This is a genomic window from Brevibacterium salitolerans (assembly GCF_039531405.1).
GTDB lineage: Bacteria > Actinomycetota > Actinomycetes > Actinomycetales > Brevibacteriaceae > Brevibacterium > Brevibacterium salitolerans.
On the sequence record NZ_BAAAPZ010000002.1, the window covers coordinates 406341 to 461135 of the forward strand.

The 54795-nt window shown below is 72.4% G+C and carries 54 protein-coding genes and 1 pseudogene (2 of these 55 running past the window's edge); 21 read left to right on the forward strand and 34 right to left on the reverse strand.

Annotated elements, in window-relative coordinates; genetic code table 11:
* The 4 genes from ABD240_RS02880 to ABD240_RS02895 all read right to left on the reverse strand — a co-directional run.
* Window positions 1-1057, reverse strand: the 5' portion of a protein-coding gene (locus ABD240_RS02880) for a TRAP transporter large permease (protein WP_291794597.1). Its footprint begins 257 nt before the window's first position; the window shows 1057 of its 1314 coding nt (coding positions 1-1057); its start codon is at window positions 1055-1057; its stop codon lies off the left edge, out of view.
* The gene (locus ABD240_RS02885) at window positions 1054-1608 is read right to left on the reverse strand and encodes a TRAP transporter small permease subunit (protein WP_344334947.1); all 555 of its coding nucleotides are present in this window, start codon (window positions 1606-1608) and stop codon (window positions 1054-1056) included. Before ABD240_RS02885 ends, ABD240_RS02880 begins: the two co-directional genes overlap by 4 nt.
* Window positions 1608-2666, reverse strand: coding sequence for a TRAP transporter substrate-binding protein (locus ABD240_RS02890; protein WP_291794601.1), 1059 nt, complete (start codon window positions 2664-2666; stop codon window positions 1608-1610). Before ABD240_RS02890 ends, ABD240_RS02885 begins: the two co-directional genes overlap by 1 nt.
* Before the next feature lie 189 nt (window positions 2667-2855).
* Window positions 2856-4019, reverse strand: coding sequence for an acyl-CoA dehydrogenase family protein (locus ABD240_RS02895; RefSeq protein ID WP_291794603.1), 1164 nt, complete (start codon window positions 4017-4019; stop codon window positions 2856-2858).
* Window positions 4020-4198: 179 nt separating this feature from the next.
* Here ABD240_RS02895 and ABD240_RS02900 point away from each other — a divergent pair, with 179 nt between their 5' ends.
* A complete protein-coding gene (locus ABD240_RS02900) occupies window positions 4199-4936 on the forward strand; it encodes an IclR family transcriptional regulator (protein ID WP_344334952.1) in 738 nt (245 codons plus the stop codon).
* 147 nt (window positions 4937-5083) lie between these two features.
* Window positions 5084-6127, forward strand: coding sequence for an NAD(P)-dependent alcohol dehydrogenase (locus ABD240_RS02905; RefSeq protein ID WP_344334954.1), 1044 nt, complete (start codon window positions 5084-5086; stop codon window positions 6125-6127).
* 41 nt (window positions 6128-6168) lie between these two features.
* Here the strand turns inward: ABD240_RS02905 and ABD240_RS02910 are convergent, their stop codons facing one another.
* The 6 genes from ABD240_RS02910 to ABD240_RS02935 all read right to left on the reverse strand — a co-directional run bounded on the left by ABD240_RS02910 (window position 6169) and on the right by ABD240_RS02935 (window position 11638).
* The gene (locus ABD240_RS02910) at window positions 6169-6792 is read right to left on the reverse strand and encodes a response regulator (RefSeq protein ID WP_344334956.1); all 624 of its coding nucleotides are present in this window, start codon (window positions 6790-6792) and stop codon (window positions 6169-6171) included.
* The gene (locus ABD240_RS02915; protein ID WP_344334958.1) at window positions 6789-7934 is read right to left on the reverse strand and encodes a sensor histidine kinase; all 1146 of its coding nucleotides are present in this window, start codon (window positions 7932-7934) and stop codon (window positions 6789-6791) included. Before ABD240_RS02915 ends, ABD240_RS02910 begins: the two co-directional genes overlap by 4 nt.
* Window positions 7935-7967: 33 nt before the next feature.
* Window positions 7968-8795 (reverse strand): ABC transporter permease, encoded by an 828-nt coding sequence (locus ABD240_RS02920; protein ID WP_344334959.1) that lies wholly within the window; start codon window positions 8793-8795, stop codon window positions 7968-7970.
* Complete coding sequence (locus tag ABD240_RS02925; protein ID WP_344334962.1) at window positions 8792-9748, reverse strand: ABC transporter ATP-binding protein; 957 nt, start codon at window positions 9746-9748, stop codon at window positions 8792-8794. The genes ABD240_RS02920 and ABD240_RS02925 overlap by 4 nt, the downstream gene beginning before the upstream one ends.
* Window positions 9749-9830: 82 nt before the next feature.
* Window positions 9831-10640, reverse strand: a complete 810-nt coding sequence (locus ABD240_RS02930; RefSeq protein ID WP_291797294.1) for an SDR family NAD(P)-dependent oxidoreductase — start codon at window positions 10638-10640, stop codon at window positions 9831-9833.
* On the reverse strand, window positions 10637-11638 hold the full coding sequence (locus ABD240_RS02935) for a 3-hydroxyacyl-CoA dehydrogenase family protein (protein ID WP_344334966.1): 1002 nt from the start codon (window positions 11636-11638) through the stop codon (window positions 10637-10639). The genes ABD240_RS02930 and ABD240_RS02935 overlap by 4 nt, the downstream gene beginning before the upstream one ends.
* Before the next feature lie 151 nt (window positions 11639-11789).
* Between ABD240_RS02935 and ABD240_RS02940 the strand changes: the two genes are divergently transcribed.
* The 6 genes from ABD240_RS02940 to ABD240_RS02965 are packed head-to-tail and all read left to right on the forward strand — an operon-like array spanning window position 11790 to window position 17579.
* On the forward strand, window positions 11790-12878 hold the full coding sequence (locus ABD240_RS02940) for a LacI family DNA-binding transcriptional regulator (RefSeq protein ID WP_344334969.1): 1089 nt from the start codon (window positions 11790-11792) through the stop codon (window positions 12876-12878).
* A 58-nt stretch (window positions 12879-12936) separates the two neighbouring features.
* Window positions 12937-13722, forward strand: a complete 786-nt coding sequence (locus ABD240_RS02945; RefSeq protein ID WP_291797285.1) for an SDR family oxidoreductase — start codon at window positions 12937-12939, stop codon at window positions 13720-13722.
* A gap of 13 nt (window positions 13723-13735) precedes the next feature.
* Window positions 13736-14671 carry a 3,5-dioxohexanoate:acetyl-CoA acetone transferase gene (kce, locus tag ABD240_RS02950; RefSeq protein WP_291797282.1) on the forward strand — a complete coding sequence of 312 codons (936 nt, stop codon included), beginning with the start codon at window positions 13736-13738 and terminating at the stop codon, window positions 14669-14671.
* Between the two features lie 60 nt (window positions 14672-14731).
* Complete coding sequence (dctP, locus tag ABD240_RS02955; protein ID WP_344334974.1) at window positions 14732-15766, forward strand: TRAP transporter substrate-binding protein DctP; 1035 nt, start codon at window positions 14732-14734, stop codon at window positions 15764-15766.
* Window positions 15763-16302 (forward strand): TRAP transporter small permease, encoded by a 540-nt coding sequence (locus ABD240_RS02960; protein WP_291797275.1) that lies wholly within the window; start codon window positions 15763-15765, stop codon window positions 16300-16302. Before dctP ends, ABD240_RS02960 begins: the two co-directional genes overlap by 4 nt.
* The gene (locus tag ABD240_RS02965; protein WP_291797272.1) at window positions 16302-17579 is read left to right on the forward strand and encodes a TRAP transporter large permease; all 1278 of its coding nucleotides are present in this window, start codon (window positions 16302-16304) and stop codon (window positions 17577-17579) included. The genes ABD240_RS02960 and ABD240_RS02965 overlap by 1 nt, the downstream gene beginning before the upstream one ends.
* 73 nt (window positions 17580-17652) lie before the next feature.
* Here the strand turns inward: ABD240_RS02965 and hisD are convergent, their stop codons facing one another.
* Window positions 17653-18972, reverse strand: coding sequence for a histidinol dehydrogenase (gene hisD, locus ABD240_RS02970; RefSeq protein ID WP_344334978.1), 1320 nt, complete (start codon window positions 18970-18972; stop codon window positions 17653-17655).
* A 189-nt stretch (window positions 18973-19161) separates the two neighbouring features.
* Here hisD and ABD240_RS02975 point away from each other — a divergent pair, with 189 nt between their 5' ends.
* Window positions 19162-20181, forward strand: coding sequence for a LacI family DNA-binding transcriptional regulator (locus tag ABD240_RS02975; protein WP_291797266.1), 1020 nt, complete (start codon window positions 19162-19164; stop codon window positions 20179-20181).
* 57 nt (window positions 20182-20238) lie between these two features.
* Entirely contained in the window at window positions 20239-20997 is a 759-nt protein-coding gene (locus ABD240_RS02980; RefSeq protein WP_344334981.1) for a dihydrofolate reductase family protein, read from the forward strand.
* 20 nt (window positions 20998-21017) lie between these two features.
* Here ABD240_RS02980 and ABD240_RS02985 read toward each other — a convergent pair whose 3' ends face one another.
* Together ABD240_RS02985 and ABD240_RS02990 are read right to left on the reverse strand one after the other, a co-directional pair.
* A complete protein-coding gene (locus tag ABD240_RS02985) occupies window positions 21018-21215 on the reverse strand; it encodes a hypothetical protein (protein WP_344334984.1) in 198 nt (65 codons plus the stop codon).
* 87 nt (window positions 21216-21302) lie between these two features.
* Entirely contained in the window at window positions 21303-23456 is a 2154-nt protein-coding gene (locus ABD240_RS02990) for a catalase (protein ID WP_291797257.1), read from the reverse strand.
* A gap of 189 nt (window positions 23457-23645) precedes the next feature.
* Here ABD240_RS02990 and ABD240_RS02995 point away from each other — a divergent pair, with 189 nt between their 5' ends.
* Window positions 23646-24734 carry a hypothetical protein gene (locus ABD240_RS02995; RefSeq protein WP_344334988.1) on the forward strand — a complete coding sequence of 363 codons (1089 nt, stop codon included), beginning with the start codon at window positions 23646-23648 and terminating at the stop codon, window positions 24732-24734.
* Window positions 24735-24774: 40 nt separating this feature from the next.
* The gene (locus ABD240_RS03000) at window positions 24775-25503 is read left to right on the forward strand and encodes a GAF and ANTAR domain-containing protein (RefSeq protein WP_344334990.1); all 729 of its coding nucleotides are present in this window, start codon (window positions 24775-24777) and stop codon (window positions 25501-25503) included.
* A gap of 30 nt (window positions 25504-25533) precedes the next feature.
* Here ABD240_RS03000 and ABD240_RS03005 read toward each other — a convergent pair whose 3' ends face one another.
* Both ABD240_RS03005 and ABD240_RS03010 read right to left on the reverse strand, forming a co-directional pair.
* The gene (locus ABD240_RS03005; protein ID WP_291797248.1) at window positions 25534-25827 is read right to left on the reverse strand and encodes a GNAT family protein; all 294 of its coding nucleotides are present in this window, start codon (window positions 25825-25827) and stop codon (window positions 25534-25536) included.
* Window positions 25828-25914: 87 nt separating this feature from the next.
* Window positions 25915-26073, reverse strand: coding sequence for a hypothetical protein (locus tag ABD240_RS03010; protein WP_291797245.1), 159 nt, complete (start codon window positions 26071-26073; stop codon window positions 25915-25917).
* Window positions 26074-26336: 263 nt separating this feature from the next.
* Here ABD240_RS03010 and ABD240_RS03015 point away from each other — a divergent pair, with 263 nt between their 5' ends.
* The gene (locus tag ABD240_RS03015) at window positions 26337-26747 is read left to right on the forward strand and encodes a CBS domain-containing protein (RefSeq protein WP_344334993.1); all 411 of its coding nucleotides are present in this window, start codon (window positions 26337-26339) and stop codon (window positions 26745-26747) included.
* Window positions 26748-26832: 85 nt separating this feature from the next.
* Here the strand turns inward: ABD240_RS03015 and ABD240_RS03020 are convergent, their stop codons facing one another.
* Genes ABD240_RS03020 through ABD240_RS03030 form a run of 3 tightly spaced genes read right to left on the reverse strand, consistent with a single transcriptional unit; the run spans window position 26833 to window position 30540 of the window.
* Entirely contained in the window at window positions 26833-27696 is an 864-nt protein-coding gene (locus ABD240_RS03020; RefSeq protein ID WP_344334996.1) for a glycosyltransferase family 2 protein, read from the reverse strand.
* Window positions 27683-29170, reverse strand: coding sequence for a D-glycero-beta-D-manno-heptose 1-phosphate adenylyltransferase (gene rfaE2, locus ABD240_RS03025; protein ID WP_344334999.1), 1488 nt, complete (start codon window positions 29168-29170; stop codon window positions 27683-27685). The genes ABD240_RS03020 and rfaE2 overlap by 14 nt, the downstream gene beginning before the upstream one ends.
* On the reverse strand, window positions 29167-30540 hold the full coding sequence (locus ABD240_RS03030) for an aldehyde dehydrogenase family protein (protein WP_344335002.1): 1374 nt from the start codon (window positions 30538-30540) through the stop codon (window positions 29167-29169). Before ABD240_RS03030 ends, rfaE2 begins: the two co-directional genes overlap by 4 nt.
* A 35-nt stretch (window positions 30541-30575) precedes the next feature.
* Here ABD240_RS03030 and ABD240_RS03035 point away from each other — a divergent pair, with 35 nt between their 5' ends.
* Window positions 30576-31688, forward strand: coding sequence for a glycosyltransferase family 9 protein (locus ABD240_RS03035; protein ID WP_344335004.1), 1113 nt, complete (start codon window positions 30576-30578; stop codon window positions 31686-31688).
* Window positions 31689-31696: 8 nt separating this feature from the next.
* Here the strand turns inward: ABD240_RS03035 and ABD240_RS03040 are convergent, their stop codons facing one another.
* The 7 genes and pseudogenes from ABD240_RS03040 to ABD240_RS03065 all read right to left on the reverse strand — a co-directional run bounded on the left by ABD240_RS03040 (window position 31697) and on the right by ABD240_RS03065 (window position 38306).
* The gene (locus ABD240_RS03040) at window positions 31697-32389 is read right to left on the reverse strand and encodes an SDR family oxidoreductase (protein ID WP_291797700.1); all 693 of its coding nucleotides are present in this window, start codon (window positions 32387-32389) and stop codon (window positions 31697-31699) included.
* 80 nt (window positions 32390-32469) lie between these two features.
* The gene (locus tag ABD240_RS03045) at window positions 32470-33828 is read right to left on the reverse strand and encodes a PfkB family carbohydrate kinase (protein ID WP_344335010.1); all 1359 of its coding nucleotides are present in this window, start codon (window positions 33826-33828) and stop codon (window positions 32470-32472) included.
* On the reverse strand, window positions 33825-34409 hold the full coding sequence (locus ABD240_RS17085) for a D-sedoheptulose-7-phosphate isomerase (RefSeq protein ID WP_425546991.1): 585 nt from the start codon (window positions 34407-34409) through the stop codon (window positions 33825-33827). Before ABD240_RS17085 ends, ABD240_RS03045 begins: the two co-directional genes overlap by 4 nt.
* 69 nt (window positions 34410-34478) lie before the next feature.
* Window positions 34479-35708, reverse strand: a pseudogene (locus tag ABD240_RS03050) (glycosyltransferase); the annotation flags it as partial.
* On the reverse strand, window positions 35705-36727 hold the full coding sequence (locus ABD240_RS03055) for a glycosyltransferase (protein WP_291797694.1): 1023 nt from the start codon (window positions 36725-36727) through the stop codon (window positions 35705-35707). The gene ABD240_RS03055 and the pseudogene ABD240_RS03050, both read right to left, overlap by 4 nt.
* The gene (locus ABD240_RS03060; RefSeq protein WP_291797692.1) at window positions 36724-37788 is read right to left on the reverse strand and encodes a glycosyltransferase family 9 protein; all 1065 of its coding nucleotides are present in this window, start codon (window positions 37786-37788) and stop codon (window positions 36724-36726) included. The genes ABD240_RS03055 and ABD240_RS03060 overlap by 4 nt, the downstream gene beginning before the upstream one ends.
* Window positions 37785-38306 carry a D-glycero-alpha-D-manno-heptose-1,7-bisphosphate 7-phosphatase gene (locus ABD240_RS03065; RefSeq protein ID WP_291797689.1) on the reverse strand — a complete coding sequence of 174 codons (522 nt, stop codon included), beginning with the start codon at window positions 38304-38306 and terminating at the stop codon, window positions 37785-37787. The genes ABD240_RS03060 and ABD240_RS03065 overlap by 4 nt, the downstream gene beginning before the upstream one ends.
* Before the next feature lie 21 nt (window positions 38307-38327).
* Between ABD240_RS03065 and ABD240_RS03070 the strand changes: the two genes are divergently transcribed.
* Window positions 38328-39275: a glycosyltransferase family 9 protein gene (locus ABD240_RS03070; protein WP_344335017.1), complete on the forward strand. Its 948-nt coding sequence runs from the start codon at window positions 38328-38330 to the stop codon at window positions 39273-39275.
* Between the two features lie 154 nt (window positions 39276-39429).
* Here the strand turns inward: ABD240_RS03070 and ABD240_RS03075 are convergent, their stop codons facing one another.
* The 5 genes from ABD240_RS03075 to ABD240_RS03095 are packed head-to-tail and all read right to left on the reverse strand — an operon-like array spanning window position 39430 to window position 43256.
* Complete coding sequence (locus tag ABD240_RS03075) at window positions 39430-39666, reverse strand: CDGSH iron-sulfur domain-containing protein (protein ID WP_291797683.1); 237 nt, start codon at window positions 39664-39666, stop codon at window positions 39430-39432.
* Window positions 39663-40685, reverse strand: a complete 1023-nt coding sequence (locus tag ABD240_RS03080) for a glycosyltransferase (RefSeq protein ID WP_344335020.1) — start codon at window positions 40683-40685, stop codon at window positions 39663-39665. The genes ABD240_RS03075 and ABD240_RS03080 overlap by 4 nt, the downstream gene beginning before the upstream one ends.
* Window positions 40682-41731, reverse strand: coding sequence for an iron-containing redox enzyme family protein (locus ABD240_RS03085; protein WP_344335023.1), 1050 nt, complete (start codon window positions 41729-41731; stop codon window positions 40682-40684). The genes ABD240_RS03080 and ABD240_RS03085 overlap by 4 nt, the downstream gene beginning before the upstream one ends.
* Window positions 41728-42771, reverse strand: coding sequence for a cation diffusion facilitator family transporter (locus tag ABD240_RS03090; protein ID WP_344335026.1), 1044 nt, complete (start codon window positions 42769-42771; stop codon window positions 41728-41730). The genes ABD240_RS03085 and ABD240_RS03090 overlap by 4 nt, the downstream gene beginning before the upstream one ends.
* Complete coding sequence (locus ABD240_RS03095; RefSeq protein WP_344335029.1) at window positions 42768-43256, reverse strand: transporter substrate-binding domain-containing protein; 489 nt, start codon at window positions 43254-43256, stop codon at window positions 42768-42770. The genes ABD240_RS03090 and ABD240_RS03095 overlap by 4 nt, the downstream gene beginning before the upstream one ends.
* Before the next feature lie 232 nt (window positions 43257-43488).
* On the opposite strand from ABD240_RS03095, the gene ABD240_RS03100 reads away from it, so the two are divergent.
* Genes ABD240_RS03100 through ABD240_RS03110 form a run of 3 tightly spaced genes read left to right on the forward strand, consistent with a single transcriptional unit; the run spans window position 43489 to window position 47857 of the window.
* On the forward strand, window positions 43489-44805 hold the full coding sequence (locus ABD240_RS03100) for an ATP-grasp domain-containing protein (protein WP_344335031.1): 1317 nt from the start codon (window positions 43489-43491) through the stop codon (window positions 44803-44805).
* Window positions 44806-44847: 42 nt separating this feature from the next.
* Window positions 44848-46902: a CocE/NonD family hydrolase gene (locus ABD240_RS03105; RefSeq protein ID WP_344335034.1), complete on the forward strand. Its 2055-nt coding sequence runs from the start codon at window positions 44848-44850 to the stop codon at window positions 46900-46902.
* A 46-nt stretch (window positions 46903-46948) separates the two neighbouring features.
* Complete coding sequence (locus ABD240_RS03110; protein ID WP_291797659.1) at window positions 46949-47857, forward strand: SDR family oxidoreductase; 909 nt, start codon at window positions 46949-46951, stop codon at window positions 47855-47857.
* A 7-nt stretch (window positions 47858-47864) separates the two neighbouring features.
* Here the strand turns inward: ABD240_RS03110 and ABD240_RS03115 are convergent, their stop codons facing one another.
* Window positions 47865-48683, reverse strand: coding sequence for a siderophore-interacting protein (locus ABD240_RS03115; protein ID WP_344335038.1), 819 nt, complete (start codon window positions 48681-48683; stop codon window positions 47865-47867).
* A gap of 136 nt (window positions 48684-48819) precedes the next feature.
* Between ABD240_RS03115 and tpx the strand changes: the two genes are divergently transcribed.
* The 3 genes from tpx (at window position 48820) to ABD240_RS03130 (ending at window position 52207) form a co-directional block, all read left to right on the forward strand.
* On the forward strand, window positions 48820-49317 hold the full coding sequence (tpx, locus tag ABD240_RS03120; protein ID WP_344335041.1) for a thiol peroxidase: 498 nt from the start codon (window positions 48820-48822) through the stop codon (window positions 49315-49317).
* A gap of 131 nt (window positions 49318-49448) precedes the next feature.
* Entirely contained in the window at window positions 49449-50636 is a 1188-nt protein-coding gene (locus ABD240_RS03125) for an SPFH domain-containing protein (protein WP_291797651.1), read from the forward strand.
* Window positions 50637-50809: 173 nt separating this feature from the next.
* On the forward strand, window positions 50810-52207 hold the full coding sequence (locus ABD240_RS03130) for a hypothetical protein (protein WP_291797648.1): 1398 nt from the start codon (window positions 50810-50812) through the stop codon (window positions 52205-52207).
* Here the strand turns inward: ABD240_RS03130 and ABD240_RS03135 are convergent.
* The 3 genes from ABD240_RS03135 to ABD240_RS03145 form a co-directional block, all read right to left on the reverse strand.
* The gene (locus ABD240_RS03135) at window positions 52200-53045 is read right to left on the reverse strand and encodes a DNA-formamidopyrimidine glycosylase family protein (protein ID WP_344335046.1); all 846 of its coding nucleotides are present in this window, start codon (window positions 53043-53045) and stop codon (window positions 52200-52202) included. The genes ABD240_RS03130 and ABD240_RS03135 overlap by 8 nt on opposite strands.
* 60 nt (window positions 53046-53105) lie before the next feature.
* Window positions 53106-54575 carry a peptide MFS transporter gene (locus ABD240_RS03140; protein ID WP_291797643.1) on the reverse strand — a complete coding sequence of 490 codons (1470 nt, stop codon included), beginning with the start codon at window positions 54573-54575 and terminating at the stop codon, window positions 53106-53108.
* 172 nt (window positions 54576-54747) lie between these two features.
* A protein-coding gene (locus ABD240_RS03145) for a CoA-binding protein (protein ID WP_291797640.1) crosses the window boundary here: on the reverse strand, window positions 54748-54795 show its 3' end. The gene runs 468 nt beyond the window's last position; 48 of the gene's 516 nt are visible here — the last part of the coding sequence; its start codon lies off the right edge, out of view; the stop codon is at window positions 54748-54750.

Sequence of the window (54795 nt, forward strand, 5' to 3'; positions counted from 1 at the left end):
GGATGGGCGTGACGACCAGCAGGAGCGAGGCGGCGTCGATGAGGCAGCCGAGCGCCATGACGATGACGAGGAGGCCCAGGACGATCACCGGGTCCGGGACGGCCATCGCCCCCACGAACTCCGTGATGGCCTCCGCCGCCCGGACGACGACGAGCATCTGCGTGAACACGAACGCCGCACCCACGATGATGAGCAGGCTGCCGGAGATCTGGGTGGTGCCGACGAGGATCTTCCTGAGGTTCTCCTTGGTCAGCGCCCGGTCGAAGACCCCCACGACCAGCAGCGCACCCAGAGCGCCGATGCCCGCGGCCTCGGTGGCGGTCGCCAGTCCCGTGTAGATGGAGCCGAGCACGATCGCGATGAGGATGAGCGCGGGAGCCACGTCGCGGACGGTCCTCCAGCGGTCCGGCCAGGTGATGCCGTCGTCCGCGCGCGGTGCGAGCTCCGGCTTCACGACCGCGACGATGACGACGAAGACGACCATGAGGGCGGCCAGCAGCAGGCCGGGGACGATCCCGCCGGCGAACAGCGCACCGATGCTCACCCCGGAGATGGAGGAGTAGAGGATGAACATGAGGCTGGGCGGGATGAGCATCGCCAGCGCGCCCGAGGCCACCACGGCTCCCGTGGCGAAGCTGGGCCGGTAGCCGCGGGAGAGCATCTCCGGCACCGCCATGCGGCCCACCACGGTCACGGCGGACAGGCTCACCCCGGAGAGGGCGCCGAACACCGTCGAGGAGCCCACCGCGGTGACCGCGAGACCGCCGGGCAGCCTGCCCAGCCAGGCGTGTGCGAAGCGGAAGATCGCGCGTCCCAGGCCGCCCACCGCGAGGATCTCGCCCATGAGGATGTACATGGGCGCGGCGACGAGGGAGTAGCTCTCCAGCTGGGAGACGAAGGCGATGGGGATCTGCTCGAGCCCGCGCCAGCCCTCGAGCAGGAGCAGGCCCAGAAGTCCGGAGGTGCCGAGCGCGACGAAGATGGGCGTGCGGAGGTAGACGAGGACGAGGAGGACGAGGACGGCCGTGATCACGGCGAGTGCGTCGAGCATGCTCATGCCTCCTGACTCGGTGCGGCGGGGGACTGGGCGGCCGGTGCGCCGGCTGCGGGTGCGCTCGCGGCGGACCTCTGCTCCATGCGCCTGACGAGGAAGCGCAGGAGCGTGGTGAGCGCGGTGAGGAGGAGACCCACCGTGAGCAGTGCGTATCCCAGCCAGATGGGGAGGTTGAAGGTGCCTGCGGTGAGCAGGTTCGCATCGGCGAAGTGGACGGTGGTCCGCGCGGCCGCGATTCCCGCCACGAGGCAGAAGGAGAAGGTCGCGAGGAAGGTGACCCAGTCCGCGACGGCCTTCCGGCGGGCGGAGAAGTTCCGATAGAAGAGGTCCATGCCGATGTGCTCGTCACGCGCCTCGAGGTCCGGGACGGCGAGGATGACGATGGCGATGAGGCCCAGCATGGAGACGGTGATCGACCATTCGAGCGGTCGCGCGAGCGCGTAGCGCATGACGACGTCGAAGCCGGTGACGAGCATGAGGATCAGGACGACGGCCGCGGAGACCCAGCGGCAGGCGGTGGTCACACGGCGCAGGAGTGCGAATGCCGAGGTCATCATGCCTCCTTCACGTAGGACAGTGCGCGGTCGGCCAGTTCGTCGTCGCCCACGGTGGACCTCCACCAGTCGACGACGCCGGCGGTGGCGTCGCGGAACCGGTCGACCTGCGCCTCGTCGTAGCGGATGATCTCCAGACCGGATTCCTCGACCCCGGGGAGGTAGGACTCCTCGTAGACCTCGAGCTGCTTCTCAGTGCCGATCTCCGCATAGACGCGGCCCGCCTCGAGCAGCGCCTCCTGGACCTCCGGGGAGGTGTCCGCGTACCAGCGGGTGTTCGCGTAGGCGTCCACGCTGTAGCCGCCGAAGTGCGCCTGCATGGCGTAGCCGAGCACGTCCTCGAGCCCGCGGGACACGACCGTGCCCAGGTAGGAGACCATCCCGTCGATGGTCCCGCGCTCCAGCGCCTCGTACAGCTCTCCGGAGGACATGGACACCGGCGAGCCGCCCAGGGCCTTGATGGTCTGGCCCTCGACATGGCCGGCGGTGCGGATGCGCAGGCCGTGCAGGTCCTCCGGCTTCTCCACCGGCCGGTCCACGGTGAAGAGCCACTGCAGCGTGCAGGGCATGGCGCCGAGGTTCATGATGCCCTGCGGGCGCAGGTGCTCGTTCATGAGGTTCTCCAGCGGAGACTCCGGCGCCAGCGCGCGCCGCAGCTGCTCGAACCCGTCGTTGACGAAGGGCAGCTCCGCCGCCCCGAGGATGGGGAAGCTCGTGGAGACGTAGCTGGAGGTCTGGATGCCCACGTCCGTCACGCCGCGCAGCATGCCGGGCACGAGCTGCTCGGCGTTGAGCAGCGAGCCCGAGTCGAAGAAGTCCACGACCCCGGCGCCGAGGCGCTGGTCCAGGGCGTCGTTGAAGGCGAGCAGCCCGGGGTACAGGTCGTCGTAGCCGGGGGTGATGTAGCTGGAGACGCGCAGCGCGCCGTCGGGGCGCAGGCCGCGGTCGGAGGCGCCCGGGGCACAGCCCGCGGCGGCGAGGAGGGGAACGGCGGCGGCCAGCCCCAGCAGGCCTCGGCGGCTGAGGTCGGAGTTCCCGGGAGGGGACGAATGGTGCATGATCAGCTTCTCTGTGAGCGTCAGGTGTGTGCGTCGGCGGACAGACGGCTCCGGATCGCGGGCACGCGAGTGGTCGCGGGGTGGCGCGACTGCGCGGGCGGACGCCAGGGGTAGCGGCATCCGCCCGCGCGGCAGTCTGCCATATGAGAGCTCGAGGGCTCGTATGGCAGGACCGATTGTGAGACGGGGTCAGAAGGAGCGGGGCATGCCCAGCACGTGCTGACCCACGTAGGAGAGGATGAGGTTCGTGGAGATCGGCGCGATCTGGTAGAGGCGCGTCTCGCGGAACTTCCTCTCGATGTTGTACTCGGTGGCCATGCCGAAGCCGCCGTGCGTCTGCAGGGCGGTGTCGCCGGCCTGGAAGGAGGCCTCGGAGGCGAGCATCTTCGCCATGTTGGCCTCCGCGCCGCAGGGCTCGTTCGCGTCCGCGAGGTCGCAGGCCTTCCAGCGCATGAGATCCGCGGCCTCGAGCTGCACGTGGGCGCGCGCGATCGGGAACTGCACGCCCTGGTTGGAGCCGATCGGCCGGTCGAAGACCACGCGCTCCTTCGAGTACTCCACCGCCCGGTTGATGAACCAGCGGCCGTCGCCGATGCACTCGCTGGCGATGAGGATGCGCTCGGCATTCATGCCCGTGAGGACGTACTTGAAGCCCTTGCCCTCCTCGCCGATCAGCGAGGAGGCGGGGATGCGCATGTCGTCGAAGAACAGGGCGTTCGTCGAGTGGTTGATCATCGTCTCGATGGGGTTGATGGTCAGCCCCGGGAGGTCGCGGATGTCGACGAGGAAGAGGGAGAGGCCCTCCGACTTCTTCTTCACCTGGTCCAGCGGCGTGGTGCGGGCCAGGAGGATCATGAGGTCGGACTGCAGGGCGCGGGAGATGAAGACCTTCTGGCCGTTGACCACGTACTCGTCGCCGTCGCGCACGGCCGTGGTCTTGAGGCTCGTGGTGTCCGTGCCCGCGCCGGGCTCCGTCACGCCGAAGGCCTGCAGGCGCAGCTCGCCGGAGGCGATCCCGGGCAGGTACTTCTGCTTCTGCTCCTCGCTGCCGTGGTGGAGGACCGCGTTCATCGTGTAGAGCTGCGCGTGGACGGCGCCGGAGTTGCCGCCGTTCGCGTTGATCTGCTCGAGGATGACGGAGGCGTCGCCGAGGCCGAGGCCGAGGCCGCCGTACTCCTCCGGTACGAGCGCGCCCAGGCAGCCCGTCTCCGTGAGGGCCTGCACGAACTCCTCCGGGTAGCGGTCCTCGCGGTCGACCTGCTGCCAGTAGGTGTCCGGGAAGTCCTGGCAGATGCGGTCGACGAGCGAGCGGAGGTCCTTGCGGGTCTCGGTCTCGTGGGATGCGACGGTCATGGGTGCCTCTCCTCATGCGGGTGGTGCGCGGCGGTGGCTGCCGGCGGCCGGGTTCTCGGTCTACTGTGTGGACCGGTGGTCCACGCCACGGATAGGATACCCCTCATCGGCCTGATCTGCATCAAGCGTCCGTCTCCGCGCACACCGGCGGCGGGGCGCTGACGACGAAGGAGGAGCCAGTGACCAAGCCCATCCAGAGCGCGCTCAACGTGCTGGGCGTCCTCGAGACGCTCGCCTCGCATCCGCCCATGGGACTGTCCGAGGCGGCCCGTGCGGCGCAGCTGCCCAAGACGACGACGCTGCGGTGTCTGCTCACCCTCCAGGAGGCGGGCTGGGTGCGGCTGAGCGAGGACCGGAACGCGGAGTGGTCGCTCACCAACCGCGCCCTGCTCACGGGTCTGCGCGCCGCACCGGCCGGTGAGCTCGCCGGCCTCGCGACGGAGGAGATGAACCACGTGCGTGAGGCCGTGGGGGAGTCCGTCCACCTCATGGTCAGGGACGGGCTGGAGCAGATCGTCGTGGCCCGCGCGGACGGGGTGGGCGCCATCCGCACCTACCTCCCCCTGGGCACGCGCATCCCCTTCCACTCGAGCTCCTCCGGCAGGGCCCTCCTCTCCGCGATGAGCGCCGAGGAGGCGGAGGCCGTGCTGACCGCCGAGGCGGAGGCGCCCGGCTTCGACAGGGCGGGGGTGGAGGCGCACGTGGAGGAGGCGCGCTCCCGGGGCTTCTCCGTCAACGAGGGCGAGTGGCGCGAGGGCGTGGCCGGGGTGGGCGTGCCGGTGCGGGGTGCGGCGGGAGATCTCCGCGGTGCGATCTCCGTCTCCCTCCCCGTGGCGCGGATGGAGGAGCTGGGTGCGGAGGAGATCGGCCGCCTCCTGCTCGAGTCCCAGCGGAGGCTGGCGGACCGCCTCCGCTGAGGTCCGGCGTCCGCCCTGCGGCCCTCGCCGTCGTCCATCGTGGGATTCCCTGCACACCGGCGGCCTCACGCATTAGCGTCAGGGCATAGGGGGACGCTGCGGCACGGTCGCAGTCCGCGTCCCCGCACCGATCGTGAGGAGAGCGCCATGCGCGCAGTCGTGTTCGAACAGTTCCACCAGTTCCCGGCACTCAAGGATGTGGAGAGGCCCACTCCCGGTTCCGGCGAGGTCCTCCTCAAGGTGGCCGGTGCCGGCGCCTGCCACTCCGACGTCTCCGTGTACCGCGAGTTCGACGCCGAGCATCCGGGCAACATCCAGCCCTCCTTCGTGCTGGGGCACGAGACCGCAGGCTGGATCGAGGAGCTGGGCCCCGGCGTCACCGGCCTGGAGAAGGGCTCCGCCCACCTGGTCTACGGCCCCACCGGCTGCGGTCACTGCCGCCAGTGCGTGCAGAGCCGCGAGAACTACTGCGAGAACACGGCGACCAACCCGGCACTGGCGATCGGCCTGGGCCGCGACGGCGGCATGGCCGAGTACGTCTGCGTGCCCGCCCGCAACCTCGTGCCGCTGGGCGAGGCCGATCCCGTGGCCGCCGCACCGCTCGCGGACGCCGCACTCACCCCGTACCACGCCGTCCGCCTCGCGGAGCGCCCACTGGCCGGGGGCGGCAGGTACGCGCTGGTGATCGGCCTGGGCGGCCTCGGCCAGATCGCCGTGCAGATCCTCACGGCGCTCACCGGCGCGACCGTCGTCGCCACGGACACCAAGCCCGAGGCCATGGAGCGGGCCGCCGCCCGCGGGGCGGTCACGGTGCCCGGCGGCGAGGGCCAGGCCGAGCGCATCCGCGAGCTCACCGGCGGTCGCGGTGCCGACGCGGTGTTCGACTTCGTGGGTGCGGCACCCACCGTGGAGCTCGCGAAGTCCAGTGCCGGGGTGGGCAGCACCGTGGTGATCGTGGGCATCGCCGGCGGCACGGTGGAGTGGAACTTCTACGGGACCGCCTACGAGTCCGCGCTCATGAGCACCTACTGGGGCTCCATCGCGGACCTCCACGACGTCGCCGCGATGTACCGCGCCGGCCAGATCGTGCCGGACGTGGAGACCTTCACGATGGACGAGGCCCCGGAGGCCTATCGCCGCCTGGAGGCCGGTGAGCTCAGCGGCCGCGCCGTCGTGGTCCCGCACAGCTGAGTCCGCACGGCTGAGCTCCGGTCCCGGGACCGCGGCGGGCCTCAGAGCCAGCCGCGGTCCCGGGCGATCGCCGCCGCCTCCGCGCGGGTGCGCGCGTGCGCCTTCCCGATCGCGGAGGAGAGGTGGTTGCGCACGGTCCCGGGGGACAGGCGCAGCGTCTGGGCGATCTCCCGCACCGTCGAACCGTCGAGCGCCGCCCGGAGCACCTCCTGCTCCCGGACGGTGAGAGGGCTCCGGCCCTCGGACAGGGACTGCGCGAGCAGGCCGGGGTCCAGCACCTGCCGCCCGGCGTGCACCTCGCGCACCGCCTGCGCCAGCTCCTCGGCGGGGGTGTCCTTGACGACGAAGCCCCGCACGCCCGCCTCCACCGCACGGCGCATGTAGCCGGGACGGCCGAAGGTGGTGACGATGAGCACGGCACAGCCGGTGCCGGCGGCGAGGACCTCCTCGGCGGCCTCCAGGCCGCCGACCTCCGGCATCTCGATGTCGAGCACCGCTACGTCGACGGCGTGTGCGCGCACCGCCTGCGCGGCCCCTGCCCCGTCGTCGAGCTCGCAGACGACCTCGATGTCGTCCTCGAGTGCGAGCAGGGCGGCCAGGGCGCCGCGGACCAGTGCCTGATCGTCGGCCAGCAGCACGCGGATGGGCCTCTCGCCGTCGCTCACAGCCGCACCTCCACCCGTGTCCCCGGCCGGAGGGCGTCCGCCCGGTCGTCGCACACCGTGAGCGTCGCCGAGGCCGCCTGCGCCCGGGCGCGCATCCCCGCCAGGCCGTGTCCCCGGGGATCTCCCGCAGCACCTCCCACCCCGTCGTCCACGACGCGCAGGCGGTCCGGCTCCACGCACACGCGCACCGTGCGGGCCCCGGAATGGCGCAGCACGTTGGTCGTGGCCTCCCGCAGGCAGGCCGCGAAGAGGGCGTCCGCGCGAGCGCTCAGCGCGTCGGTCGCGCTCGCGGGCGGCAGATCCGCGGTGATCCCCGCGGCGCGGAGCGCACGAGCCGCAGCCGCCAGCTGGTCGTCGAGCGTGAGCGGTGCGGTGCGGGAGACCACGGAGCGGGACTCCTCGATGGACTCCCGGGTGAGCGCGAGGATCGCGGCGAGCTCCTCCTGGGCCCGGTCCGGATCGCTGCGGACGAGCCGGGCGGCCAGCTGCGTCTTCATGCTGATGACGGTGAGGGAGTGACCCAGCACGTCGTGGACCTCACGGGCGAACGCCTCCCGCTGCCGGGCGAGCGTGAGCTCCTCGCGCAGCGTCCGGGTGCGCTCGTCGCGGCCGACGGCGTACCGGACGAGCGCGATGGTGAGCGCGGACAGGCTCAGGGGCACGATGATCCAGAAGCGCTCGGCAGGATCCTGCGTGACGAGCACCGTCAGCGCCACCGTCGCGAGGAGGACGGCGGCGGCGACCGGCAGCCCCCGGCGCCACGGATGGGTGAAGAGCCACAGCGCGCAGACGTAGGTCGAGGCGATGAGGACGCCCGGACCGCCGGTGGGAGCGGCGAGGGCGGCACAGGCAGCCATCCCGGCCGTGTAGACGCTGGTGGAGACCCACAGCGGGCGCGCGGGCAGCAGCCGTGGCCGGACATAGGCGTACAGGTAGACGCAGCAGAAGCCCAGCAGACCGGCGATGCCGAGTGCGCGCAGCGACCACGGAGCGGGATCCGTGAGGATCCGGGAGAAGGGGAAGGCGAGGAAGCCCAGCCAGACGCCGGCCATGACGAGGGTGCTGACCAGGTCCTCGCGCGGGCACCTGTCGGCCAGCCGGTACTCGGCGACCCCGGCCTCGGGCGTCTTCGCCTCGCTCATGCCTCCACCCTAGCGACGTGCCGGCGCACACGCTCAGCGCGCCGTGCGCCTGCGTCCGGCCAGCAGGCAGATGAGGGCGAACACCGCGGTCCATGCAGCGACGCCTGCCAGGATCGCGAGCAGGGAGTCCGCAGGCGGCGGAGGGCCGTCGCCCATGGGGATCGTCGCTCCCTCGAGCTGCGGCCAGCGGGCGAGCGCCGCGGAGCCGTACAGCGGCGAGAACTTGGCGATGGACAGAAGGGTGCCGGAGAGCGGGATGAAGAGATTGCCGAAGAACGCGAGGAGGACGAGCAGCCCGCTCGCCACGGAGACGGCCGCCTCGGAGCGGAACAGCAGGGCCGAGGCCAGGCCGTACAGGGCGAAGGGGAGGGCGCCCAGCAGGGTGAGGAGCCCCGTGGCGATCCAGAGGCCGGCATGGTCCAGCCGTGCGCCCATCGCCGCCGCGACCGTGAACACGCAGGCCACGGGCAGCAGCGCCATCGCCAGCCCCACGAGGCACTTGCCCACGGCGTACATGCCGTTGCTCAGCGCCGTGAGGCCCAGCTGCCGGCCCCAGCCCTGCTGACGCTCCACCGCGGCGGAGCCGGCGATGCTCGTCATGGCGGTGACGGCGCCGTAGACGCCCATCGAGGTCATGACGTAGGCGCTGCCGTTGCCCCGGCCCATGGGGGCATCGCCGTAGTCCGCCATGCCGCCGAAGATGAGGAACATGGCGACCGGCAGCACCGCGATGAAGAACGTGGCGGAGAACATCCGGACGGTGCGCAGCAGCTCCCAGCCGGTGTAGCCGAGCACGCGGGAGAGGGCGGAGCGGGGTGCGGCGGAGCGGGATGCGGGAGCGGGGCGGGCTGTCGTGGTCATGCGGGTTCTCCCTCCGTGCGGTCCTCGCCCTCGGTGAGGTCGAGGAAGACGTCGTCGAGGCTCGCGTGCGTGATCCGGAGGTCCCGGGCCAGGCCGTCGCGGAGGAGGGCATAGGCGAGCGCGTCCGTGTCATGGGCGGCGAACGACACCCGCGGAGTGCCGTGTCCGGTGCTGTTCCCGTTCTCGGCCCGGGCGGGGCGCAGTGTGACCGCGTGCTTCTCCGCGAACGCCTCCGGGTGCTGCCCGTCCGTACCGGCCCAGGTGCACTCGAGGATGCGGGAGCGTTCGGCGGTGAGCTGGGCGACGGTGCCGTCCGCGTGGACCCGCCCGCCGCGCATGAGGACGATCCGGTCCGCGAAGTCCGAGGCCTCCGTGAGGTAGTGGGTGGCGAAGACGACGGTGCGGCCGCTGCGCGCCTCCGTGTGCATCGCCTCCCAGAACTGCGACCGTGCGCGCACGTCCATGCCGGTGGTGGGTTCGTCGAGGACGATGAGCTCCGGCGAGGTCAGCAGCGCGAGGGCGAAGCGCAGGCGCTGGCGCTCGCCGCCGGAGCACTTGCGCACCTTCTGCCCGGCGAGGCGGTCCAGGCCCGCGCGGCGCAGCACCTCCACGGGTGCGCGGGGGGACAGGTGGCAGGCGGCGATCATCCGCACGGTCTCCGCGATCGTGAGGTCGTCGAGCAGGCCGCCCGTCTGCAGCACGGCGGAGGCACGTCCGGCACGCACCGCGCGCACGGGCTCCTCGCCGAGGGTGGCGACGGTGCCGGAGGACGGGACGGTGAAGCCGAGGACCATGTCGAGGAAGGTGGTCTTGCCGGCGCCGTTGGGCCCCAGCAGGGCGACGACCTCGCCGCGGTCGATGCGCAGGTCGACGCCGTCGACGGCGCGGACGGAGCCGAACGTGCGGCGGACGCCGGCGGCCTCGACGGCGGGGGCGGTGGCTGTGGTGTCCATGCCTCCAGCATCCGGGCATCCCGCAGCCGGTGGAACTGCCGTCTGTCACGACCCCGTCGTGACGGATGTCATGGGCGGGCGCTCAGGCCGCCAGCCAGCCGCCGTCCACGTTGAGCACCTGTCCGGAGACGTAGGCCGAGGCGTCGGAGAGGAGGTAGACGGCCGCACCGCCCAGCTCCGCGGGCCGGCCGAGCCGCCCCATGGGGATGCGGCTCATGACGGAGCTCATCCCCGCCTCCGTAGTGAGCAGGTCCTCGGTGAGCGCCGTGCGGTAGAAGCCGGGTCCGATCGCATTGGCGCGGATGCCGTGCGGCGACCACTCGGTGGAGAACGCCCGGGTCACACCCACGATCCCCGTCTTCGAGGCGACGTAGGGCGAGCAGGTGGGGCGGCCGATGCTGGAGTTGAGCGAGGCGATGAAGACGTGGGATCCGCGCGCCCCGCGCTCCCTCTGCTCGCGGGCGATGGCCGCGCTGAGGAAGTAGGGCACCTCGAGGTTGAGCGTCATGACCCGGCGGAAGTCCTCCGGTGCGACGTCGACGGCGTCCACGCGGTGCTGGACACCGGCGGCGTGGACCACTCCGTCGAGCGGCCCCTGCGCGCGGACGGCGCCGAGCAGTCCGGGCACGGCCTCGGCACCGGTGAGGTCCCAGGCGAGGGGCACACAGGTGCCGTCGAGCGGCTCCGCGGCGCGGGCGGTGTCCTCCAGCTGCGGGGCGGTGCGGGCGACGAGCGACACCGTCGCCCCGAAGGCGGCGGCGGAGAGCGCGATCGCGCGTCCCAGCCCGCGTCCTGCGCCCGTCACCAGGATGTGCCTGCCGTCGAGGCGGAAGCCCGCGGGAGAGAAGTGGTCCGGCGTCGCCGGTGAGGCGTCCGGGTCGTGGGTCGTCATGTGCGGTCCTCTCCTGGGTGCGGTGCGGCGGTGCGCAGGTCCTCCAGGCCCTCGACGGAGGCCAGGAGCGCGCTCAGCCCGTGGAAGTAGGCGTTCCTCACGCGGGCGACCTCGGCGGGGTCCTTCTCCGCGAGCGGGGTGAGGCCGTGGCCGCTCTTGAGCCCCAGGTGCCCTCTCACGACCGCCTCGTCGAGCAGGGAGGTCGAGGCGAACCGCTCGCCGTAGGCCTCCTGCTCCGTGGCGAGGCAGGCCCGGTAGACGTCGAGGCCGGCCATGTCCGCCACCTCGAACGGGCCGAAGGCGGCGAGGCGGTACCCGAACGAGGAGCGAGTGACCTCGTCGACCACCCCGGGCGAGGCCACACCCTCGTCCACGAGCCGCAGGGCCTCTGCGAACAGTGCGTGCTGCAGGCGGTTGGCGACGAAGCCCGGGACGTCGCCCACGCGGGTGGGGCGCTTGCCGATGGCCGTGTGGAAGTCCTCCGCCGCCGCCACCGCCTCCGCGGCCGTGTCACCGGTGGGGACGATCTCCACCCCGGGGACGATCCGCGAGGGGTTCATCCAGTGGCAGCCGAGGAACCGCTCGGGGCGGTCCACGTGGGCGCTGAGCTCGGAGATGGGGATCGTCGAGGTGTTCGAGGCGAGGACGGCGGACGGCGCCGCGGCGGCGGAGATCGCGGCCAGGGTCGCGGCCTTGAGGGGCAGCGACTCCGGGACGGCCTCGAGGACGAAGTCGCAGCCGGGCACGTCCGCGGCGATGTCCGTCCCGGCCGTGAGGCATGCCTCGACCGCCGCGGCCCTCACCACCGTGAGCCGCCCGTCCGCGCGCATGGCCGCAGTCTCCTCCCGGAGCTGCTCCACGCGTGCCCGCGCCGTGGCGGCATCGACGTCGATGAGCACGCAGGGGATCCCGGCGCCTGCGATCTCCGCGGCGATGCCGCCGCCCATGTAGCCCCCGCCCACCACCGCGGCGCGCGTGATCGAATACGTCATCGTCATCCGTCTCCTGCTCTGTGTCGCTGCCCCATGTCATCACATCTCCGCGCTGCCCGGGGACTCGGGCGCTTAACATCGCTTAAGTTCATGCTCCGTTCGTACTGTGTGCGGTGTTCCGTGCGGACACCGGAGTGCGCGAAGGGAGGTGGACCGGATGGAGCCGTCTGCGACGGAGGTCGGGCCCGAGGCGGGTCGTAGGGGCACGGCCGCGGCCATCGCGCGGAAGCTCGGGATCTCGCAGGCCGCCGTCTCCTACGTGCTCAACGGCCGTCCCGGGGTGTCCGCGGCCACGCGGCGGAAGGTCCTCGAACTCGCCAACGAAGCGGGCGTGCGGCCCTCCCGCGCCGGCGCACGCGGGCTCAGCCGCGTCATCGCGCTCATCGTCCCGTCCGTCGCCAACCCCATGTTCACCTCGTGGGCGCAGGAGGTGATCTCGAACGCGGACCGCGCCGGCTTCGAGGTGCTCCTCGCCACCACGGACGACGCGCCGGAGAAGATGGTCTCCGTCGCCCGGATGCTGGTGAACCGGGGGATCGACGGCGTGATCACGGCCGCGGCGCACCGGGAGGACTCCCGCGCGCTGGGCATCCTCCGCGAGGGGCGGATCCCCTTCACCTTCCTCTCGCGGCGGTCCTCGTTCGTCACGGCGGACTTCGTGGGGATCGACGACTTCGCCGCGGCGCAGGAGATCACCCGGCACGTGCTGCGCCACGGGCACACCCGCATCGCCACCGTGGTGGGGCCGCGCTTCTCCTCGTCCTCGCATCTGCGGGAGCGGGGATTCGCCGAGGCGCTCTCCGCCCACGGCCTCACCGTTCCGCGGCACCGGCGGGTGAGCACCGAGCTCTCCCGCGACGGCGGGCGGCGCGCCGGTCTGCACCTGCTCGCCCACGGCGGGGCGCCCGAGGCCGTGCTCTGCGGCAGCGACGAGCTGGCCGCCGGTGTGATGGAGGTGCTCGACGAGGCGGACCTCGTACCCGGCCGCGACGTCGCGGTGACGGGGTTCGACGGGCTCGAGCAGTCCACCTCCCGGCTCGTGGGCATGAGCTGCGTGGTGCAGCCGGCGCGGACCATGGCGCAGCAGGCGACGGCCCAGCTCCTCGGCCGCATCGAGGACCGCTCCCGGCGGGAGGCGCAGGCGCTCGTCCTGCCGCACCGGCTTCACATCGGGCGGACATGCGGGTGCGAACCGGCTGCGGCCGCCGAGGAGCGTCCGGCGGCGGTCGCCGAGGCGGACCTCTGACACACCCTCGGACACACACTTCAGACAGCACCCACCGGAGATCGACAGGGAGACAGGTATGAGCACAGAGCACGACACGGCCGCGGACGGCGGCCGGGTGGCCGTCGTCACGGCCGGAGCGGCGGGGATCGGCAGGGCGATCGCAGACCGTCTGCGCAGCGCCGGCTTCACCGTCGTCGTCACGGACATCGCGCAGGAGGCGCTCGCGGACGCCCGCGCGGCCGGGTTCTCCGCGTTCCGCGTGGACGCCGGGGACTTCGCGAGCGTGCAGGCCTTCGCCGCGCAGGTGGAACGGGAGCACGGCCGCATCGACGTCCTGGTGAACAACGCGGGCGTCGCCGGCCCCACCGCGCGCGTCGAGGACATCGACCCGGACGAGTGGGAGGCGGTGGTCCGCATCAACCTCTCCTCGCAGTTCTTCCACGTGAAGGCCCTCCTCGGCCTCCTGCGCCGGAGCGACCGCGGGACGATCGTCAACCTGTCCTCGGCCGCGGGACGCCTGGGGATGCTGGGGCGCAGCGTCTACACGGCCTCCAAGGCCGGCGTGCTCGGCTTCACGAAGACCCTGGCGATCGAGCTGGGGCCGGAGGGGATCACGGCGAACGCGATCTGCCCCGGAGCCGTGGGCGGCGAGCGCATCCAGCGCGTCATCGAGGACAAGGCCGCGGTGCTGGACCGGCCCGTCGCGGAGGTCGAGGCCGACTACCGGGGGCAGAGCGCGATCGCGGAGTTCATCGATCCCGGCTCCGTCGCCTCCCTCGTGGAGTTCCTGGCGGGGCCCGGCGGCCGGCAGATCAGCGGACAGACCCTCAGCGTCGACGGATACACACAGAAGCTCTACTGAGAGGAACCCCAGCATGGCAGCGAAGAAGCGCAAGATCATCATTACCTGCGCGGTGACGGGCGCGATCCACACGCCCAGCATGTCCCCGCACCTCCCGCGGACCGCGGAGGAGATCGCGGACGCCTCCATCGCGGCGGCCTCGGCGGGGGCCTCCATCGTCCACCTCCACGCCCGCCACCCCGAGGACGGGCGCCCGTCCCAGTCCCCGGAGCACTTCGCCCCGATCCTGGAGAAGGTCAACGCCAACACGGACGCGGTCCTCAACCTCACCAGCGGCGGCTCGCCGCACATGACCGTCGAGGAGCGCATGCAGCCGGCGATGGCGTTCTCCCCGGAGCTCGCCTCGCTGAACATGGGTTCGATGAACTTCGGCCTGTTCCCCATGCTCAAGCGCTTCACGGAGTTCGAGCACGACTGGGAGCGGGAGCACCTGGAGAACAGCCGGGACCTCGTCTTCAAGAACACCTATGCGGACATCGAGGGGATCCTCACGCGAGGGAACGCCAACGGCACCCGCTTCGAGTTCGAGTGCTACGACACCGCGCACCTGTACAACCTCAAGCACTTCGCGGACGAGGGGCTCGCCACCGGGCCGCTGTTCGTGCAGACCGTGCTCGGGCTCATGGGCGGAACCGGTGCGAGCACGGAGAACCTCATGCACATGCGGCGCATCGCGAACGAGCTCTTCGGCAGCGGCTACGAGTGGTCCGTGCTGGGCGCCGGCCGGCACCAGATGCCGCTGGGCGCCGTCTCCCTGGCCTCGGGCGGCCACATCCGGGTGGGCCTCGAGGACTCGCTCTGGGACGGGCCCGGGAAGCTCGCGCGGTCCAATGCGGCACAGGTCGAGCGCGCCGTGCAGCTGGTCGAGGCGCTCGGCATGGAGGTCGCCACGCCGGACGAGGCGAGGGAGATCCTCGGGCTCAAGGGCAGGGAAGGGATCACGATCTGACATGTGCTGCGCACACGGCGCCTCAGCGACGAGGCGCGACGACAGAGGGGAGGCCCGCCGATGAGAGGAGTGAGAGCCGTCTGCATGGCGGCCGCGGCAGCGCTGGTGCTGAGCGGCTGCGGGACGCTGGTGAGCAAGGACGAGGACTTCGAGGGGTCGATCACGTTCAGCCTCGCGGTGGGACCGGATTCGCACCACGCCGCCGGTGCGTACGCGTTCGCGGAGAAGCTCGCGGAGCTCACCGACGACCGCATCGGCGTGGACTACTACTACAACAACGCGCTCGGCGGCGAGCGCGAGGTGGTCGAGGGCATGTCCATCAACTCCATCCAGATGGGCATGGCCTCCACGGGGCCGATGGGCGGATTCGTCCGCTCCTTCATGCTCTTCGACATGCCGTACGTCTTCCGGGACCTCGACCACGTCTACACCGTGCTCGACGGGGAGATCGGCGACGAGCTCGCCGCGGAGTTCGAGGACGTCGCGAACGTGAAGATCATCGGCTGGACGGAGAACGGCTTCCGCTACGAGACCAACTCGGTCCGGCCGATCCACACCCCGGAGGACCTCCAGGGGCTCAAGCACCGCACCCAGGAGAGCGCCGCGCAGATCGACACCTGGCGGGCGTTCGGCGCGGATGCCATCCCGATGGCCTGGCCGGAGGTCTACACCGGCCTCCAGCAGGGGGTCATCGACAGCCAGGAGAACCCCATCGCGACGATCGCCGATGTGAACTTCCAGGAGGTCCAGGACTACATCGCGATGACGCAGCACGTGTACTCCCCGGCGCCGATGATGATCTCCGCCCGCTACTTCGAGACGTTCTCCGAGGCGGACCAGCAGGCGATCGTCGAGGCGGGCGAGTACGCCACCGGCGTCCAGCGCGAGGTGAGCGCGGAGATGGAGGACGAGGCCCTCCAGGAGCTCGTGGACGCCGGGATGGAGAAGACGGAGATCGACCGCGAGGCCTTCGAGGAGGCGGCACAGCCGGTCATCGACGCCTGGCGCACGGAGATCCCGCGGGACCTCATCGACCGGGTGATCGAGACGGAGGCCGCGCCGTCTGCGGCGCGGGAGGAAGGAGGCACACCATGAGGTCGTTCATGCACAGCTATCTGCGGGTGTTCGACGTGGTCAACGTCGTCATCCGGTACGTCCTGGTCCTGTTGCTGGCCGGCATGACCGTGCTCATCGGCTGGCAGGTCTTCGCCCGGTTCGTCGTGGGCGAGTCGCTGACCTTCTCCGAGGAGGTCTCCCGCTTCGCGATGGTGTGGCTGGTCGTGCTCGGCGCGGCTTACGCCGCCCAGAGCGGCAGGCTCATCAAGGTCGACGTCCTCGAGCACGTGCTGGGTTCAGGCGCGCGGAAGGCGGCGATCATCACCGCCGGCTGCGTGTCCATCGTCTTCTACCTCGTGCTCGTGGTGTTCGGCATGTTCATCACGGAGGCCGTGTCCTTCCAGCGCACGCCCGCCACGGAGATCTCCATGAGCGTGCCCATGGCGGCGCTGCCGGTGGGCGGAGCCTTCCTGGTGCTCAACACCGTCTACCACCTGTTCGCGACCGCGCTGGGCGTGCGGCAGGCCAGCGAGGTCGACGAGATCCTCGCCGAGGCCGGGGAGGTGGAGAGCTGATGGCACTTCTCGTCGTCGCAGCGCTCGTCCTCCTGTTCCTCGGCGTGCCCATCGCGGTGGCCATCGCCGGGTCGACGACCCTGGCCGTGGGCGCCTCGGGCATCTTCGGCATCGAGGTCGTGCCGCAGCAGATCTTCAACGCTCTCAACTCGTTCCCGCTCATGGCGATCCCGTTCTTCATCCTGGCCGGCCACCTCATGCAGGTCGGCGGCATCTCGGAGCGCCTCATCCGGTTCGGCAACGCGCTCATCGGCCACATGACCGGCGGTCTCGCCATGGCCGCGGTGCTCACGTCGATGTTCTTCGCGGCGATCTCCGGCTCCGGTGCCGCGACGGTGGCCGCGATCGGCTCGATCCTCATCCCGGCGATGCTCGCACGCGGCTACGACCGGGGCTTCACCGCGGCGAACCAGTCGGTGGCGGGCGCGCTGGGCGTCATCATCCCGCCGTCCATCCCCCTCATCCTCTACGCCGTCGCGGCGAACGTCTCCGCCGGAGACATGTTCCTCGCAGGGGTCTTCCCCGGCGTGCTGATCACCCTCTCGCTGCTCATCATGGCCTACGTGGTGTCCAGGAAGCGGCGCTACGCCGGTCTGGAGAGGGTGGGCGGACGCGAGCTCTTCACCGCCTTCCGCAAGTCGATCCTCGCGCTGCTCATGCCGGTGATCGTCCTCGGCGGGATCTACGGAGGAGTGTTCACGCCCACGGAGGCCGCGGTCGTGGCCGTCGTCTACTCGGTCCTCGTCGGCTTCGTCTACCGGCAGCTGAGCCTCAGGAAGCTGGTGGACGCGTTCGCGGACTCGGCGGTCACCTCGGCGATCGTCATGATCGTGATCGGGGCGGCCGGGCTGTTCGCCTTCTACATCAACGTGCTCGGAGCCCCGGCGCAGCTGGCGGAGGCGATGACCTCGCTCAACCTGGGCATCGTCGGGTTCGTCATCCTCGCGAATGTGATCCTGCTGATCGCGGGCATGTTCATCGAGGCGGCGGCCGCGATCCTCATCTTCGTGCCGATCCTGCTGCCGATGGCGACGGCGTTCGGGATGGACCCCGTGCACTTCGGCATCATCATGGTCGTCAACCTCGCGATCGGGCTCGTGACCCCGCCGGTGGGGCTCAACCTGTTCGTCGCCGCGGATCTGACGAAGCTGTCGATGGGCCGGATCTCCAAGGCGGTGCTGCCGTTCATCGGCGTCCTCCTCGTCGATCTGGCGCTGGTCTCCGCCCTGCCGCAGCTCTCGCTCTGGCTGCCCTCGCTCGTGAGCACCGCGGGATAGCGGGCTGCGTCGCTCGGCGCGCAGAGAGGCCGTCCGCTCACGAGCGCGGACGGCCTCTTCCTGCGTACGAAGATCAGAAGGAGTGGTCGCTCCAGCTCAGCGTCTCCCCGCGGTACTTGGCGGCGCGCACATCGCCTGAGCGTGCGTGGCCCTCGAAGCGCTCCACGCGTGCCGCCCGGCCGGTGAGCTCACCGAAGAACGCGGAGGACTCCCGGTCCGTGACCTCCTGGTAGGTGCAGGTGCGCAGGTACTTGCCCACCCACAGCCCGCCGGTGTAACGGGCCGCTCCGCGGGTGGGCAGCACGTGGTTGGTGCCGATGGTCTTGTCGCCGTAGGAGACGCAGGTGCCCTCGCCCAGGAACAGCGCACCGTAGTGCTTCATGCGCTCGAGCGCCTCACGGGGCTCCGCGGTGAGGACCTGCACGTGTTCGTAGGCGTACTCGTCCGCGAGGGAGTAGGCGCTGTCGAGGTCGTCGACGACATGGACGGCGCCCCATTCCCGCCACGCGGTCTCCGCGTAGTCCCGGGTGGGCATGCCGGGCAGGATCTCCTCGATGTGCTCGAGCGTCTTCCGGGCGACCTCCTCGCTCGTGGAGATGAGGACCGCGGGGGAGTCCGGGCCGTGCTCCGCCTGGGAGAGCAGATCCACGGCGACGATGAAGGGATCCGCCGTCTCGTCGGCCACGATGAGGACCTCCGAGGGGCCGGCCACGAGGTCGATGCCCACCTCGCCGAACAGCTGGCGCTTCGCCTCGGCCACGAAGGCGTTGCCGGGCCCGGCGAGCATGGAGACGGGAGCGATGGTCTCGGTGCCGACGGCCATCGCGGCGACCGCCTGGATGCCGCCGAGCAGATAGATCTCGTCCGCACCGGCGAGGTGCATCGCGGCGACGGTTGCGTCCGGGACCTCGCCCTGGATGAGGGGCGTGCAGGCGGCGACGCGCTCCACCCCCGCGACCTTGGCCGTGAGGATCGTCATGTGGGCGCTGGCGAGCAGCGGGTACTTCCCGCCGGGCACGTAGGCACCGGCCGCGTCGATCGGCACGTTCCTCTGCCCGAGGTGCACGCCGGGGAGGGTCTCGATCTCGAAGTCCGTGAGGGAGGCCAGCTGTGCCTCGGCCATGCGACGGACCTGCTTCTGGACGAACGTGATGTCCTCGATGACCTGCTGCGGCACTCGCGCCATGACCTCCTCGATCTGCTGCTCGGTGAGCAGGAACGAGTCCGGGCCGTAGTCGTCGAACTTCAGCGAGTACTCGCGGACCGCCTCGTCGCCGCGGGCGCGGATGTCCGCGATGGCGTCGGCGACGATCTGCTGCACCTTGGGGTCGGCTCCGCGCCGGATCTCCGTGGACGTCGGTGCCTTGAGCACGGTCGATGCTGTGCTGAACATGGTCTGTCCCTCCTTGGACGAGCGTGTGCGACTCTGTGCGCAGCACGAATGTATACGTATACATGCGCGACTCGCAACCGCTCCGGGGGAGCGCGCGGGAGTGCGCCGGCGCGGCGATGGCACAATCGACGCAGGAGCCGGCGGCTCGTCGGGAGGCGGAGGGCGCCCGGCGGTACGGAGAAGGGGAGCATGGTCACCAGCAGGGATGTCGCACGGGCGGCCGGGGTCTCCCAGGCGACCGTCTCGAGGGTGCTCAACGGATCATCCGCGGTGAGCGGTGCGACCAGGGAGCGGGTGCTGGGAGCGATCGAGGCGCTCGGATACCACCGGAACGAAGCGGCGGCGACGATGAAGACGAGCCGCACGCATGCGGTCGGCGTGATCGTGGAGGAGCTCACCAACCCCTTCTACGTGGAGGTCCTCGAGGCGCTGAGCGAGGTCTTCTCGGCCCGAGGCCAGCGGATGACGATCTGGGACTCCTCCCACCAGGCGGAGCAGGCGGTGCAGGCGATCCGCGCCGGTTCGGTCGACGGGGTGGTGATGGCCGCCTGGCGCGAGGACTCGGCGGCGATGCGTGCGGCACTGGAGGGGCGGGCGCCCGTGGTCATGCTCAACCGGCGTCCCGCCGGTGACGGCTTCGACTCCGTCACGAGCGAGAACCGCGCGGGCGGCGCCCTCGTGGCGGACTACCTTGCCGTGCACGGCATCCGCCGTCCGGTCTTCGTGGCGGGCCGGGAGGGCACCTCCACCGCGGATGAGCGCCGCGAGGGCTTTCTTGCGCGCACGGCCGCGCTGGGCCTGCCGGCGCCCGTCCTCCTCGACGGCGAGTTCTCCTACGAGCGCACGGAGACGCAGGTGCGGCGGCACGTGCGCCGGGAGGGACCTCCGCAGGCGGTCTTCTGCGCCAACGACCTCATGGCCCTGGCCGCGCTGAACGCCCTCGCGGAGTCGGGGGTCGACGTGCCCGGGGAGACCTGGGTGATCGGGTTCGACGACGTCCGTCTCGCGTCGTGGCCGCTCATCGGCCTCACGACGGTGAGCCAGCACAGCCAGGAGATGGCTCAGGCCGGTGCCACGCTGCTCATGGACAGGATCGAGGGACGGCTGGGCCCGTGGGAGCACCGCGTGTTCGCGGCGCGGCTCGTGCCGCGCCGGTCCACGGCCGGCGCACCCGTGCCGGTGGCGCCGCAGCCGTCTCCCGCCCGATAGCATCGCCCCGTCACGGCACGAGCGGCGGCCTCCGCCGCCCCGGAGGAGAGGACCGCCATGTCACGCCCCAGGATCATCTGCCACATGCACACCCTGCTGAACGGGAAGGTGGACGGCATCGCCAATCCCACCTCGGTCGGGATGCGGTCGCAGCAGCTCTACTTCGACCTGTTCCTCGGTGAGAACCGCTTCTTCGGGAACCACCGCGGCTGGCTGAGCGGACGCGGCACCAGTGAGGCGATCATGGGCGGGGAGCTGCCGCAGGCGGAGCTGCCGGAGCCCGAGGCGCCGGTGCCCGAGGGCGACTTCCTCGCCATGCCGGACGCGCAGTTCAACTACTTCGCGGTGGACAGCGCGGGAGTGATCGCCTGGGACAGGAGCACCTTCGACTACTTCGGGGTGCAGGTCCACATCGTCGAGCTCATCCCGGCGAACGCCTCAGCCGCGTTCAAGGCGCATCTCCGGGCCCAGGGGGTCTCCTACATCCTCGCAGGCGAGGACCGCCTCGACCTGGCGACGGCGGTCGAGCGGATCGGCGAGCTGTTCGGCACCGACGAGCTGATCCTGGGCGGCGGCCCCACCCTCAACTGGTCGATGGTCCGCGACGGCCTGTGCGACGAGATCAGCCTCGTCCTCATGCCCACCGCAGACGCGGAGAGCCACACGCGCTCGCTGTTCGAGGCGCACGAGAAGCACTCGCGGGCCGAGCCGATCGCGTTCTCGCTCAAGGCCGTCGAACCGCTCGAGGACGGCAGCGTGTGGCTGCGGTACGACGTCCGCGGCCCGGTCGCGGACGCAGAGCCGCGACCGGCCTGAGGGGTCCTTTCGGACCGGCGTCAGTAGTGGCCGGGAGGATCGCTGCTGGGGAAGGACTCCTCGCCCCACTCGTCCGCGAGGGCGTCGTCGTGCTCATGTGCGGACTGCGTGGTGCCCGGGGTCTCCGCCTGCCCCTGTTCGGCCGGCGCCTGCGTCTCCGGAGGGCCTTCCGTCCCCGCGTTCGGAGGGGTGTCTGCTGCTCGAGGTGTTCCGGTCATCGTCTGCTCCGCTCCTGAGGAGGTTCCGCGTACCTTCCACGGTACGCAGGTGCCGCGCCGTTGTCGACGGCTTGCGGCGCGCCTGTCTCACTGCCTGGGAGCGAACCGCTCCCAGGCGCGGTGACGCGACATCGCCGTGAAGAGGTCTCCCAGCACCTCGCGCACCGTCCCGGTGAGGACCCCCGGGGCCGCAGTCTCGATCCCGGCCGCCTGGGGGAGGGGGGAGCCAGGGCCGAAGGCCAGCGCCTTCGAATGCCGGTAGGCCTCGGCGGCGAGGAGGGTGACGCGCGGATCCGGCCGGTCGTCGCCCGCGAGGAACACGAGGGCGTCGAACTCGACGGACCTCGCCGTGAGCCAGGTCCTCTGCACCGGAGTGCCGTCGGTCAGCGGGGCTTCGGTGGGCGCGATGAGGAGCGGGACCATCGAGCGCGCGGCGACGGCGTCCCGGAGCACACGGACGTCCTCCGGCGTGCTCTCCGCGTCGAGGACGATCCCCACCTGCCTGCCGTCCAGAGGCCACTCCCCGCCGACCTGGGAGAGTGCCGGGCTGAGTTCGGCGGGATCCTCCGGCGGGCTCGCCGGTGCCGGTGCGTCCATCCCGAGTGCCTCCGCCACCTCCGCGGCCAGCTCCCCGTCGATGCGCGCGAGATTGCCCAGCTGTCTCTCCTTGATCGTGCGTTCGCAGCACTTGCCCAGCTCGAAGGCGTATGCCTGTGCGACGTGTGCGCGCTCCACGGCGGAGAGGCTGCGGTAGAAGAGCGTGGCCTGGGAGAAGTGGTCCTCGAAGCTGCGCGGGTTCGCCCTCGTCCGCTCGGCCGCGGGCACCGCCTGCGGGAAGTCGAGGAGCGCGCCGTCCTCCGCACCCGCGGTGAAGGGGCATCCGCCGTCCAGGGAGTTGGGGCGGTAGGGAGCCACGCCCTCGTGCACCGCTGTCTGGTGCATGCCGTCCCGGAGCATGTCGTTCACGGGGGCGTGGGGGCGATTCACCGGGATCTGGGAGAAGTTCGGGCCCCCGAGCCGGGAGATCTGCGTGTCGAGGTAGGAGAAGAGCCGGGCCTGCAGGAGCGGATCGTCGGTGACCTCGATCCCGGGCACCAGGTGCCCGGGGTGGAAGGCGACCTGTTCGGTCTCCGCGAAGTAGTTCGTGGGATTCGCGGTGAGGGACAGCCGCCCCACGGGCTGCACCGGGGCGAGCTCCTCCGGGACGAGCTTGGTCGGGTCGAGGAGGTCGATGCCCTCGAAGGTCTGCTCCTCCGTGTCCGGGAAGACCTGCAGGCCCAGCTCCCACTGCGGGTGCGCGCCGGACTCGATCGCGTCCGCGAGGTCCCGCCGGTGCATGTCCGGGTCGAAGCCGTTGGCGAGCTGCGCCTCCTCCCAGACGAGCGAGTGCACGCCGAGCTGCGGCTTCCAGTGGAACTTCACGAGCACCGTGCCGCCGTCCGGAGCCACGAGGCGGAAGGTGTGGACGCCGAAGCCCTCCATCATCCGGTACGAGCGCGGAATGCCGCGGTCGGACATGTTCCAGATCGTGTGGTGCTGTGCCTCGGTGTGCAGCGAGACGAAGTCCCAGAAGGTGTCATGCGCACTCTGCGCCTGCGGGATCTCGCGGTCCGGGTGCGGCTTCGCCGCGTGGATGACGTCGGGGAACTTGATGCCGTCCTGGACGAAGAAGACGGGGATGTTGTTCCCCACGAGGTCGAAGGTGCCCTCGTCCGTGTAGAACTTCACCGCGAAGCCGCGGGTGTCGCGGACGGCATCGGCGGAGCCGCGGGAGCCGAGGACCGTCGAGAACCGGACGAAGACCTCGGTGCTCCCCTTCTCCGCGAGGAAGCGCGCGCGGGTGAGCCCTCCGGCCGTGCCGTAGGACTCGAACACCCCGTGTGCGGCCGCGCCGCGGGCGTGGACGACCCTCTCGGGGATCCGCTCGTGGTCGAAGTGCGTGATCTTCTCGCGCAGGTGGTGGTCCTGGAGGAGGGTGGGGCCGCGGGAGCCGGCCTTGAGGGAGTGGTCCGTGTCGCGCAGCCGGGCGCCCTGCGCCGTGGTGAGGTGCGCGCCGCCCTGCGTGCGTGCCGTCGGGCCGCCTGTGGCGGCGGCTCCGTCGTTCCAGGGCCGTCCCGTGGGCGACTGCGGTGCCGGCTCCCGCTGGTCGTCCTTGGCAGGCGGAGGCGTGCGCGGCTCGGTGGGCTCGTGGAGCGGCGGCCGTTCGCTGCCGGGAGCGCCGGGGATGTGGATGCTGGACATGGCCGATCCTCCTGATGGTGCAAGCTGCCTTGATGGTTGGAAGGGGTTGGGGACGACGGTAGACCCGGCTCCCGAGGGGGTCAACACCCTCCGTCCGCGGAACTGCTCCGGTCGTGTCTCTCGAGGTCACGGAGTTCTCCAGGCACAAGGTGACTTGACGTATCTGACGCGGGCTGGATAACTGGTGGCATGAGCACGGACGAATCGCGCACCGTCGGCCTGGTGGCCGACCCCGGGATCGCGGCGGCGATGGCCGGACGGGTCGCGGGGGCGCTGGAGGCCCGGCTCTCCGAGGCGGTGGGCGGCCGCTGGAGGGCGGAGGTCGACGAGCGCAGGCTGCCCCTCGACCCTTCCGGCGACGTCCCCTTCTTCTCGTCCGCGCGCCGGATCCGCGAGGAGACCGGCTGGGACTGGGTCGTCTATGTCACGGAGCTGCCGCGGTTCCTCGAGGACGGACCCATGCTCGCGGAGGCGGACGGAGAGGAGTGTGCGGGCATGCTCTCGCTCCCCGCCTTCGGGGCGGTGGGAGTGCGACGCCGTCTGCTCCGTGCCGCGGTGCACATGATCCGGGAGACGGAGGGCGGTGACGGCTCGTCCCCGCCCGGACTGTGGAGCGGCAGGCCCGGCGCCCGGCTCCGGCGCAGGGTGGACTCCGGCGAGCGCACGGTCGAGTACCTCCACCGGGCCGGCCCGCTGCGCCTCCTGCCTGCGGTCCTCGGCACCATCCGGACCAACCGCCCCCTCGATCTCGTCGCCGCGCTCTCGAACTCGCTCGCGCTCGCCGCGGCCACCGGCGCCTTCGGGATCTTCTACGGATCCATCTGGACGATGTCGGACGCGCTCTCGCCCGCGCGGCTGACGGTGATCAGCGCTGCGGTGGTCGTGCTGCTCGTCGTCTGGCTGATCGTGAGGAACGGCCTGTGGGACTCCCCGCGAGGTCTCGCCGGGCGGCGAGAGGCGTGGATGAGCAACGCCGCGACCCTGCTGACGCTGGCGATCGGCGTGCTCGTCATGCACCTCGCGCTGCTCCTCGTCATGGTCGCCCTCGGGGGCACCGTGATCGAACCGGGCTATCTGGAGTCCCAGCTCGGTCACCCGGTGGGGCCCGGGGACTACGCCCAGCTGGCGTGGCTCTCCGCCTCCCTGGGGACGCTGGCGGGTGCGCTCGGTTCGAACTTCAACAGCGAGGAGGCGGTGCGGGAGGCGACCTACAGTCGCCGGGTCTACGAGAGGCGGAGACTCGCACGCGAGATGGAGGAGGACGCGGATGGGGAATGAGGGAGTGGTCCGGGGCCGCCGGAGGTGGGAGACTTGGGCGATGACCGTCGATGCTGCGCAGACCGCAGGCGAACGCCTCCACGATCTCCTCCTCAGCGACCGCGAGCTGACCGGGTTCCTCGACGACCTCGCCGCGCTCTCCGCGGCGGAGCTCGCGGTCGACGCGCCCGTGCTGTGCGGCTTCACCCTGCGGCGCGCCAAGCGCAACAGCGCCGTGGGCAGCAGCTCCGCAGAGGCGCGCGCGATGGACGAGACGCAGGCGGGCTTCGACGACGGCCCGTGCATGGAGGCGCAGAGGAGCGGGCGGCTCATCTCCGTCGAGGACGTGCTCACGGAGGAGCGGTGGCCGGAGTACATGGCCGAGGTGCGCAGGCACGGAGTGCGCAGCGCGCTCGCCGTGCCGCTGGAGCTCGATGGTTCCGCCGGTGCGGCCATGAACGTCTACGCACGGGAGCCCCGGGCCTTCGACGACGCCGCGGTGAGCCGGGCGCTCGCCTATGCCGGCCTGGCGGGCAAGACGCTGCGCGTGGCCCTGCGCATCGCCGTGCACGCGGAGAGTGCGGAGCACCGCCGGCGCGCCATGGAGTCCCGGACCGCCATCGACATCGCGACGGGGATCCTCATGGTGCAGATGGGGTGCGGCCAGCAGGAGGCGGTGGCGATGCTCAAGCGCCTGGCCTCCGACCGCAACACCAAGCTCGTCCGCCTCGCCGAGGACATCGTGGTCTCCGTGGGCGGCCGGGGGCCGGTCGCCTCCTTCGAGGACTGAGCGGCGACTCCCGGCCCGCACCGGCGCGCCTCAGCTGCAGCGGGGGCGGTTCTCCGCGGCCTCCGGCCCCTGTGCGAGGAGCCGCAGGTACCCGCGGGCGATCTGGCAGCTGGGCACGACCTTCAGGCGCCGGGTGTGCGCCTCGAGGACCGCGCGCCGCAGCAGCTCCATGCAGTGGGCGGGGGCGTCCGTCTCCTCGATGGCCTCGAGGTAGACGAACTCCATCTCCTGCTCGCGGACCGCATAGTGGAGCGAGGCGACCAGCCGGCCGGGGAGGTAGAGGTCGAGCTTCGAGGACTCGAGGTTGTTCAGCAGGGTATACACGCAGGAGCTCCTTCAGAGGGAGTTGCGGCCGACTGCCTGACCTGCGCTGATAGTACTCCATCCGTGCGCTGGGCCCAATCCCGGGTCTCAGTCCCGGAGCTCCAGCGAGCGGGCCCGCAGGATCCGCTGTGCGAGTTCCCGCGCATGGGCGCAGTCCTGGTCCGAGAGGGTCATCGCGAATCCCGCTGCGTACTCCTCGAGCGCGAGGAAGACCGTGCGTCGTTCGTCGTCGGTGAGACTGGTCATGGGGCGCTCCTTCGGTCAGGGGTGAGAGTCGAGGGAGGCCGCTCGGCCGCGGATGCTCCGGCCTCGGTCCTCCCGTCCGCTGTTCACGCTAGAAAGGGCCACCCGCGGCGGCAATCCCCCTCCCGTTTTCACGGGAACGGGAGTAAAATCGCCGCCTCTGGACCCGGGAAACTCTCAGGTGACAAGGTACCTTGCGGTATGGACCTCTCCGGGAAGCGCGTGCCACGCTGAGGGGACCGACCACAGACGGAGGTGAGGAAGCAATGGTGACCGCACGAGAGATCATGACGCCCGGTGCGGAGTGCACGGGCGAGAATGAGACGCTGACGCAGACCGCGCGGCGGATGCGCGACCGGGAGGTGGGAGCGCTGCCGGTGTGCGGCGAGGACCAGCGGCTCAAGGGAATGGTCACGGACCGGGACATCGTGCTGTGCCTGGCCGAGGGCAGGGACCCGGGCCAGGTGACCGCGGGTGAGATCGCGGGCGGCAAGCCCGTGACGATCGGTGCCGACGACGACGTCGACGAGGCCATCCGCACCATGCAGGAGCACAGGGTGCGCCGGCTCCCGGTCATCGACGGGCACGAGCTGGTGGGCATGCTCGCCCAGGCGGACGTGGCGAGGAACATCTCGGACGAGCGCGTGGGCGACCTCGTGGAGTTCGTCTCCTACTGAGCGACCCGGCACCGAGCGGCCTGCCGCTGATGACGGCGCCGTGCCCCGGGGCGGGCACCGCGGACACCGCGGTGCCCGCCCCGTTTCAGGTCGCGCCGCGGTCGAGCAGCTCCGTGGCCTCGGTCCGCCTGTCCGTGACAGTCGTGGGCGCCTCCAGGTGGACGGCGCCGCTGGGCAGGACCGCCGCTCCTCCGTATCGCCGCATCACCTGCCACTGGGCGAGGACGTCCTCTCCGGCGTGTTCGGGCGGCAGCCGGTCCCAGAAAGCGAAGCCTCCGCACTCCATGAGCCGCTCGCGGTCGTAGAGCACGCATCCGCCCACCCACGCGACCCGGTAGACGAGGAAGGGCTCTCCTCCCAGCGGGGTGTCCGCTGCGATGTGGGCGAGGTTCGCGGCATTGTGCAGCGTCCACCGCTCGTGGGCGGGCCCCTGTGCAGGCGCGGGTTCGGGCTCCACGCGCCCCTCCCAGAGCTCGAAGGGCCGCTGCTCCTCAGGCCGCCTGTCGCGGAGATGGGACAGGCCCTGCACGGCCGAGCCCATGAATCCTCCGCCGTAGGCGTCGAGGGCCTCCTGCAGCCGGGTGAGGGTGCCCGGCTCCAGCCACACGTCGCTGTCGAGGAAGAGCACCCGCGGGGCCGAGGCCCTCTCGAGGAGGAACTGCCTCTGCTGTGCGAGTCCCCGCCGCGGCAGGTTCCGCAGCGTGCGCACGGCGCGTCCCTGCGCGCGGAGGACGCGCAGCATCGCGGCGACGGACGGATCCTCCCACACCGGCTCCGGCGACTGGTCGCTGAGCACCAGGCCGAAGTCGGCATCCAGCTGGGAGGCGAGGCCCGAGAGCGTCACGGCGAGCTCTCCCGGCCTCTCGAAGCAGGGCAGGAGCACCTCGACCCCCGGAGCGGCGGGCCGTCCCGGGGGCAGCGCCCAGTGCGCGGAGCTACGCGCCGGCATGGGCGGCTCCCGTCCGCATCCTCTCCACGAGCGAGGACGTCGAGTAGTCGGAGACGTAGTCGAGGATCCGCACCTCGCCGCCGCAGGCCTCCACCGCGGCCGTCTCCGCGAGCATCTCCGGCGCGTAGTCCCCGCCCTTGGCGTAGACGTCCGGGCGGAGCGCGGAGATGAGGGGCAGGGGCGCGTCCTCGGAGAAGGCGACGACGTGGTCCACGCAGCTGAGTGCCGCGAGCACTCCGGCCCGGTCCGGCAGGGGGTTCAGCGGCCTGTCCGGTCCTTTCAGCCTGCGGACCGAGGCATCGTCGTTGAGCGCGACGACGAGCACGTCGCCCAGCCGCCTCGCCCTGCTCAGCGAGGCGGTGTGGCCGCGGTGGAGGACGTCGAAGCACCCGTTCGTGAGCACGATCCGCCGTCCCGCCGCGCGGTGCTCGTCGACGATCCGCACCAGTGCATCCACCGGTGTGAGCGCATCGCGGACGAGGCCGAGGTGCGAGAGCAGGTCCTCGGTGGAGCACAGGGAGGTGCCGAGCCGCTGGACGACCACGTCCGCCGCCGCCTGTGCGAGGTCAAGCGCGACGGTGCGGGGCACCCCGCTCGCCAGCGCGGCGGTGAGAGCGGCGACGAAGGTGTCGCCGGCCCCCGAGGCCTGCTTCTCCGCCGCAGGGTTCGCCCGGGTGCGGTGGAGCGCGCCGGAGCCGTCGGCGAGGACGGCGCCGTCACGGTCGAGCGTGACGACGGCGGCCGCGGCGCCGGTCCGCGCGCACAGCCGTGCAGAGCCCCGGACGGCGGCCTCGACCCTGCCGCGGCCGTGCCCCAGAGGACTGCCGAGCACCGCCTCGGCCTCCGCCGCGTTGGGGGTGACGAGGTCCGGACGCAGCGGTGCCCAGTGATCGGGGCGGTGGGCGTCCACGACGACGAGGGGCGGCCGCGCCAGGCCCGCCAGGCGCTCCGGCAGGCCGGCGGTGCGCACCGCGCCCCCGTAGTCGCAGACGACCAGCGCGTCCGCGTCCGCGATCCCGGCGGTCGCGGCGTCCGTGAGGCGGGCGAGGGCCTCGGCGGGCTCCGCCTCGCCCGTGCGATCCAGCCGCACCATCACCTGGTCCTCGACGACGATGCGGGTCTTGGCCGTGGTGGCTCCGGCCCGGCGGAGGAGGAGCGAGGTGTCCACGCCCGCCTCGTCCAGCAGGCGCCGCAGGTGCGCGGCGGCCGCGTCGTCGCCGACGAGGCCCACCATGCGCACCCGGGCGCCCAGCGCCGCGAGGTTCATCGCCGTGTTGGCCGCGCCTCCGGGCGCGCGCTCGGTGCGGTGCGCGTCGACCACCGGGGCGGGAGCCTCCCGGGCGAGCCGCCCGCTGGTGCCGTGGATCCAGACGTCGAGGAGCGCATCGCCGCACACCGTGATGCGGGGCGCTCGCCGGGCGATGCGGCGGGGGATCTCCGGACCGATCCCCTCCTGCGTGCGCGCCTCCCTCATCGCGCCGCTCCTGCCGTGACGGGTGCGCCGAGGTGCACCACGGAGGCGGTGGTCATCTCGTCGAGGAGCTCCGGTCCGAACCCGTAGCCCTCGCCGCTGTCGCCCCGGGGCTGTGCCGCTCCGCCGGGTGCGCCGGCGAAGACCCCGTTGACCTTCACGGTCCCCACGGGGAGCTCCGCCACCGCCTGCAGCGCGTGGTCCGTCCGCGGGGTGAGCACGGTCGCCGCGAGTCCGTACCGGCCCTCCGCCGCCAGGGAGAGGCCCTCCTCGAAGGAGCCGACGACCGTGACGGGGGCGACCGGTCCGAAGGTCTCCTCCCGCATGAGCGCCATCGCGGAGGTGCAGCCCGTGAGCACCGTCGCCGGGTAGTGCGCGCCGGGCCCGTCGGGGATGCCGCCGCCGGCTCGCAGCTGCGCACCGGCCGCGACCGCCGCACTCACCTGCCCGTGGACCTGGGCGCGGTGTGCGCGGTCGACGAGCGGCTGCGGCGGGTCCTCACGGTCACGCCGCAGCGCCCGTGCCGTGAGCGCGTCCAGCACGTCCTCCGCGACCTCACGGTGCAGGTAGACCCGCTCCACCGCTGTGCAGATCTGGCCGGCGTTCGCGAAGCATCCCAGTGCGGCCTGCTCCGCCGCCCACTCCGGGTCCACTCCGGCGTCGACGAGGAGCGGATCGTTCCCGCCGTTCTCCCGGATGACGTGGACACCGGTCTCCGCGCCGGTCCGGGCGATCTCCCTCCCCGCGGCGGTCGAGCCCACGTGGGCGAGGACGTCGACGCGGGGGTCGGCCGTGAGCGCCCGTCCCGTGTCCGCGCCGCCGCTCAGCGTCGTCAGCACGCCCGCGGGCAGCAGCGGGGACAGGAGTTCGCCGAGGCGGACCCCCACGCCCGGGCTGCGCTCGCTGGGCTTGTGCAGCACGGTGTTCCCCGTGACGAGGGCGGCGCCGATGAGTCCCGCGGCCACCGCGACGGGATCGTTCCACGGTGTGAGGGCGGCGACGACGCCGCGCGGGCGGCGGACGGTGTAGTCGGCCGCCCGGACGTCCCCGCGGAGGCTGTGCCCGCGGTGGAGGGGGCCGAGCTCCGCGTACTGCCGCAGGGTGGCGGCACCCGCCTCCACGCCGCCCCGGGCCTCGGCCTCCGGTCTGCCGGTCTCGCGCCGGTTGAGCTCGGCGAGCTCCGCAGCCGCCCCCGCGAGCGCCTCGGCCATCCGCCGGAGCGCCTCGCCCCGCTCCTCGGCGGGTGTGCGGCCCCAGCCGGGCTGGGCGGAGCGCGCGGCACCGACGGCGGCGGCGACCTCGCTGTCGCCGGCGGCGCGAACGGTCGTGGCGGGGTCGCCGGTGTGCGGGTCGAGTACAGTGATCTCGGTCATGAGGCTCCTCCTCGGTGCGACGAAGGGACGGCGCGATGGACGGGACGTACGTGGGTGCCGCGGGCGCACGGCTCGAGGGGATCGGGCGGATCGCGGTCCTGCGCGGCGGGGGCCTGGGCGACCTCATGTTCGCCGTCCCCGCCTGCGAGGCGCTCGCGGCCGCCTATCCGGAGGCCGCGCTCACCCTGCTCGGCACGCCCGCGCACGCGGAGCTGCTCGCCGGCCGGCCGGGGCCCGTCGACGAGGTCGTCGTGGTGCCGCCGGCGCCGGGCGTGCGGCCCGGCGAGGAGGACCCGCAGGCGCTCGCAGCCTTCTTCCGCCGGATGCGCGAGCGCGAGTTCGATCTCGCGGTGCAGGTCCACGGCGGCGGCCGGAACTCCAACCCGTTCCTGCTGGAACTGGGGGCGCGGCACACCGTCGGCACACGGACCGAGGACGCCGCGGCCCTCGAACGGAACCTGCCGTACGTCTACCACCAGCACGAGATGCTGCGGGCGCTGGAGGTCGTGGGCCTCGTGGGCGCTCCCGTGCGGAGCCCGGAGGCCCGCCTCGCGGTCACGCCCGCCGAACGCGAGGCGGGTGCAGAGCTGCGCGACGAGGCGGCCGCGGGGCTGCTGGTGCTCCACCCCGGTGCGACCGACCCGCGCCGGCGCTGGCCGGCGGAGCGCTTCGCGGAGCTGGCCGCGCTCGCGGAGGGCGAGGGCTGGCAGGTGCTCGTCGTCGGGGACGGGTCCGATGCGCCCGCCGGGGAGGAGATCGTGTCCGGGGCGCGCTCGCGCGGGAGCCGGAACCCCCGCGGCTCGGTGGCCTCGCTGGCCGGTGCGCTGTCCCTCTCCGCGCTCATGGGGGTGCTCGCCGAGGCCGATGTGATGGTCGGCAACGACAGCGGTCCCCGTCACCTCGCCGCGGCGGCGGGCACCGCCACGGTGGGCCTCTACTGGGTGGGCAACTGCATCAGCGCCGGCCCCCTGGGGCGCGGTCGCCATCGCGTGCACCTCTCCTGGGTGACCCGCTGCCCGGAGTGCGGGGTGGACGTCACCCAGGTGGGCTGGACGGCCGACCGCTGCGCGCACGATCCCTCGTACCTCACGGCGATCGCGCCGGAGCCGGTCTGGGCGGATGCCCGCGCCCTGGCTGCGGGACGCTGAGCGGCGCCTCACGGCCACGACCCCTCGTCCTCGTGCGCGACGAGCATCTCGCGCACCTCCGCGCCGCGGGGCTGGGAGAGGGCGAAGAGGATCGCCTCCGCGACCCGGGCGGGATCGTTGAGGCGGGAGTCGTCCTGCGGGCGGTACTGCTCCTCGCGGCCGTCGAAGAAGTGCGTGCGCATCCCACCGGGGATGATGTTCGTGACCCCGACCCGGCCCGCGGTCTCCGCCGCCAGCGCCTGGCTGAAGCCGCGCACGGCGAACTTCGAGGCGCTGTAGGCGGTGGCGCCCGCCGCGCCCCGGAGCGCCAGGGTGGAGGAGACCGTGACCACCCGCCCGTGGGTGCGGGAGAGATGGGGGAGCGCGGCCCGGACGGCGGAGACCGTGCCGAGCAGGTTGACCGCGAGGACGCGCTCCCACTGCGCGGCGGCGATCTCGTCGAGGCCTCCCGGGACGTCGATCCCCGCCGCGCAGACGAGCGCGTCGACGCCTCCCAGCTCCTCCGCGGCCTCGTCGATGCGGCGTCCGACCGCGGGCCGGTCCGTGACGTCGAGCGCGCGGGCCCGGTGCGGCGCGGCCGCGGAGACGTCGAGGTCCAGGACGAAGGGAGTCCCTCCCGCGTCCGCGACGGCCTCGGCGCACGCCAGCCCCAGTCCGGAGCCTCCGCCGGTGATGATCACTCTCCGCTTCTGCTCGTTCATCGCTGTTCTCCTCTCCGTTCTCGTCCGCTGCTGTGCCGTACTGTGCCGGGTGCCGTGCTGTGCCGGGTGCCGGACCTGTGTCATCCCGCCGCCTGCCGCGCCGCGGCCAGGGAGGTCGTGGAGCGCCCGGGGAGGAAGGGCACCGTCACGGTCTGCCCTCCCCACCGGGACACGAGCTCCGTCTCCGGGAGGGAGTCCGCCGTGTAGTCGCCGCCCTTCACCCAGAGGTCCGGCCGGAGGCGCTCGAGGGTCCTCTCCGGGGAGTCCTCCTCGAACACCACCGCCGCGTCGACGCAGGCGAGCGCCTCCAGCAGCGCAACCCGGTCCTCCTGCGGCACGAATGGGCGGCCGGGGCCCTTGAGCCGGCGCACGGAGGCGTCCGAGTTCACACAGACGACGAGGACGTCGCCCAGGCGGCGGGCGGCGGCCAGGGTGCGGGCGTGGCCGGCATGGAGGAGGTCGAAGCACCCACCCGTCGCCACCACGGTCCCGCCCTGTGCCCGCACGGTCTCCAGGCGCGCGTCGAGGGAGTTCGAGGTGCCGAGCCCGTGCTCCGCCGTCTCCTGCGCGGGTGCGCCGACGCCGCCGGCCGCGATGAACGCCGCGGCCTCGGCGACCGCCGCCTCCGTCGCCCTGCCGAGCGGGGCGCCGGCGGCGAGGTGCGCGCAGAGGCTGCCGGCGAAACGGTCCCCGGCACCGCAGGCGTCCCCGGCCGCAGTCCGGTGCACGGGCGCGAACAGGGGGAGCCCGCCGCGCTCGAGGGCGAGCGCCCCCTCACCGCCCAGCGTCACCACGGCGGCCTCCGCGGGCCAGGTCCGCAGGAGCGCCGCGGCGGCACGGGTGGCCGTCCGGCAGTCGTCCGCCGGCGTCCCGGTGAGGGCGGCGGCCTCGGCGGCATTGGGCGTGACGGCGGCGACCCCGGACACCGGCTGAGCACCGCGGGGGTGCGGATCCCACACCACCGGCACCGCGGCGGCACGGAGGCGCAGCGCCTCGCGCAGGGCGGGGTCCTCGCAGAGCCCGCGTCCGTAGTCGGAGACGAGCACGGCATCCGCTCGCTCCAGCGCGGCGCGCATCTCCGCCGTGCTCTCCGGGCGGGCTCCCGCGCCGCAGCCCTCGTCCATCCTGGCGACGACGTGCGCTCCGGCGAGCAGCCGCCGCTTCACCGGGGTGAGGGACCCGGACGGTCCCGCGACCACCTCGGTGCCGGTGAGCACGTCGCGCAGCCGGGTGCCGGCGTCGTCGTCGCCGAGGACGGTGACGAGGACGACCTCGTGCCCGGCGGACGCCAGCAGGCCGGCCGCGAGCCCGGCGCCGCCCGCACGGCGCCGGGTCTCCTCGACGTCGACGACCGGCACGGGACCGTCCGGGGACAGCCGCCGGGCACCACCGCGGACGTCCTCGTCGAGCAGCACGTCGCCCACCACCGCGATCCTCATGACGGCACCCTCTCGCCGGGATGCGCGCGCACCGGGACCGGTGCCGCGACGGGCACCGTGTCCGGCGCCGAGTGCGGGAGGGCGGATGCGGCGACCTCCGCGTCGAACACCGTGCAGAGGGCGTGCACCGCCGTGAGGTGGGCCTCCTGCACGTGGGGCGCCGGGGCGTCGACGCACACGGCGGAGTCGCACGCCGCACTGAGCGGGTTGGGCCCCGGGCCGGTGAGCGCCCAGGTCCGGGCACCGCTCCGGCGGGCGGCCTCGACGGCCCGGAGGAGGTTGGGGCTGCGTCCGCTCGTGGTGAGGAGGACGAGAACGTCCCCGGGCCGTGCGTGCGCCTCGACCTGCCGGGCGAAGACCTCCTCGTAGCCGTAGTCGTTGCTGATCGCGGTGACGGCGGAGGGGTCGGTGCTGAGCGCGAGCGCCGCGTACGCGGGCCTGTCCCCGCGGAAGCGTCCGACCAGTTCGGAGCTGAGGTGCTGCGCCTCCGCCGCGGAGCCGCCGTTGCCGGCCGTGAGGAGGCGCGCACCGCCGGAGAGCGCGGCGGCGAGATCACGGCCCCAGGCCTGCAGGGTCGGCACCTGGTCGCGCAGCGAGGCCAGCGCCCGCTCCGTCCCGTCGAGGTGGCCGCCGAGCCCGCCGGCGCCGCCGCGGGCGACCGCCCGGCCCCGGACCTCCGCGTAGACCTCCTCCGTCCGTGCGGCCACCGTCGCCCAGGAGTAGCCGGCGCGGACCCTCTCCGTCCCCGCCGCACCCAGCCGCCGGGCGAGCTGCGGATCGGAGAGCAGCCGGGCCGCGGCGGCGGCGAGCGAGGCGGGGTCGTGGGGCTCCACGTGGAGCCCCGTGCGCTCCGGCACCACGGTGTCCTGCAGGCCGCCCACGCGTGCGGCGACGACGGGGACTCCGCACGCCATGGCCTCGAGGGGGACGATCCCGAACGGCTCGTACCAGGGGGTGCAGGCGACGAGACGGGCGCTGCGGAGGATCGCGGGCATCTCCTCGCGCGGAACCTGTCCGCGGAGGACGACGCGGTCCGCCACGCCGAGGTCCTGCGCGAGGTCGCGGAGACGACGGGCCTCCGGGTCCGTGTGCAGGCAGGCCTCCTCCGCCCCGCCGCCCACGACGTGCAGCTCCACGTCCTCGAAGCCCTCGGCCGTGAGCGCCGCGAGCGCGTGGACGACGAGATCGACGCCCTTGCGCGGCACGAGCCGGCCGACGCACACGATCCGGCGCTTCCCGCCGGTCTCCTCCGCCTCGCCCTCGGGGTCGAAGAGGCGGAGGTCGACGCCGCAGGGGACGACGGAGACGCGGTCCCGGTCCAGCCCCATGGCGGCGAGTTCGTCCACCTCGTCGGAGCACGTGGCGATGATCCGGTCCGCCTCGCGCCCCACGTGCGGTTCGAGTGCGGTCCGTTCCGGCGGACTCGTGTCGAGCACGCCCTGATGGCGGCGCTTGACGGTGCCGAGCGCGTGGAAGGTGTGCAGCAGCGGCACGGCGTCGAGTCCCGCGCTGCGCAGCGCGGTCCCGGCGGCGAGGCCGGACATCCAGAAGTGCGAGTGCACGAGGTCCGGCCTCCGCGCCGGATGCGCCCGCCAGTGGGCGGCGATGCCGAGCCCCAGCTCCGTCATGTGGGGGAGGAGCTCGTCCTTCGGCACGGCGACGGGCGGTCCGGCGTCCACGTGGACGACGGTGACCCCGCCGTCCGCCTCCACGACCTCCGGGAGGTGCGGATCGTCGCGCCGGGTGAAGACGGTGACGCTGTGGCCGCGTGCGGCCAGCGCCCGTGAGAGCTCCGCGACGTGGACGTTCTGCCCGCCCGCGTCGACGCCGCCCAGGGCGGCCAGCGGGCTCGCGTGCTCGGAGACCATCGAGATCTTCATCGCTTCTCTCCTTCCCGGAGCCGCGCGGCGGCCCCCGGGTCAGTGGTGTGAGGGTCTGCGGGGACCAGGGCGGACAGCAGGGAGTCCCAGTCCCGGAGGAACCGGTCGAGGCCGTAGTGCTCGAGGGCGAAGGCGCGTGCGGCCCTGCCCCGCGCCGCGGCCTCCTCCGGGTCGTCGAGGAGGCGCCGGGCCGCGGCACGGAGCTCGGCCGGGTCCGCGGAGACGGCGCCGGCCTCGGGCGGGACGGCACGGGCGGCCTCGGTGGTGGCGAGGGCGAGCACCGGCATGCCCAGGTGCATGGCCTCGAGGAGGGACAGGCCCAGAGAGGTCCAGCGGACCGGATGCAGGTACATCCGGCGCCGGGCCATGAGCCTGTGCAGCTGACTGCGCGGGAGGTCGCCGAGCACCCGGAGCCGGTCGCGACCCAGACCGGTCGCCTCCGCCAGTCCCTCCGTGCCCATGCCGAAGACGTCGACGGGGGCGGTTCGGGCGAACTCCGGGAGGAGATCGGCACCGGTCACCCGCCAGCGGCGCACCGGCTCGTTGCCGACGAAGGCGAACCGCGGGATCTCTCCGGTGTAGAGCGGGCCGGGATCGCGGATGCCGTGCTCGATCACCTCGGTGCGGGCGCCCCCGCAGTCCCACAGCAGCCGGTTGACGTGCGTGACGTGCACGAGCGGGATGTCCTGCTGCCCGGCCAGCGGGTGGACCGTGTCCGGCACATCGCCGCGCGGGGTGTTGTGCTCGACGTAGACCGCCGGCACCTCCCGTCCCGGTCTGCGGCCCAGCAGGCGGGCCGCCTCCTCCCGCTCCTCCGGGCGCTGCAGGAGCACGAGGTCGACCGCGGTGTGCGCGAGATCCCGGGGCGCGACCTCCCGGACGGAGCACGGCCACTCGCGGCCGCCGCGGCCCAGCCCCCAGGGGCCGCCCTCGGGGAGCACGGGCAGCAGGTACTCGTGCCGTCCGTGGACGAATGCGTCCGTCCACGAGCCGTGGACGTGCCAGAGGAGGATTCTCATGCGCAGCTCCTTGTGCGGTCGACGATGCGGCGGACGGCCTCCGCCACGGCCTCGGGGGCCACGGAAGCGAGGCAGGGATGGCCGGGGACGGGACACTCCCGGGCGCGGGTGCCGCGGCAGGGTGCCGTCTGGTCCCCGAGCAGCTCGACGGGGACGCCGTACGGTGCCCAGCGGATCGCCGGGACGACGGGGGAGAAGAGGCTGACGACGGGCGTGCCCACGGCTGCGGCCAGGTGCGCCGGCCCGGTGTTGCCGGAGACGAGGGCCGAGGCGCGGGCGAGGAGGTCCGCGGTGCCGCGCAGGTCGCACCGTCCGCCCAGGTCGATGCCGTGGGCACCGGCCACGGCGGCCGTGAGCTCCCTCTCCGCGGGCCCGCCGGTGACCGCGACCGTCCAGCCGCGCCGGGTGAGCAGTTCGACCGCCGCCCGGCTGCGCTCCGGCGGCCACATCCGTGCCGGGGCGGCGGCACCGGGGTGGAGGACGAGATAGGGTTCGTCGGGCCGCAGTCCGGCGGCTGCGGCGGCGGGCGTGCCGAAGAAGGCGCCGGAGGGATCCGCGATGCGCATCCGGCCCGCGTCGCCCGCCGGCAGGCCGAAGCCGGCCGCGGCGGCGATCCGCAGAGCCCTCTCCACCTCGGGCTGGTCCTCCGGGAAGTCCTCCCCGGGACGCAGGCGGACGTCGAGCAGGCTGCCGGGGTAGTCCGTCGAGGCGCCGGTGATGTGCGCGATGCCAGCGGTGCGGAGCACGAGGGCCAGGGGCAGCGGCGACTGGTGGAACGAGGTGAAGACGACGGCCGCGTCGTAGCCGCCCGCGGCCACCGCGTCGCGGAGCTCTGCGAGGTGCGCCGAGGTCGCCGGGGGAGCGGGTGCGAGCGTCCACGGGCTCGCCCAGGAGAGCAGGGCGTCGGGCTCCGGGAGCAGCTCCGCCGCAGCCCGTCCCTGCGGGCCGCACAGCAGGGTGAGCGCCTCCACCCGGGGATCGGCCGCGATCGCCCGCAGCGCCGGCTCCGTGACGAGGACGTCCCCGGCGCTGTCGAGCCGGGCCGCGAGCACCCGCGTCATCGCGAACCTCCCGCGGCCTCGGCGCCGAGCGCCAGTCGCACCGCCTCCCCGAGGTGCGCGGCCACGGCCGGCGCCGCGGCGACCTCGGGGGCGAGGGTGACGGCGGTGGGCACGAGCACTCCGCGGCAGCCGGCCGCGCTCGCCGCGACCATGTCCGCCCCGATGTCGCCGATCATCACGGTCGCGGAGGCCGGTGCCCCGAGCCGCTCCATCGCCCGCAGCAGCATGCCCGGGCGGGGCTTGCGGCAGAAGCACCCGGCGGCGGGGGCGTGGGGACAGGTCTCCCAGGCGCCGAACGGGCCCAGGAGCTCGGCGGTCCGCCGGTTCACGGCGCTCACCTGGGCCTCGGTGAGGAGCCCGCGGCCGATCCCGGACTGGTTGGTCACGACCCCCAGCCGCACGCCGTGGGCGCGGAGCAGCTCCAGCGCAGCCCGTGCCCCGGGCATCGGCTCCACGAGCTCGGGCCGGCCGTTGTACGGCACGTCGCGGATGAGCGTATCGTCACGGTCGAACAGCACCGCCGCCGGAAGGGGACCAGGATGGCTCAGCCCACAGTGCTCGCACTGCGCGCCCTCAAGCTCGGCGATCTGCTCGTGGCGGTGCCCGCCCTCCGGGCGCTGCGCCGAGGCTTCCCGGACCACCGGCTGGTGCTCGCCTGCCCCGCCTGGCTGGCCCCGGTCGTCGAACTGATCGGCGGCGTGGACGCGCACCTGCCGGTGGCCGGGCTGGAGGAGCCGCTGCTCCCGGCCGCCGGCTCCGTGGAGGTCGCGGTCAACCTCCACGGGGGAGGGCCGGAGAGCCGAGGCCGTCTCGAGGAGCTCGGGTCCCCGCGCCGCATCGGGCACCGGGCGCCGGGGTGGGACGGCCCCGTCTGGACCGAGGCGCTCCACGAGCGCGAGCGCTGGGTGCGCCTGCTCGCCTGGCACGGCATCCCCGGCGACCCCGCCGAGCTGCGGCTGCGGGCCGAGGCGCTCGACACCGGCGCCCGCGGCGGGGGAGCCGGCTGCGCCGTCGTCCACGTGGGCGCATCCCACGGCAGCAGGCAGTGGCCGGTCGAACGGTTCGCGGAGGTGGTGCGCGGACTCGCGCAGGACGGGCTGCGGGTGCGGGTGACGGGCGACGACCGGGAGCGGGCGCGGGCGGAGGCGGTCGTGCGGCTGGCCGGCGGGGGAGACGACGGCGGTGCGGTGCGCTCCCTCGCCGGTGTGCTGAGTCTGCGCGAGCTGTGCGCGCTCATCGCCGGCTGCTCCCTCGTGGTCTCCGCCGACACGGGTGCCGCGCATCTCGCCAGCGCCTTCGCCCGCCCCTCCGTCGTGCTGTTCGGCCCGGCGGCGCCGGAGCGCTGGGGACCGCCCGCCGGACCGCACCGGGTGCTCACCGATGCGCGGCTGCGCCGGGGCGAGGTCTTCGCCGCGGACCCGGACCCCGCGCTCCTCGCGGTGGGTGCCGCCGAGGTGCTGCGCGAGGCCCGTGCGCTGCTGCGCTGAGGGGGTGGGGACGGAGGTCCGAACCTGTGGGGTGCTCATGTCCCCATTGGAGCGCTCCTGCTTCAAAAACACAAGGGGCCTTGTGTTAGAAGTTGAGGTCAGCGGCATGGAGTGCCGTGAGCGGAGGCCGCGAGGAGGCTGAGAGCGGCCGGCCTCAGTCCGGTTCGCTCCGGGGAGTGCGGAACCCGCTGAGCTTGTGCGAGCCGTCGCAGAGCGGAGGGATCCCTGTCATGCCGCAGCGGCAGAGCGCGGTCACGTTCCGGCGCGCGGCCTCGGGCGCGGCTCCCGGGGCCGGTGCGAGCGCGAAGTCGCCCCGGACCAGCAGCGGGCCGTCCGGGCAGGGGGTGATGACCACGGGATCTCCGCCGCCGTCCGTGTGTGTGCCGCTCATGCCTGCTCCTCCTCGTGTGCGGGTTTCCATGCGTCCTCGTCGCAGTACCCGCGCTCCCTCCGCCGCAGCCATCCCTCGGAATGTGCGGCGATGTGCAGGCGCGAGCCGCGATAGCCGATCCCGCCCCGCATCCCTGCGGCGAGGGCGATCCAGGCGCAGACGCCCCTCTCGAGCAGCCAGACGGGTGCCCACAGCGCGCTGCCGGCGGGGAAGGCGGACGCGCCGCCGTCCCGCCGTCGCCCGCATTCCGCGAGTGCGATCGCCCCGAGCGCGCAGCAGAGCAGCAGGGGCGGCCGCCGCAGTGCGAGGAGGACGAGCGGGACCAGCAGCAGCTCGGCCGCCCGGCGCACGGGCTGCGCGCGGCTGTCGTACGCCTGGCGGACCCGCTGCTCCCAGAATCGCCGGACCGTGGGCGGGCGCCGGGGGACGTACACGTCGCGGCCGCATTCGACCCTGCCTCCGCGTGCGCGGACGGTGCGGATGAGCTCGAGGTTCTCGAACAGGACGTGCGGATCGTAGCCGCCGTCGAGGAGCTCCCGCCGCACGGCCAGGGTCCCGGGGTAGTCGGTGCCGAACGCGCGGTTGAGCAGTGAGCGGGCCGTGTCCCACCGGGCGTGCCACGGCAGGGGCGACCCGTCCGCGGTCGTGAAGACGTTCTGCGGGACGATCATGTCCGCGCGGTCCAGGCGCCGCAGGACCTCGCCGAGGCCCTCCTCGGTGTAGCGCACGTCGTCGTCCGCGATGACGAGCGCCCGCCGGGTGAGGCGGGGGAGCGCGGTGAGCACGCCGATCACCTTGCCGTTGGCGGCGGGGACCTGTGCGGCCGGCAGGTGCCGCACGTGCGCGGGCAGCGCCGCCGCGTGGAGCGCGCGGAGACCCGGCGGCGAGCCGTCGACGACGGTGACGCGCACGTCGCCGGGCAGCCCCGAGAGATAGCCGACGAGGTCCGCGAGGGCCTCCCCGTGCTGCTCGCCCGCCTGCCAGCGCAGGGGGAGGAGATAGTCGGCCGGGGCGCTCACGGTCCGACGCTCCGGAGGGAGCAGGCCCCGGCCTTCCACGCCGCGAGCATGTGCGCGCCCGCCTGCTCGTCCGCGTACAGGCACGCCGCGGCGCCGAAGACGATCTCGGGGACGAGGGCGGGCTCCGCATCCGCGAGCCCGCCGGCGAGGTCCCGCGCCGCGATCTGCTCGTGCACGGCGTCGGCCTCCACGTGCTCGTCGAAGTACTCCCGGACCTCCGCACCCCAGCCCCACCGGCCGAAGGCGCGCGAGTAGAGGCGGTTGGGGATCGACGAGGTCATCTCGAAGGCGGCGAGATGTCCCACGATCGCCCCGCGGAGCCTCCGGTGCAGGCCGAAGAGGCTCATGGTGTTCATCGGCAGCAGCGTCGTGGCCGGGATGAGGTCGAGGTAGGCCTCCGGCCGGCTGTCCAGACCGAACCCGCGCATGGTCCGGGCGAAGATCTCCGCGTGCACGCGCTCCGGCCGTCCGCCGCCGTACTCGTCCGCCTGGATCTCCACGAGTGCCGCCTTCGCCCTCCCTCGCAGGCGCGGGATCGCCCAGCTGTGCGGATCCGCCTCCCGGAGCGTGTAGAGCGAGCGGTGGACGAGGAACTCGCCGAGCTGTCCCGGGTCCGCGTGGCGGGCGAACCAGGTGGCGAGTGCGGGGCGGGCCGCGTCGGCCGTCATCGCGAAGAGCAGATCGGCGAGGCCCTCGCCGTCGGCGGGGGCGTCGCCGGGGAGCGGGACCCGTGCGCGCAGCGCCGATTCGTGTGCGCGCTCGAGGAGCAGCCGCGTCCGCAGGAGCCCCGGGTCCCATTCCCACTCCCCGGCGACGTAGTCCTCCGGGCCGTAGTGGAGCTGGTAGAGGAGGAACAGCGAGAGCTGGAGGTCCTCGTCGGCGAGAACCTCCTCGGCGGCCTCGACGGCGTCGCGGGCGGTGGCGCACAGGCCGTCCGGCCCCGGAGGGGGCTCGGGCGAGGACAGCAGCCGCAGGAGCGCGGCGCTGAGCGGACCCCGTGGGAGCGGTGGGCGGTCGGAGGGGCGGGAGAGCGGCTGGGTGTTCACGAATCCTCCTGAGGAGAGTGGTGGTGAGTGTAAGCGGCGTCCGCGGGGCCGAGGCTCCGCGCCTGTGTGCTCAGTTGGGGCAGGAGCTCCTCCGGCAGCGCCTCGACGACGGAGAGGACGAGGTCCTGGATCCGCCAGTCGAGGCCGATGCACCGCTCGCGCAGCTCCGTGACGCGTTCCAGCGGCGGCAGCGAGGCGTCCTCCGGGACGACGAAGGCCTCGACGTGCAGGACGTGGCCCTGATCGCGGATGCGGCAGTCGGCCTCGGCCACCCAGTCCGCGGCGAGCAGGGTCGCGCGGACCTCGCCCACGAGGGGATCCGGATCCTCCCCGTCGTACTGCGTGGCGCGGGAGTCCATGAGATCCCGGAGGGAGTCGCGCAGGTTGGTCCAGCCGTCGCGGAGGATGCTCAGCGAGACGGCGATCGCCGCGGCCGCGTCCATCCACCACAGGCCCACGCCGATCCCCGCGACCCCCACGATTGTCGCGAGCGAGGAGGTCCAGTCCGCCTTGTTCATCTGCGCGTCCGCGTACAGCACCTTGTCGTGCAGCAGCGGGGCGAGCCGCAGCTTGAGTCGGCCGAGGACCACCGGCGGGATGATGACCAGGACCATGACGGCGAGCATGAGCCAGCCCTGCCAGAGCAGGAGGCCGCCCACCTCGAGCACGCCGATGGGCGGGCGCTCGCCCCGGGCCAGGCCGATGCCCGAGTCGATGAGCAGGTATCCGCCCATCGTCAGCAGCGCCACCGCGGAGACGAGGTGGGCGACGCCGATCGAACGGTGCCAGCCGTAGGGGCGGCGGGGAGTCGGCCGGCGACGGATGAAGCGCACCGCGACGAGGAAGGCCAGCGGAGGGAGGAGTGCGAGGGAGTCCTCGATCCATGCCGCCTTCATCGCCTGGGAGCTGCCCGCGACGAGGAGCACGAGCGTCATGGTCATGAGCGTCATGCCGATGCTCACCCGTTCCAGCCGGACGGCGCGCCGCAGCGCCCGCGCCTGCTCCTCGGGCAGCTGGGTGTGCCCGAACCGCGCGCTCACGGCGCCGGCTCCCGCAGCCGCTCCTGCACCTCGGGCGAGAGCAGGTGGCGTTCGAGCTCGGTCTGCAGGGCGTTCTCGCCCATGCGCACGGCCATCACGTGCCTGTCCTTCCCGCCGTCGCTGCCGGGGGTGGTCGTGTAGTCCGTGGTGAGCGCGGCCTCGGAGGTCCACGGGGAATCCGTCGTCAGTCCTCCGACGACGAGGTCCAGGTCCCCCTCCTCGAGGAGGGTCATGAGCCGCTCCTCACCCGCGACCTCCCAGTCGACCTCGGCGTCCAGGGAGTCTGCGAAGCTCCGCACGAGCTCCGGCTCCGTACCGGTGGGCGCGGAGCCGCGGGCGTCTGTCCAGGGCGGGCTGTGGGAGACGCCCACCACCAGCTCGCCGTGCCGTGCGCGGTCGAGGGTGCCCTCGGGATCCGCGGGCACGGAGCACCCGGCGGTGCCGAGGGCGGCGAGGACCACTGCGAGCGTGCGCTGTCCGATCATGCTCTGATTCTGACAAGCGAACTTGATTATGTCACCGGGGTGCGAGCGGGGATTTCCGCGGGGCTCAGCGGTCGCTGGCGACCCGCTGTGAGATCACTGCCCGGTGGGCCTGCGGCGTCAGGGGGCATTGTGTGCTCGCGTCATTCCGCATACGGTTCAAAGAGCAAGGTGACTTGTCACAGTTCAGGATTCCGGAGTGCCCGCGGGCACATGCGTGGAAAGCGAGAGTGGTGTGGCTTCACCGAACATCTTCGTCCTGGCGCTCACGGACGAGCAGCGCAGAGAGCTGGAGACCGTCCGCGGTGCCGAGGGCTTCGCGTTCCACGGCCTCCTCGACCGGGAACGGCTCGTCGACGTGCACGCGATCGACTTCTCCTCGCTCCTCGACGCGGCGCGAGCGGAGCTGGACGCCTTCCCGGGCACGGTCGACGCGATCATCGCGCACTGGGACTTCCCCGTGAGCCTCCTGGCTCCGCTCCTGGCGGCCGAGAGGGGCCTGCCCGCGCCTTCCCTCACGAGCCTCCTGAAGTGCGAGCACAAGTACTGGAGCAGGCTCGAGCAGCAGCGGAGCATACCGGAGTGCGTGCCGGCCTTCGCGGCCTTCGATCCCTTCGACGACGCTGCGCTGGACTCCATCGGCCTCGACTATCCGTTCTGGGTGAAGCCGGTGAAGGCGCACTCGTCGAACCTCGGCTTCAAGATCGAGGACGCGGAGGGCTTCCGCCGTGCGCAGGCGGAGATCCGGGCGGAGATCGGGGACATCGGGGACGCGTTCAACGAGGTGCTCTCCCGGGTCGAACTGCCGCCGGAGATCACCTCCGCGGACGGCAACACCTGCCTCGCGGAGCAGTTCGTGACGGGCACGCAGTGCGCGCCCGAGGGCTCCGTGTTCCGCGGGGAGTACGGCGTGCACGGCTTCTTCGACATGCACAAGGACGAGGCGGGCACGAGCTTCGACCGTCTCGACTACCCCGCCGGCGGGGTGCCTGAGCACGTGCAGCGGCGCATGATCGACCTCACGGGGCGGTTCCTGGCGCACATCGGGTTCGACGACGGCTGCTTCAACGCGGAGTTCATGTGGGACGCCGAGACGGACGGTCTCTGGCTCGTGGAGGTCAACACGCGCATCAGCCAGTCCCACAGCGAGCTCTTCGTCAAGGTCGACGGGGCGTCCAATCACGAGGTCGCCATCGACGTGGCGCTGGGGCGGCGGCCCCGTCCGCGCACCGGCGAGGGGCCGTTCGCCGTCGCCGGTCAGTGCATGGTCTTCCACGACGAGGACGCCGTCGTCACCCATGTGCCGGACGCGGAGGAGCTCGCACGGCTGCGCGAGGCGTATCCGGACCTCGTCCTCACCTCGCAGGTGGCGGAGGGCGACAGGCTCTCGGAGCTGCCCTCGCAGGACAGCTACCGGTACGTCGTCGCGAAGTTCTTCATCGGGGCGGACAGCCACGAGGAGCTGGACCGCCTGCACCGCGAGATCGCGGGGAGGCTGCCGTACGGCTTCGACCCCGTGCCGCAGGAGGGGACGCGGGCCGGCGCGGCCTGAGGGCTCCTCCGCCTCAGAACGACGAAGGGAGATCCGCACGCCATGCAGACAGTGACAGACTTCCCGCACGAGGTCCGGGAGATCGAGAACGTCTTCATCCCCATGCGGGACGGCGCCCGCCTCGCGGCGCGGCTCTGGATGCCGGAGTCCGCCGAGCGCCGGCCCCAGCCCGCCGTCCTCGAGTACATCCCGTACCGGAAGCGGGACAGCACCCGGGGGAGGGACGCGCTCAACCACCCCTACATCGCCGGCCACGGCTACGTCTGCGCGCGGGTGGACATGCGCGGCAGCGGCGACTCCGAGGGCGTCCTCGTGGACGAGTACCGCCCGCAGGAGCAGGAGGACGCCGAGGACGTCATCGCCTGGCTCGCCGCTCAGCCGTGGTGCGACGGGAACGTGGGGATGATGGGCATCTCCTGGGGCGGCTTCAACAGCCTCCAGCTCGCCGCACGCCGTCCGCCGGCGCTCAAGGCGGTCATCAGCGCCTCAGCCACGGACGATCTCTACGTCGACAACATGCATTACATGGGAGGCGCGCTGCTCGCGGACAACCTGTCCGAGGCCACTGTGATGTTCGCCTTCAACAGCCTCCCGCCGGACCCCGCGATCGTGGGGGAGCGCTGGCGGGACATGTGGTTCGAGCGGCTGCGGGGCAGCGGTCTCTGGCTGGAGACCTGGCTGGAGCACCAGCGGCGCGACGACTACTGGAAGCCGGCTTCGGTGAGCGAGGACTACGGCGCGGTCGGCTGCCCCGTCATGGCCGTGGGCGGCTGGGCGGACGGCTACACGAACGCGATCTTCCGCCTCATGGAGCACCTCGAGGTCCCCCGCCGGGCGCTCATCGGACCGTGGGGGCACAAGTACCCGCACCTGGGTGTGCCCGGTCCGGCCATCGGCTTCCTCCAGGAGGTCGTGCGGTGGTGGGACCACTGGCTCAAGGGGCACGACACCGGTCTCATGGACGAGCCGATGATGCGGCTGTGGATGCAGGACAGCGTGCCGCCGCAGGCCTCCTACCGCGAGCGGCCGGGTCGCTGGATCGCCGAGGACGTCTGGCCCTCCCTGGAGCTGGAGGACCGGGAGCTCGTGCTCGCCGGGCACCATCTGGTGGCACCGGGATCCCCGGAGGCCGAGGCGGCGGAGCGGGAGCGGGCGGAGGCCACCGTCCGCTCACCGCTGAGCGTGGGTCTGTTCGCGGGGAAGTGGGCCTCCTACGCCGCGACCCCGGATCTGCCGTTCGACCAGCGCGAGGAGGACGGCGGCGCGCTCGTCTATGAGACGCGCCCGCTCGAGCGGGCGGTCGAGGTCTGCGGCCTGGCGGAGCTGGACGTCGAGGTCGCCGCGGACAGGCCGGTGGCGATGCTGGTGGCGCGCCTGTCCGACGTGAATCCGGACGGTGAGGCGACCCGCGTGACCTACGGGGTCCTCAACCTCACCCACCGCGGCGGCAGCGCGTGCCCGGAGCGGCTGGAGCCCGGCCGCCGGTACCGCGTGCGCGTGCCGCTCAACGGGGTCGCACAGCACTTCCCGGCCGGGCACCGCATCCGGCTCTCGCTCTCCTCCTCGTACTGGCCGCTCGCCTGGCCGCCTCCGGAGACCGCCGCGCTGACCGTGACGACGGGGGCGAGCCGCCTGCACCTGCCGGTGCGGGAGCCCCGCCGTGAGGACGCGGGGCTGCGCGCGTTCGGGCCGCCCGAGGCCGCGGAGGAGCTGGCGGTGGAACGGCTCTCGCCCGGCGACCACCAGTGGCGCGTCATCCGCGACCTCGCCACGGACGTCTCGACGCTGGAGATCATCAACGACCAGGGTGCCTTCCTCATCGAGGAGACCGGCACCCTCGTGCGGCGCGCGACCGACGAGTGGTTCAGCTTCCGGTGGAACGATGTCGACTCCGTGCGGGGCGAGACGCGCACCGTGCGCCGCCTGGAGCGAGGCGACTGGAGGGTCGAGGTGATCACCCGCACGGTGCTCACCTCGACCCGGGAGGAGTTCCGGATCTCCGCCGAGCTCGACGCCTACGAGATCGACCCGGAGAGGGGAGGGAGGAGGGTCCACTCGCAGAACTGGCAGCGCGAGATACCCCGCGACCTCGTCTGAGGGCGCAGCAGCAGAAGACGACGCATGCAGAGGAGAGGACAGGACGATGACCCACGCAGCAGGGAACGACCAGCTGACCTTCCAGGATCCGGTCACCCGGTTCCCGGACATCACGCCGCCCGTGCAGGACCAGCCCGAGCCCGGTCTCGACAGGGAGCTCGTGCCGCAGACGGACCGCGGCCACGACTCCTACCGCGGCACCGGCCGCCTGGAGGGCCGCCGTGCGCTCATCACCGGTGCGGACTCCGGGATCGGCGCCGCGATCGCGATCGCCTTCGCCCGTGAGGGCGCGGACGTGGCGCTGTCCTACCTCCCCGCGGAGGAGGCGGACGCCGAGGACATCCGGAAGGTCGTCGAGGGGGCGGGGCGGAAGGCGTTCCTGTTCCCCGGCGATCTCTCCGACCCGGTGTACTGCGAGGAGCTGGTGCGGGGAGCGGTGCGGGAGCTGGGCGGTCTGGACGCGCTCGTGAACAACGCGGGCCGGCAGATCGCCGTCGAGGACCTCGCGGATCTGGGCGACGAGCAGTGGCAGCACACCTTCGACACGAACATCCGGGCGATCTACCGGGTTACGCGTGCCGCGCTTCCGCACCTCGAGGCGGGGTCGACCATCGTCAGCACCACCTCGGTCCAGGCCTACCAGCCCTCGCCGCACCTGCTCGACTACGCCTCGACCAAGGCAGCGATCAACACCTTCACCAAGGGGCTCGCCCAGCAGCTCGCACCGCGGGGCATCAGGGTGAACGCAGTGGCGCCGGGGCCCATCTGGACGCCGCTGCAGGTCTCTGACGGCCAGCCCAAGGAGGCTCTGCCGCACTTCGGGAAGAACACGCCGCTGGGGAGGGCGGGCCAGCCCACCGAGCTCGCACCGGCCTACGTCTTCCTCACCTCTCCGGAGTCCAGCTACGTGCTCGGGGAGACTCTGCACGTCAACGGGGGCACGCCCATGCCGTGAGGGCGCGTCAGTCGATCCTGCCGATGTCCGTGCGCTTCTCCGACTGGAAGCGGTCCTCGTTCCGCCCGTACGCCCAGTAGCCGGAGATCGAGATCTGCTCCCGGGGGATCTCGCGCTCCTTGAGCAGGGCGCGGACCTTCTTGATCGACTCGCGCTCGCCGTGGGCGAACACCTGCACGCGGCCCTCCGGCCAGGGGCGGCTCGCCATCGTCTCAGCGAGGAGGTCCGTGGCCGCTCCGGCCTCCGCGCCCACCGCCCAGACGAGTTCGATCCCCGCCGGGTGCGTGAGGTCGAGGCAGTCGTCCGGGTGGTCGACGACGAGGACGGCGAAGCCCCGCGCATTGGCGGGCATGGCCTCGAGTGCGGCGGCGACGGCGGGCATGGCCGAGGCGTCGCCGGCGAGCAGGTGCCAGTCCGCCCCGGGATCCGGCGCGTAGGCGCCGCCGGGTCCCATGAACACGATGGGATCCCCGGGCCGGGCGTCGCGGGCCCACGGCGCGGCGAGGCCCTCGTCCCCGTGGACCACGAAGTCGAGGGTCAGCGTGCGGGCCGCCGGGTCCACGCTGCGCACCGTGTAGGTGCGGGTCACCGGGATGTCGTCCGCCGGCAGGGTCTCGCGCAGGGCGGCGAGGTCGTACGGGGGAGTGAGCCCCAGCTCCGGCTTGGCGAACACGATCTTCACATAGGCGTCGGTGCTCTGCGAGGGGGTGAACGTGGAGAAGCCCTCGCCTCCCACGACCAGCCTCACGAGGGAGGGGCTGATGCGCTCGCGGGAGACGACTTCCATGACGTGCTGAGGACGGGGAGGGCGCTGCGGTGCTGCCATGAGTGACACAGGATCCTTCGACGGCGGGGAGGGGCGCGGGGCCCCGGTTCTGCCTCCACCCTAGACCACGCCCTTAGGCATGCCTAAGGGCCCTGCGCCCTTGCTCAGCAGGCGGTCGATGCACAAGGATGAGGGCATGGCTGAAATCACGTTCAAGGGCAATCCCATCCACACCGCAGGCTCTCTCCCCGCCGAGGGTGAGAAGGCCCCGGCCTTCCGCCTCACCGGGCAGGACCTCTCCGACGTCACGGGCGAGGACTTCGCCGGCAAGCGGGTCGTCCTCAACATCTTCCCCAGCGTGGACACGGGGGTGTGCGCGGCGAGTGTGAGGAAGTTCAACGAGCTCGCCGCCTCACTGGAGAACACCGCTGTGGTGTGCGTGTCGAAGGACCTTCCCTTCGCTCAGGCCCGCTTCTGCGGTGCGGAGGGGATCGAGAACGTCACCGCCGCCTCGGCGTTCCGTTCGCAGTTCGGTGAGGACTACGGCATCCAGCTCGTCGACGGCCCCATGGCCGGTCTGCTGGGACGCGCCGTCGTCGTGCTGGACGCGGACGGCACGGTCCTCCACTCGCAGCTGGTCCCGGAGATCGGCCAGGAGCCGGAGTACGACGCCGCGGTGGCCGTCCTCTCCTGAGACCCGCTCCGTCCGTGCGGCCCGTGGGCCCCGGTCCGCGGGCCGCACTCGGCTACGCTGGACGCATGCCTCCTCGCGCAGTGGCAGCGCGAGCCGTGTGAGCACCTGTCCCCTCGCAAAGGAGCACTGTCATGGAAGCCATCCTCGGACTGGGGATCGGCGCGGTCGTCCTCATCGTCGTCGTCCTGGTGCTGGCGGTCCTGCTGTTCAGCGGACTGCGCACCTCCGTGTTCTTCACCGTGAAGACGCAGGAGAACGTGATCGTCGAGCGGTTCGGCAAGTTCAAGAAGGTCGCCCGCCCCGGTCTCAACACGAAGGTCCCGTTCGTGGAGACCACGACGCGCCCCATCTCCCTGCGCGTGCAGCAGCTGGGCGTCGACATCGAGTCCAAGACCAAGGACAACGTGTTCGTCAACGTGCCCGTGGCCGTGCAGTACGTGGTCAACGAGGACAGCGTGGTGGACGCCTACTACCGGCTGGCGAACCCGGAGGAGCAGATCCGCTCGTACGTGTTCGACACGGTGCGTTCGGCGCTGTCCTCCCTCACCCTCGACTCCGCCTTCGAGTCGAAGGACGACATCGCCCACAACGTGGAGCAGCGCCTGTCGCAGTCGATGGCGGCCTACGGCTTCCGGATCGTCAACACGCTGGTCACGGACATCTCCCCGGACGCCCGCGTCCGCGACTCCATGAACTCGATCAACGCCGCCCAGCGCGACCGCGTCGCCGCCCAGTCGCTGGCGGAGGCGGACAAGATCAAGCGCGTCACGCAGGCGGAGGCGGACGCCGAGGCCATGCGCCTCCACGGTGAGGGCGTCGCCGCCCAGCGCAAGGCGATCGCCGACGGCATCGCGGACCAGTACGAGCGCCTGCGCGAGGTGGGCATCAGCGAGTCCGCGGAGCAGCTGCTCATGATGACGCAGTACTTCGACACCATGCAGGAGGTCTCCCGCTCCGGCCGGTCGAACGTGCTCTTCATGCCGTCCAACCCCGGTGGTCTGGGAGACATGGCCAGCGAGATCCGGAACTCCCTCTTCTCCGCCCAGGCGAACGAGCACGGCTCCGCGAACGCCGAGGTGGACCGGAGGGCCGCGGCGGAGAACGAGTCCCGCCGCCAGCGCCGCGCCGCGGAGCAGAAGGCGGACCAGGACCGCCGGCTCGCGGAGGAGCAGCGTCAGCGTGCCGCGTCCCAGGCCTCGCAGGCGGCCAGCGCGGCGGGCTCGGTGGGCCAGCGCGCGGCGAACCTCGCCGCCCGGGCACAGCAGTGGGCACAGAATCAGGGCGGCATCCCGCCGCAGCCTCCCCACACTCCGCAGTGAGCTGATACGCCCTCCCCACCTCTGCGGCCGCGTCCCCCTCCGGGACGCGGCCGCAGTCGTCCCACGGGCCCGAGCCGTACTATGCTCGGTGAGCCGGAACACGGAGTTCCGGTCTGTTCCCCTGCGGTCCGCGGCTCATCGCTGAGCGCTCCGCTTCGCGAAAGGCATCTCCCATGTCACCTGGCTCCTCCCTGCCCGCACGCCGCGGCCGTTCACGTCTCCTCGCCCTGTCCGCCGCAGTCGCGCTGGGGGCGGCGCCGGCACTCGCAGCCGCGCCCGCCTCCGCCGCGGAGCGGGTCGAGTTCTTCGACGAGGTGCCCGACGACGGGGACTACACCGGGCCCGGTGACACGCTCGAGCTCCTGGTCTCCGCGATGACGCCCGCCGACACGGTCGTCATCACCGTAGACGGACGCGAGGTGCTGCGGACCGCGGAGCCGGCGAACCACCGTGATCTGGATCTCTGCACCTGGTGCCATCTCGACGACATCGACGAGGAGGACGCCGAGGAGCTGGACGAGGCCTTCTTCACCCGCGGCGAGCCGACCGACATCTGGCTCTCCGTGTACCTGGACGAGCCGCTGGAGGACGGCGCGCAGATCACCGTGCGCGTAGGGGACGCCGAGGCGACCAGCACTTTTGTGGACACGGGCTGGGACACCCTGCCGGAATGGACGCCGACGATGGCGGCCACGGTGCTCGACAGGGAGGTCGCCGCCTCGGGCCTGCAGCTCGCGGGTGAGCTCCATCCCACGGAACTCGCGCCCATGACGTCCATCGAGCACACGGCGGTGTTCTACGAACTCGCGGAGGACGCCGATGTCTTCTGGCTGCCGGCGGGCGAGATGGCGATCGCGGAGGCGGACGGTTCGACGGTGAGCGGCACGGTGTCCCCGAGCACGCGGTTCGAGAGCTTCGTCGTCCCCTGGGACGAGGACGACTGGGAGGAGTGGGAGGACGAGGACGACTGGGACGAGGAGTCGCAGGGCGATGTTGCCTGGGCCGCCGAGGTCGCCGAGAGGATCGGACCGGCATCGGCAGGGCCGGGGGCAGAGCAGGCGGAAGCCACGGCGGCGGTCCTGGACGCGCTGTCGCAGCTGCGCACCGCTGCGGAGGCCGGGACGGAGGAGGCCAACGCTGCGAAGGCCTCGGTGCAGGCGGACGCCGTTCCGGAGGAGGCTGCTCTCTCCGAGCTCATCCTTCGCGAGGAGGTCGAGATGGGAACGCACGTCCTCCTCACCCCGTTCGAAGGCGACTACTTCCTGATGTCCTCCACCGATGACGGCGATGTCTTCGATGTGGAGCACAGGGCCGAACAGACGGAGGATCCGGGCAGCGGGGCTCCGAACGAGGGTGGGAAGACCCCGGGCGGGGGGAGGACGGACGCTCCGACGCAGCCGGCTGTGCAGCCCGCAGTCGCGCCGACCGCCGAGGCCGCCCCGCGCGCGCACGACGTCGAGTCCCTGCCGCGCACGGGCACGGAGCTCGCCGCACCGCTGGGAGCCGCTGCGGCGCTGCTCGCCGTGGGCGCGGCGGCAGTGGTGAGCAGCCGGGTGCGCCGGGCTACTTGAGCAGCCGGTCCATCCGCCGGTCGCTGAGCTTCCGGCCTCCGGTCTGACAGCCCGGGCAGTACTGGAGGGAGCGGTCCGCGAACGAGACCTCGGCGACGGCCGTGCCGCAGACCGGGCACGGCTGTCCCGTGCGGCCGTGCACCCGCAGACCGCGCTTCTTGGCGGCCTTGACCCTGTCCGGCGGCAGCCCTGCCAGTGCCTCCTGCGCCTGTGTGAGCACGGTCCGCATCACGGTGTGGAGTGCGGCGGCATCGACGCCGTGGGCCGGGGCGAAGGGGGAGACCCCCGCGGTGTGGAGGATCTCGTCGGAGTAGGCGTTGCCGATCCCGGCCAGCACGGACTGGTCCTCCAGCACGGTCTTGATCCGGCCTCGGGAGGAGCTCAGCGCCGCGGCGAAGTCCTCAGGGGAGATCGCGAGCGCATCGGGACCGAGCCGGGCCAGTGCGGGCACCTCGGCGGGATCACGGACCAGGGCGACGGAAGCGTTCTTCTTCGTGCCCGCCTCACGCAGATCGAAGCCGGCCCCCGAGGCCAGCTCCAGACGCATCCCCAGGGGGCCGCGGCCCATCCGCACCGGCCCCGCCGGCACGGACTCGTGCCAGGCGAGCCAGCCGGCGCGGGCGAACCTGCAGACGAGGAAGAGCCCGTCCGCCTCGAGGACGAGGGCCTTGCCCCTCCGGGAGACCCCGGTGAACTCGAGGCCGAGCAGCGCCTCGAGCGGCGGATCCACCGTCCCCAGCAGGCTGAGCTCCGCCAGCTGCACGGCGGCAGCGGCGTCACCGATCAGGCGGGTGCGGAGGAACGCGGCGAGGGCGTCGATCTCTGGCAGTTCCGGCATCTGCTCAGTATGCGCCCACCGGCGCGGGCGCGGGAAGAGCCGGCTTCCAGAGGACTCCGCTCAGCGCACGCCGCGCATGAGCCGCGTGAAGGGCTTGGCCACGGCGAGGACGACGGCGCCCAGGACGATCGAGGCCAGACCCAGCGTCGTCCAGTACGGCGCCTGGTTGTGGGCGTCGTAGTACGTGGAGAACACGCCGGAGAGCGCGGTGCCCACGCCGGAGGACAGGTAGAACAGGGCGATCATCTGCGAGGTGAAGGCCTTGGGTGCGAGCCGCGTGGACAGCGAGAGGCCGATGGGGGAGAGCAGCAGCTCCGCCACGACGAAGAGCGCCATGATGAGCACCACCCAGAGCAGCGGTGTGGCATTGGACTCCGCATGCGCGTAGGGGAGGAACAGCAGGTAGGCGCCGCCGATGATCGCCAGCGAGATGCCGGCCTTCACGTAGGACGAGGGCTGGCGGTCGCCGAGCTTCAGCCAGATCGCGGAGGCGACGGGGGCCAGTGCAATGACGAAGATCGGCGGGATCAGCTGGATCCAGTTGATGGGGAACTCCCACCCCAGGATGGTGCGGTTCATCTGGGTCTCCGAGTACGCCGTCATGACGTTGAAGATCTGCTGGTACAGGGACCAGAACGCCGCGGACGCGATGAAGTAGGGGATGAACGCGAGCGTGCGGGACTTCTCCACGGCGGTGGTCTGCCGGGACCGGAGGATCACGGTGAAGTAGGCGACGGCCGCGCCGGCGGAGACGCACACGGTCCAGGTGGCGAGGTTGTCGCCGTTCATGAGACCGCTCGTCCAGAGCACTGTCACGACGACGATGACGGCGAGCAGCGAGGCGGGCAGCACCCACAGCTGGCGGCGGGGGAGCGGGTTCACCGCGAAGCCTGCGGAGGAGGGCAGGTTCTTCCGGCCGGTGAGGTAGATGCCCAGCCCGATCGCCATGCCGAGCGCTGCGAGGCCGAAGGCGATGTGGAAGCCGATCGTCTTCTGCAGCAGGCCGGTGAGCAGCGGTCCCAGCAGGGCGCCGATGTTCACGCCCATGTAGAAGATGGAGAAGCCGGCCTCGCGCCTGCTGTCCTGCTCCGAGTAGAGGCTGCCGACCACGGCCGAGGCCGTCGCCTTGAGGCCGCCGGAGCCCAGGGCCACGAGCACCAGGCCCACGGCGACGCCGCTGAGGCCCGGCAGCAGCGCCAGCGCGATGTGGCCGGCCATGATGACGACTGCGGACCAGAAGAGCACGGTCTCGGAACCGAGCAGGCGGTCCGCGACCCAGGAGCCGAGCACGGTGGCGAGGAACACCGCGCCGCCGTAGGCGCCCACGATCGCGAGTGCGGTGGGCTGGGCGAGGCCGACCCCGCCCTCGCTCACGCTGAAGTACAGGTAGAGGGCGAGGATGCCCGTCATGCCGTAGTAGGAGAAGCGCTCCCACATCTCGAGCCCGAACAGCTGGGCCAACGGGAGGGGATGGCCGAAGAACCGGCGGTCCTCCGTGTAGTCCTCGGTCTGCTGGACGGCAGTCGCCATGGCTTTCCTTCTCTCGACACAGGCTCAGCGCAGGGTTCTGCGGTGAGACACAGCGAGCCAGGCTAGTCCTGCATGCTGAGATTTGGGGCACGTTCAGCCCACTGGGCAGAGAAAAGAGAGAAGGGTCACACACGTGTGCGCCGGTCCCTCAGGACCGGCGCACACGCGGGGATCAGGCCAGAGTCTGGCGCTTCGAGGAGATCACTCCCGTGTTGAATCC

Excerpts from the sequence above, each read along its gene's own strand:
- ABD240_RS02885 (WP_344334947.1), bottom strand. The coding sequence starts at position 1,608 with ATGACCTCGGCATTCGCACTCCTGCGCCGTGTGACCACCGCCTGCCGC.
- ABD240_RS02890 (WP_291794601.1), bottom strand. The coding sequence starts at position 2,666 with ATGCACCATTCGTCCCCTCCCGGGAACTCCGACCTCAGCCGCCGAGGC.
- ABD240_RS02895 (WP_291794603.1), bottom strand. The coding sequence starts at position 4,019 with ATGACCGTCGCATCCCACGAGACCGAGACCCGCAAGGACCTCCGCTCG.
- ABD240_RS02905 (WP_344334954.1), top strand. The coding sequence starts at position 5,084 with ATGCGCGCAGTCGTGTTCGAACAGTTCCACCAGTTCCCGGCACTCAAG.
- ABD240_RS02915 (WP_344334958.1), bottom strand. The coding sequence starts at position 7,934 with ATGAGCGAGGCGAAGACGCCCGAGGCCGGGGTCGCCGAGTACCGGCTG.
- ABD240_RS02920 (WP_344334959.1), bottom strand. The coding sequence starts at position 8,795 with ATGACCACGACAGCCCGCCCCGCTCCCGCATCCCGCTCCGCCGCACCC.
- ABD240_RS02925 (WP_344334962.1), bottom strand. The coding sequence starts at position 9,748 with ATGGACACCACAGCCACCGCCCCCGCCGTCGAGGCCGCCGGCGTCCGC.
- ABD240_RS02930 (WP_291797294.1), bottom strand. The coding sequence starts at position 10,640 with ATGACGACCCACGACCCGGACGCCTCACCGGCGACGCCGGACCACTTC.
- ABD240_RS02935 (WP_344334966.1), bottom strand. The coding sequence starts at position 11,638 with ATGACGATGACGTATTCGATCACGCGCGCCGCGGTGGTGGGCGGGGGC.
- ABD240_RS02940 (WP_344334969.1), top strand. The coding sequence starts at position 11,790 with ATGGAGCCGTCTGCGACGGAGGTCGGGCCCGAGGCGGGTCGTAGGGGC.
- ABD240_RS02945 (WP_291797285.1), top strand. The coding sequence starts at position 12,937 with ATGAGCACAGAGCACGACACGGCCGCGGACGGCGGCCGGGTGGCCGTC.
- kce (WP_291797282.1), top strand. The coding sequence starts at position 13,736 with ATGGCAGCGAAGAAGCGCAAGATCATCATTACCTGCGCGGTGACGGGC.
- dctP (WP_344334974.1), top strand. The coding sequence starts at position 14,732 with ATGAGAGGAGTGAGAGCCGTCTGCATGGCGGCCGCGGCAGCGCTGGTG.
- ABD240_RS02960 (WP_291797275.1), top strand. The coding sequence starts at position 15,763 with ATGAGGTCGTTCATGCACAGCTATCTGCGGGTGTTCGACGTGGTCAAC.
- ABD240_RS02965 (WP_291797272.1), top strand. The coding sequence starts at position 16,302 with ATGGCACTTCTCGTCGTCGCAGCGCTCGTCCTCCTGTTCCTCGGCGTG.
- hisD (WP_344334978.1), bottom strand. The coding sequence starts at position 18,972 with ATGTTCAGCACAGCATCGACCGTGCTCAAGGCACCGACGTCCACGGAG.
- ABD240_RS02975 (WP_291797266.1), top strand. The coding sequence starts at position 19,162 with ATGGTCACCAGCAGGGATGTCGCACGGGCGGCCGGGGTCTCCCAGGCG.
- ABD240_RS02980 (WP_344334981.1), top strand. The coding sequence starts at position 20,239 with ATGTCACGCCCCAGGATCATCTGCCACATGCACACCCTGCTGAACGGG.
- ABD240_RS02985 (WP_344334984.1), bottom strand. The coding sequence starts at position 21,215 with ATGACCGGAACACCTCGAGCAGCAGACACCCCTCCGAACGCGGGGACG.
- ABD240_RS02990 (WP_291797257.1), bottom strand. The coding sequence starts at position 23,456 with ATGTCCAGCATCCACATCCCCGGCGCTCCCGGCAGCGAACGGCCGCCG.
- ABD240_RS02995 (WP_344334988.1), top strand. The coding sequence starts at position 23,646 with ATGAGCACGGACGAATCGCGCACCGTCGGCCTGGTGGCCGACCCCGGG.
- ABD240_RS03000 (WP_344334990.1), top strand. The coding sequence starts at position 24,775 with ATGACCGTCGATGCTGCGCAGACCGCAGGCGAACGCCTCCACGATCTC.
- ABD240_RS03010 (WP_291797245.1), bottom strand. The coding sequence starts at position 26,073 with ATGACCAGTCTCACCGACGACGAACGACGCACGGTCTTCCTCGCGCTC.
- ABD240_RS03015 (WP_344334993.1), top strand. The coding sequence starts at position 26,337 with ATGGTGACCGCACGAGAGATCATGACGCCCGGTGCGGAGTGCACGGGC.
- ABD240_RS03020 (WP_344334996.1), bottom strand. The coding sequence starts at position 27,696 with ATGCCGGCGCGTAGCTCCGCGCACTGGGCGCTGCCCCCGGGACGGCCC.
- rfaE2 (WP_344334999.1), bottom strand. The coding sequence starts at position 29,170 with ATGAGGGAGGCGCGCACGCAGGAGGGGATCGGTCCGGAGATCCCCCGC.
- ABD240_RS03030 (WP_344335002.1), bottom strand. The coding sequence starts at position 30,540 with ATGACCGAGATCACTGTACTCGACCCGCACACCGGCGACCCCGCCACG.
- ABD240_RS03035 (WP_344335004.1), top strand. The coding sequence starts at position 30,576 with ATGGACGGGACGTACGTGGGTGCCGCGGGCGCACGGCTCGAGGGGATC.
- ABD240_RS03040 (WP_291797700.1), bottom strand. The coding sequence starts at position 32,389 with ATGAACGAGCAGAAGCGGAGAGTGATCATCACCGGCGGAGGCTCCGGA.
- ABD240_RS03045 (WP_344335010.1), bottom strand. The coding sequence starts at position 33,828 with ATGAGGATCGCGGTGGTGGGCGACGTGCTGCTCGACGAGGACGTCCGC.
- ABD240_RS03055 (WP_291797694.1), bottom strand. The coding sequence starts at position 36,727 with ATGAGAATCCTCCTCTGGCACGTCCACGGCTCGTGGACGGACGCATTC.
- ABD240_RS03060 (WP_291797692.1), bottom strand. The coding sequence starts at position 37,788 with ATGACGCGGGTGCTCGCGGCCCGGCTCGACAGCGCCGGGGACGTCCTC.
- ABD240_RS03070 (WP_344335017.1), top strand. The coding sequence starts at position 38,328 with ATGGCTCAGCCCACAGTGCTCGCACTGCGCGCCCTCAAGCTCGGCGAT.
- ABD240_RS03075 (WP_291797683.1), bottom strand. The coding sequence starts at position 39,666 with ATGAGCGGCACACACACGGACGGCGGCGGAGATCCCGTGGTCATCACC.
- ABD240_RS03095 (WP_344335029.1), bottom strand. The coding sequence starts at position 43,256 with ATGATCGGACAGCGCACGCTCGCAGTGGTCCTCGCCGCCCTCGGCACC.
- ABD240_RS03105 (WP_344335034.1), top strand. The coding sequence starts at position 44,848 with ATGCAGACAGTGACAGACTTCCCGCACGAGGTCCGGGAGATCGAGAAC.
- ABD240_RS03110 (WP_291797659.1), top strand. The coding sequence starts at position 46,949 with ATGACCCACGCAGCAGGGAACGACCAGCTGACCTTCCAGGATCCGGTC.
- ABD240_RS03115 (WP_344335038.1), bottom strand. The coding sequence starts at position 48,683 with ATGGCAGCACCGCAGCGCCCTCCCCGTCCTCAGCACGTCATGGAAGTC.
- tpx (WP_344335041.1), top strand. The coding sequence starts at position 48,820 with ATGGCTGAAATCACGTTCAAGGGCAATCCCATCCACACCGCAGGCTCT.
- ABD240_RS03125 (WP_291797651.1), top strand. The coding sequence starts at position 49,449 with ATGGAAGCCATCCTCGGACTGGGGATCGGCGCGGTCGTCCTCATCGTC.
- ABD240_RS03130 (WP_291797648.1), top strand. The coding sequence starts at position 50,810 with ATGTCACCTGGCTCCTCCCTGCCCGCACGCCGCGGCCGTTCACGTCTC.
- ABD240_RS03135 (WP_344335046.1), bottom strand. The coding sequence starts at position 53,045 with ATGCCGGAACTGCCAGAGATCGACGCCCTCGCCGCGTTCCTCCGCACC.
- ABD240_RS03140 (WP_291797643.1), bottom strand. The coding sequence starts at position 54,575 with ATGGCGACTGCCGTCCAGCAGACCGAGGACTACACGGAGGACCGCCGG.